The following is a 57671-nucleotide window of genomic DNA, read 5'->3' as shown; positions in this document are numbered from 1 at the left end:
ACTTTGTCTACTTATGCACAGGAAACCTTCAGTGGTATTTCTGTAATAAAATCTTATGGTATAGAACCAAAAACTAATGATGAATTTGAAGGGCTTTCAGCAGAAAACCGCCAAAAACAAATTAACCTAACTAAGGTACAAGCACTTTTCTTCCCATTAATGATTTTATTGATTGGTATTAGCAACCTTATCGTTATTTATGTTGGCGGATTGCAATATATGAATGGTGAAATTGAAAATATTGGAACCATTGCCGAGTTTATCATTTATGTAAATATGCTAACTTGGCCTGTTGCTACGGTTGGGTGGGTAACTTCATTAGTACAGCAAGCAGAAGCCTCTCAAGAACGTATTAATGAGTTTCTAAAAACTGAGCCAGAAATTCAGAATAAGGTCAATGAGCTTACACCTATAAAAGGCGATATTGAATTTAAGAATGTTTCCTTCATTTATCCAGACACTAATATCGAAGCGCTTAAAGACATTAGTTTTACTTTAAAATCTGGAGAAACCTTAGCAATATTAGGTAAAACAGGTTCTGGTAAATCTACCATTTTAGACCTTATCGGTAGACTTTACGATATAGATAATGGTAGTATTCTTATTGATGACCAAAAAATATCAGAGCTCAACCTATATAGCCTAAGAGAAAGTATAGGCTACGTACCACAGGATGCATTTTTGTTTTCAGATTCTATAAAAAACAACATTAAGTTTGGTAAGGAAGACGCCACAGACGAGGAGGTAATTGAAGCTGCAAAAGATGCTAAAGTCCATAAAAATATAGTAGGTTTTAGTAAAGGCTATGATACAGTTTTAGGAGAACGTGGTATTACACTTTCTGGCGGACAAAAGCAACGTGTATCAATTGCGAGAGCTATTATTAAAAAGCCTGAAATCCTTTTGTTTGATGACTGCCTATCTGCTGTAGATACAGAAACTGAAGAAAAAATTCTTAAAAATTTAGTTAGACTAACTAAAGACAAAACTACTATCATAGTTAGTCATCGTGTGTCTTCTGCAAAAAACGCAGATCAAATTATTGTATTAGAGGATGGTAAAGTTTCCCAAACCGGAAATCATGAAAATCTCATTAATGTTGAAGGCTATTACAAGGAACTTTACACAAAGCAACTCTCAGAAAAAGAAATACAATAAATAGTTTGCCAGTTTACTTTTTTTTTAGATTTTTGAGTTGAAATTAAAAAAAGATTGACTTATGAGCGATTATGAAATGACGGATAAAGAAGAAATTTATTCTAAAGTTTTACGCGCAGGCAGACGAACTTATTTCTTTGATGTAAGAGCGACAAAAGCAGGAGACTACTACCTAACCATTACCGAAAGTAAAAAATTTACCAACGACGACGGCTCTTATCACTACAAAAAGCATAAAATTTATCTTTACAAAGAAGATTTCACTGAGTTCAGAGAAATTTTAGCTGAAATGACAGATTACATCATCAACGAAAAAGGTGAAGAAGTAATCAGTGAGCGTCACCAAAGAGATTTTAAGCGTGAAGATGATTTTGTTGCCCAAGAAGCTAAAACATCTGAAGACTTAAACGGAACTGATAGCTTCACAGATATAAGTTTTGACGACATTTAGAATTAACTTCTGTTAAATTATAAAAAACCCTGACTAGAATTAGTCAGGGTTTTTTATTTTTAGGGTTTAACCAACATTACAAATACATGTATCGTATTGCTCTAATTTTCCTTCTATTTACCGCTACCCTTTTTTCGCAACCTAAAACAGATTTATCTTATTATCTACCCAGTGATGTAACCTATAATTCCAATATACCAACACCTGAGAGTATCATAGGACATGAGGTTGGTGAGTGGCATATTACACACGATAAACTTGTGCAGTACATGCGAGAACTTGCTAAAGTTTCTGATCGTGTAAGTATAGAAGATAGAGGCAAAACTTTTGAAGGCAGACCACTTGTTTTATTAACTATAACATCACCTTCTAACCATACGAATTTAGAGATTATAAAAACACAGCATATAGAAGCCACAGAAAATGATGACGCAAATTTTAATAACAAACCTATTGTAGTGTATCAAGGCTTTTCCATACATGGTAATGAGCCTAGCGGATCCAATGCAGCATTAGCTTTAGCTTATTATCTTACTGCAGCTGAAGGCTCTAAAATTGATAATTTACTAGACAATACTGTAATACTTTTCGACCCATCATTAAATCCTGATGGCCTACAACGCTTTGCGTATTGGGCAAATACAAATCGTGGTATGAATCTCAATGCAGACCCTAACGACAGAGAGTTTAGTGAAGTTTGGCCTGGTGGACGTACAAATCATTATTGGTTTGATATGAATAGAGATTGGCTACCTGTACAGTTACCAGAGTCTAGAGCACGTATACAAACATTTCACGATTGGTTACCAAATATCTTAACCGATCATCATGAAATGGGTACTAATGCGAGTTTCTTTTTTCAACCTGGTATTCCGTCACGCACACATCCTTTAACTCCAAAAATGAATCAGGAACTCACAAAAGGTATTGCCAAATATCATGCTAAAGCATTAGATAAAATTGGATCTTTATATTATTCTGAGGAAAGTTTTGATGATTTCTATTACGGTAAAGGTTCTACGTTTCCGGATATAAATGGAGGAATTGGTATTTTGTTTGAACAAGCTAGTTCTCGTGGCCATCTGCAAGAAAGTGATAACGGACTTCTCACATTTCCTTTTACTATTAAAAACCAGTTTACAGCTGCATTATCTACGCTTGAAGCTGCAAATGGAATGCGAAAAGAAATACTAGAATATCAACATGATTTTTATAAAAACGCACGTAAAGAAGCTTCAAAAGAAGGAAACAAAGCTATAATCTTTGGTGATGAAAAGGATGCAGCCAAAACCTATCATTTAGCAGAAATTCTTAAACGCCACAACATTAAATTTCATGATTTAAAATCTGATGTTTCATTAGATGGTAAAACCTATAAAAAAGGTTATAGCTACGTGATTCCTAAAAACCAAAAAAACACACGACTCATCAATGCGATGTTTGAAAAGCGAACAACGTTTCAAGACAGTTTATTTTATGATATTTCTGCATGGACGTTTCCACTAGCTTTTAATCTCGATTATACTGAAACTAGCATGGAAAATGCCAGCAGTGTTGTTACTGAGTTAAAACATCTACAGGGTGGAGTATCTTCAAAAAGCGAATATGCTTATTTATTTCCATGGAATGAATATTATGCGCCAAAACTGCTAAATTCAATTCTTAAAAAAGGAATTCGCGCTAAGGTAAGCATGAAAAATTTTAAAGCTAATGGAAAGGCTTACGATTATGGTACGATTATGATTCCTGTGCAAAATCAGGTCATGGATGCTTCTGAATTGTATTCATTTTTAAATACTATAGCTCAGGAAAGTCATATTAAAATAGATGCAGTATCTACAGGTTTAAATGACGGTATAGATCTTGGAAGTCGAAATTTTAAAGCTTTAGAACTTCCTAAAATAGCCTTATTGGTTGGTGAGGGTGTCACTTCTTATGATGCTGGCGAGATCTGGCATTTACTAGATACCAGGTATGATATTGTACCAACAAAATTAGATACCAAAAATTTTAGCAGAGCTGATTTAAGTAGGTACAACACTATTATAATGGTAAATTCTAATTCGGCATTAGACGATGGCAATACTAAGAAACTAAAACAATGGTTACAAGATGGTGGCTCTCTTATAGCTTACAGAAATACACTGCGCTGGTTAAATTCTAATGAGCTACTAAAAATTGACTTTAAGAAAAAAAAATCTATAAAAGCAAAAAACATAAGCTTTGAAGACCGTAGTAATTTTAGAGGAGCACAGGTTATAGGTGGTGCTATTTTTGAAACAACATTAGATCGTTCTCACCCAATCAATTTTGGCTATAAAAACGACAAATTAGCCGTGTTTAGAAATACAACATTATTTATAAACGTAAACAAAAATAGTTACGACAATCCAATTCAATACACGGTAAATCCATTATTGAGCGGTTATATTTCTGAAGAAAACTTAGACAGTTTAAAACAGACCATTCCATTTAAAACAGGAAGAATTGGACGCGGAAAAATCATGGCTTTTACCGACAACACCAACTTTAGAGCGTTTTGGTATGGTACTAATAAATTACTGATGAACGCTATTTTCTTTAGGGATGAGATGTAGTGAGTAGTGAGTAGTGAGTAGTGAGTAGTGAAACTAAAAATCGTCTAAATCCATAAAAAAAGATAATCTAAACTTCTCAACAACTCAACGAACTAACGATTAACCGTTTACGCAATTCAACAATTAAACAACAAATATCACGATACTTGCGAACCGTTCTTCACCTTATTTTCAGGATGCAATAAGAACACATCATTTTCTTTCACTGCACCAACAACAAGGCACTCGCTCATAAAATTAGCAATCTGCTTTTTAGGAAAATTAACAACTGCTACAATCTGACGGTTTTCTAAATCTTCTTTTTTATACTGCGTTGTAATCTGAGCAGACGATTTTTTTATACCTAAATCCCCAAAATCTATAGTGAGTTGAAAAGCAGGTTTATGTGCGTTTGGAAAATCATTGACCTCAACAATGGTTCCAATCCTTAAATCTACCTTTGTAAAGTCTTCAAATGTTATTATATTATCCGTTGTCATGCTGAACTTGTTTGGCTACGCCGAATCTTTGATTTCAGTATATTTTAATCCTTTAAATGAACTTCTAAAATACAAAAATATAATGGCTTTAACACCGTCAAATATGTTGCCTTTAGGCACAAAAGCTCCAGATTTCAATTTAGTAGATACTAAAGACAATCAAAAAAAATCATTAAACCAACTTAAAGGAACTAATGGCACATTGGTAATGTTTATATGTAACCACTGCCCTTTTGTAATTCATGTTAATGAAGCATTAGTAAAACTAGCAAACGATTATATATCAAAAGGTATTAACTGCATAGCTATTTCAAGTAATGATGTAGAAAACTATCCGCAAGATGGTCCTGATAAAATGAAAATACATGCCGAAGAAAACCATTATCCTTTTCCGTATTTGTATGACGAAACACAAACTGTAGCAAAAGCTTATGACGCTGCATGCACACCAGATTTTTTCTTGTTTAATGAAGATTTAAAATTGGTTTATACTGGGCAATTGGATAGTTCTAGACCAGGAAATGATATTCCTGTAACTGGTAAAGATTTAAGAGCTGCTATGGATGCACTTTTAAACAATGAAACTATAAACCCAAACCAAAAACCTAGTATGGGTTGTAATATTAAATGGAAATGAATGTCAAAATAGAATCAGAACGTCTTTACCTTAGACCAATCAAAGAAGATGATGACCAAGACTTCTTTGAGTTAGACTCCAATCCTAAAGTACACGAATTTTTAGGAAACAATCCTGTGAAATCGATTGAAGAGTCTCGTGGCTACATTAAAAGCATTTTACAGCAGTATAAAGATTATGGAATTGGTCGTTTAGCAATGATAAAAAAAGATACTGGTGAATTTATTGGTTGGTGTGGACTAAAATTTGAGCGCGAAGTACGCAAAGAATTTGATTATTATGATTTAGGCTACAGGCTAAAAGAAGAGTTTTGGGGACATGGTTACGCTACAGAAGCTGCAATTGCATCTTTAAATTATGGTTTTAATGATCTAAAACTCAAAGAAATTTCTGCAGCTGCGTATGCTAGACATACGGTTTCTAATATAATTCTAAAGAAAATAGGTTTAAAGTCTTCTGGTACTTTTACATATGATAATGAACTTTGTAATTGGTATACTTTACAAAATCCAAATCTATAAATAACAAAACCTCTTCTTTCGAAGAGGTTATGCAATCAATCAAAAATTTCTCTAAACCATATAATGAATTTAATTTATTGTTTATTGTTGTTGTAATTTAAAGTTAATTGGTATACTATAAGGAACACCTACTGGTTTGTTACGTTGTTTACCTGGTTCCATCTTTGGCAGTAAGCTTATAATACGTGACGCTTCTTTTTCTAACAACTCATTAGGTCCACGTGTTTGAATCTTAGCTACCTTACCATGCTTATCTATTAAGAAGAATACAAATACTCTACCTTGGATATTAAGTTCTGCAGCTGCATCAGGATATCTAAAGTGTTTGTGTAAGTGCTCTTGCATTTTTTCTTGGAAACAAGCTTTTAGTTCAGCATTATTACCTGTACAGCCTGGGAATTGAGGTACTCTTTCAATAACAGCAAATGGTACTTCTACATCTTCCTCAACTTCTTCTACCTCTACCTCATCTACGCTTACAACACGTTCTTCGATAATATCATCTTGCCCAATCTCACTACTTTCAACAACTGTTTCCTCTATTTCAACAACGTCTTCTACTACAGTTATAGCTTCAGAAACTATCGTTTTTGGTGGTGGAGGTGGTGGTGGAATATTAATAGTCGTAATAGGAATATCTTCTTCCAACTGCTCTGTCAACATTAAGACATCAATCTTAGTCGTCTCTGTTTCGTAAGTCTTATGTTCTAATCCTAAGTATGTAAGGAGTAACATTACGTTTAAGCCAACAGCAAAATATAAACTGCTGTTTCGACCTACATTGGCTCTTGGGTTCTTCTTTAGTTCCATGACGTTTAATTTTATACTATAAAGTTACCCATCATAAAGCGTAAAACATATGACATTTATCATGTTTGAAATAAACCCGCTATTTTAACATTTTAATCGTAATTAACGTGAGTTCGATTTAAAAAAAATCATTTTCAATAACTTAGACTGTGTAAAGAGGATATGTCACCTTGAGCGCAGTCGAAAGGTCTTTAAAAATTTGAATTTCGAATAGGTTTCGACTGCGCTCAACCTGACATAAGTTGTAATTCTTTGGCAATCAACATAAAGATAGAATAGTTATGTCGAACTCACGTTAATTAGGATTTAGAGATTATCTAATTGATTATCGCTACCATCTTCACTAATGGTCCAAAAGAAGCCTACAAAAAAGAACTGATCTGCTGCAGGTCTTAATGCTCTTCGGCTAAACTGACCGTTAATATCTGCTGTATTTGCGTATTGATAACCGTTTACGTTTTTAACTCCCAAAACATTATTCACTGAAAAGTATAATATCTTTTGCTGGTCTAGCAGGTATGCCCAGTTTACACTTAGACTATTAAAAGACTTTGTGCGTTCACCCAAAAATTCGTTTGTATTAGGATTGGTATATGGTCTTCCTGAAGAAAAACCATAACTAAGTCCTACTTGGCTTTTCCAACTATCTATCCAATACTTACCAACTATTGATAAATTATGATTTGTAGCAAATCCTGGTTGTGCTGATGTTTCAAAATTTCTGTAGTTACGTTCGGTATCTAAATAAGAATAGCTTACCCAATAATCTAGATTTTTGATGCTAGTATTATCTCTCCAAAACAAATCTAAACCTTGCGCATAACCATCGCCATTAGACGTGTAATTACTATCAAAAGAGGTAAATTCAGTATCAAACTTTACTAAGTTATCATAATCTTTTCGGTAAGCTTCTGCTCTAAAGATTTTACCATCATTAACGTATTGATAGTTTAATATGTAATGTGACGTTTTTTCAGCCTTTAAATCTTGATTAAACTTTAGTATTGAACTATTAGGGTTTTGATAAAAATTACCATATGCCAAAGACACTTGCCCATTTTTAGAGGTTTTGTAAGCTAATGCAGCCCGTGGCGAAATATCTAAATCGCTAAATATTGAACTGTAATCTGCTCGCAATCCTACTTTTAAGGCTAAATCTTTTGAGAAAATTAAGTCTGCCTCTGCAAAACCTGCTGTTATGTTGTTATCATAGCCATAATCTAAGTCTATTGATGCTTCTTTAAAATCTTCATTAAAGTCTGTGATAAACTGCTCTGCGCCAAAACTCAACTTAAACCTACTGTTAAATCTCTTTTTTAATTTCAGCTTTACATGTGCTGAGTTTTCAGAATTTTCAATATCGCTTGTCATAACACCAAGATCATTCTTAGCATAGGTGTAACTTAAACCAGAACTCAAAGTCCAGTTATTTCCCAAAATTCCTTTGTAGGATGTATTAAGATAGAAGTTGTTATTATTCAATTTAAAATCTAAACCATCTTCTAGGTTTATATCTTCTTGGGTGAGTTGAAATTTAGCAGTATCAAAAGCAGCATAAAACTTTAGCATTCCATTATTAAGACGATATCTGTAAACCATTTCTCCTTGAGCACCTTGGTAAGGTGTTTCCCATTCGTTTCTATCTTTAAAAACCTCTAAATAAGGTGCTAGATTAATGTAGGTGGCATTAAAGCTCAATGAAGAGCGTTCCCATTTTTGGGTATTTCCTAGAGCGGCACCAACGGTCATTAAACCTATATCTGTTTTTTCTTGGTCTGGCTCATCAATTGTATTTAATAGTAAAACACTAGATAATGCCTGACCGAATTCTGAAGAGTAACCACCTGTTGAAAAGGTTATACCATCAAATAAAAATGGTGAGTAGCGTCCACGAGTTGGTATATTATTAGTAGTAGGTGAATATGGAGTAAATACCCTTATACCATCAATAAATATTTGGGTTTCGTCTGCATTACCACCACGTACAAATAAGCGTCCATCCTCAGCTACATTAGATGTACCAGGTAATGTTTGTAATGCTCCAACAAAATCTCCAAGCGCACTTGCTGTAGTTACAACATCCAGTGGTTTTAAAACTGAAACTTTACTGTTATCATTTGCTTCAAATGTACCTGCACTTAGAACTACCGCATCTAAAGTTTCTACATCTTCTCTAAGAATAATAGTAAGGTTATTAAAATTTGAAACATCATTTACAATGGTTTTTGTTTCATATGATAAAAATGAAACAACCAAGGCTTGTGTACCTGTTTCTTCTGTTGTAAACGAAAATCGTCCATCTACGTTAGATGTTGCTCCATCATAAGTTCCATCGAGATAAATATTAGCTCCCTCAATAGGCTGGTTTTTGTTATCCAACACTTTACCGGAAATTGTGGTTTGCGCATAGCTTATGTTGATGAGACATAAAACTATTAGTGTAATTAACTTGTTCATTTTTTGATTGATTTGATTTACCTTATTTTGATGAGACAAACTTCAATCATTATGATGTATTACTAAATTCTATGTTACCGAGTTGTAATTTTTAAAGGACGAATTGAATATTTTTAATTAATTTCAAATTATGAAACTAACCAACACCGAGAAACAATTCAGTATTCTATTTTTTGTAATTGTACTTTTTGAAATCCTCACAGGAAGTACAGAAACCTTACAAATAGCACACTACATAGCCAAGCCTGCAATAGTTATCAGCTTAATGTTTTTATTTATTAAAACGTTTGGAGGCATTTCAAAATCTATAAAACGGATTACGCTTTTGGCTTTAGTGTTTTCGTTATTAGGCGATATATTATTAATGTTTGTAGAGCAATCACCTCACTTTTTCACCATTGGGCTCGTTGCTTTTTTAACTGCACATATAATGTATATTCTAGTATTTTTAAAACATAGAAATAAACAAAAATCAATTGTTGGTTTTGTGATGCTACTATTAGTGTATGCTTCAGGGTTATTCTATTTACTAAAAGATGGTTTGGGAGAGATGCTTATTCCTGTCATTGTATATATGATTGTAATTTTGAGTATGGCAACAACTGCATTTATGAGAAAAGGAATGGTAAACAATCTCAGCTACAATTTGGTGTTTATTGGTGCTATTTTCTTTATGATTTCTGATAGTATTTTGGCGTTGGACAAATTCTACCAACCTCTACCATTGTCCAATATAAGCATTATGCTAACCTATGCTTTGGCGCAGTTTTTAATTGTAATAGGAATTTTAAAATTGAAAAAAGGTTAAGACTTACATCTTCAGTTTTATGAAAATATGACATAATTGATGCGTCAATTCGAGTGGATTTTTCGATTAAAATGAGAAAAATTTGTATCGAGAATCAGAATTATAACATTAAAAAAGTTCTCGATACAATTCCTCGTACCTCAGAATCACTCGAACTGACGAATTTTATAAAGATAAAAACGGTTTACTTCTTAAACGGTCTAATAATTAATCGTGCTGCTTTATCAAAATTAATGTAGTTATACGTCCAGTTGAAAAAGACAATTACTCTATTTCTAAAACCTACCAAAGACATAAGGTGTACAAACATCCAAATAAACCATGCAAAAAAACCACCAAATTTAAAGGCTTTTAAATCTACAACAGCTTTATTTCTACCTATTGTAGCCATGGACCCTTTATCATTGTAAACAAAGGGTTTCATTGGCTTATTATTAATTAATCTCAGCAAATTTTTTCCTAACAAATTGCCTTGCTGTATAGCTGGTTGTGCTACTTGCGGATGACCTTTAGGATAATCTTCTGAAGTCATTAGTGCAATATCGCCAATAGCAAAAATATTATCGTAACCTTCAACTTGATTAAATTCGTTTACCTTGTATCTGTTAGCACGATCTACCAAAGCAGAAGCATTTAATCCTCCTACTGGTGCTCCTGTAACTCCTGCTGCCCATATTAGAGTTTCGGACTGCATTTTTAAGTCTGAGTTTGTAGTAACGTCTAGACCATTATAACCAGTAACAAGCGTATTGCAATGTACCTTAACTCCTAAAGCCTTTAAGAATTTCTCTGCCTTTTTTGAAGCATGTTCACTCATTGGAGGCAATACTCTTGGAGAGCCTTCTAATAAGTGAATGTGCATATCTGTAGGATTAAGATCATGATAATCTCTTGGCAAAATATTATTCTTTAATTCTGCAATAGCACCTGCTAATTCTACTCCAGTTGGTCCACCTCCTACAATAACAAAGTTAAGATAGGCTTCGCGCTCTTCTTTTGTATTGGCAATTGCTGCTTTTTCAAAATTTTGAAGAATAAGACTTCTAATATTTAATGCTTGCGGCACACTTTTCATTGGCATACTGTTATTTTCAACCTCTTTATTGCCAAAAAAATTAGTTTTTGTTCCTGTTGCCAACACTAAGTAATCGTAGGTTAAATCTCCAATGCTGGTTTTAATATTTTTTTGCTCTGGTTGTATCTTATTGACTTCTGCCAATCTAAAAAATGAAGTTTTATGCTTTTTTATAATTTTCCTCAGTGGATAAGCTATAGAATCTGGCTCCAATCCAGAACTAGACACCTGATATAAAAGTGGTTGAAATGTATGATAGTTATGTTTATCTATAAGTACTACTTGGAGATTTTTATTCGCTAAGGTTTTTGCTAAATTTATGCCAGCAAAACCACCACCAACAATGACAACTCTTGGTAAATTAGACTCAGGAATATTCATGGAAAACAGAGGTTGAATTACATATACAAAGATACAATTAAAGGTACGGAAAAGATACTTTTTTAATATTTGTGTAACATTAATTAAAGTAAAGCTACATATAGTTAACTAACCAAATAAATAATTGAACAAAGAACTAGAACATAGTTTTGTAGAGCAGTTGCAAAAGCATCAAAACATTGTACATAAGGTATGCCGTTTGTATACCAACAATCAAGATGCGCACAACGATTTGTTTCAGGAAATAACCATACAACTATGGAAAGCCTATCCTAAGTTTAGAGGTGATTCAAAATTTAGTACCTGGATGTATCGTGTGGGATTGAATACAGCCATTACCCTGTACAGAAAATCGAAACGAAGAATTAATACACAAGAGTTTGACAGTGTTCAATTTAAAATAAAAGCTGAGGAATACGATGATACCGAAGAGCAACAGTTAAAGTTGCTTTATAAAGCCGTACAACAGCTAAATGACATTGAAAAAGCCTTAGTTTTTCTATACCTAGAAGATAAAGATTACAGAGAGATAAGTGAAACTCTAGGTATCACAGAAGTAAATGCACGAGTGAAAATGAACCGTGTAAAAAAGAAATTAAAAACAATATTAAATCCGTAAACTTATGGATGAATTAGAATTATTAAAGAAGGATTGGAACAAAGGAACTGATGAGTTTAAAAACTATTCAGATTCTGACATTTATCCAATGTTGCACAAAAAATCATCATCTATTGTAAAAACCCTGTTTTACATTAGTGTTGCTGAGCTTGTGTTTTGGATACTTGTTAGTTATGTTCCTTATTTCTTTTCAGACAAAATGCGAGCAAAATTAGAAACCAGCTACGAAAACCCTCTTTTTACAGGATTAACAATATTAGGTTTTGCAGTTGTAGCATTATTTGTATACCTACTTTACAAATCGCATAAGTCCATATCTTCTACAGATAATGCTAAAAAATTAATGGAAAGTATTCTGAGAACAAGAAAAGTTATAAAGTACTACGTATTGTATAACCTTGTCATGATCTTTATTTCTATACCACTTTCCCTTTATTTTGAGTTCAATCAAAACTCAGATTTTCATGATCAGGTAGCGGCTTTTGACACAACTCAAATGTCTATTTTAGTAGGAATAACAATATTGATAACTGCTGTTTTCTTAGTTGTTATATGGTTGTTTTATAAGCTCATCTATGGTATTCTATTAAAACGTCTTAACAGAAACTACAAGGAGTTAAAAAAGCTAGAAGTTTAAGTTTAGATTATTAGAATTTTAGACGCTTTAGAAATCTACCAATCCCTAAGCTCTTTGTTTAAACGCTCTTTTTCCTCTAATTCTTCTTGCGGAACTACCTTTAAAAAAGAAGGATGCTGCTCAATAGCATATTCAATTTTTTCTACAATATCTGCAATAGATTCATTGTCATAATCTATCTCAAGAGGTTGTTTTATTTCAAAAGATTGATAGATATTCTTCTTCTTAATGCGTAATCCTTTTTTATCAAAAGAACGCCTAAACCCATCAATAACTATAGGCACAACTAAAGGTTTGTATGTTTTAATAATATGAGCTGTACCCTTTCTAATGGGTTTAAAAGGTGTTGTAGTCCCTTGCGGAAACGTAACTACCCAACCATCATCAAGCGCTTTTTTAATATTGGTGATATCGCTCATCTTTACTTGGCGATTTACATCTTGCCCTTTAGATCTCCATGTTCTTTCAATGCTTATGGAACCAGTATAGGCAAAAATCTTGGGTATGAGACCCGATTTCATGGTTTCCTTAGCAGCAACATAATACATATTGAGCTTAGGATTCCATAAGTAACCAACATTTTTAATACTATCTAATCGTCCGCTAAGACTTGCATTAAACACATGAAACATAGCAATAACGTCTGCAAAGTAAGTTTGGTGATTAGAAATAAATAGCACGTTAGTATCTGGTAAGTTTTTAATGATTTCAGAACCTTCAATCTGCAATTCGTTAAAACCTCTAAAACGTCTATGTGTTAAAAGTCCTAAGATTCTAATTAACCATTTTTTTACCCAAAGTATATGACCGAAAGGATTTTTTTTGAATAATCCCATTATAAAATTTCAATTTTAATGAATGACAAAAGTAACAAATATGACAACTTATAAAACTTGTTTTAACAAGTCTTTGATTTCACCCAACATCATTGCTGTTGCTCCCCAAACAATATGACCGTTTAATTTAAAAGCTGGCACGTCTACCCTAACATTAAAAGATGTTGGCACATTAGTGGTAATGACGTTACGCTCATCTAAAAATTCTTGTATGTGAATCTCAAGAATATCCTCTACCTCATCATCTTGTTTTATAAACTGAGGTGTAGAATCCAAAAGTCCCAAATAAGGATGTACCATAAAATTACTAGGTGGAATGTACAATGGAGAAATAGTCTTAATCACATTTACTTTATCCATTGGTACACCAACTTCTTCTTCTGTCTCTCGAAGTGCTGTTACCATTAAATTATCATCTCCTTCCTCATACTTACCACCAGGAAAACCAACCTGATTAGAATGTACTCCTTTGTATGTTTTTCTGAGGATTAACACCAAATTGGTCTCTGCTTTTTGATCTGGATAAAACAAAGCCATTACACCAGCAGTCTTAGCTGTTTTAGACTTTTCTTTCATGCGCTTTGCCAAATCCAATCGGTAAGGTGGAGACATTTTAGCATGCGATTGTTCGCCAAAAAGCTCTAGATGTTTTATTTTTACTACAGATTCAGAAAACGTATTAAAGTGCATTTATGAGATTTCTATTATTGTTTTTTACTATTCTTTTTTTATGGAACTGTGAAGATAAGCAAACTTCAAAAAATTCTAATACAACCACAGTAAAAGATACCTTAACTACCAAAGCGAAGTCAACACCAAAAAAGAAGGCAAAAAATGCATCAGAATTTCCAATTCTTACGGATGACAATGCCATGGAGTTCTTTTTAGAATACTCTAAAGAGCACAAAGAAGATAAAGTAAAACTCACAACAGATTTCGGAGATATTGTTATCAAATTATATGATAAAACTAAATTCCATCGTGCTAATTTCATTTACCTTACCAAGCGCAAGTACTTTGATAATACTCAATTTTACAGAGTCGTTAAAAATTTCATCATTCAAGGAGGAAGCAGCGACGGATTAGATTTATACAAAAAACGACGCAAAATCGGTAAATACCTATTACCACCAGACACCAAACGTGGCTATACACATCAACGAGGCTCAATCTCAATGCCAAGTAGCGAAATTGAAAACGCATACAAACTCGCATCGCCATTTCAGTTTTTTATTGTGGTAAACAGAGAAAAAGCAAAACATCTCGATGGTGATTACACAGTTTTTGGAGAAGTTATAAAAGGCATGGACGTGGTTGATAAAATTAATGCAGTAAAGACTGATGATGGTGACTGGCCAATAGATAACGTTTACATCAGGAAGGTAGAAATTATAGAATAATTAAGAATTCTACTGCACTATTTTCTTTATCTTGTTTCTCTAAAACTAATTTAACTAAAACAATGATTTCTAAAGTATTTAAAGCTACTGCTTTATGCAGTATTATTCTTTTTTCAAGTTGCGAAGAAGAACAAAAAACCGAAGACAAATCAATGACAGAAAATATCCTACTACAGGAATGGACAGGCCCTTACCAAGGTGTTCCAGCTTTTGACAAAATGAATGTTGCTGATGTAAAAGAAGCTGTTGAAAAAGGCATGGAATTACAATTAAAAGAAATTGATGCCATTGCCAATAATGATGAAGCTCCAACTTTTAAAAACACCATTGTTGCCATGGAAAGTGCTGGCAAAGCCTTAGATCGTGTGTTTACCTATTATGGCATTTTATCTAGTAATATGTCTTCACCAGAATTTAGAGAAGTTCAGGCAGAATTAGCTCCTAAACTTTCAGAATTTCGTTCTAAGATTTCTCAGAATGAAAAATTATTTCAACGTATAAAGGCTGTTTATGAAGAGTCGCAGAAAAACCCTCTTGAGCCACAAGAACAACGTGTTGTAGATTTAACATACAAACAATTTGAAATGAATGGTGCTAACCTTGATGCTGAAAAGAAAAAACGCTATGCCGAAATCAATAAAGAACTTTCAACATTATACACTAAGTTTTCTAACAATGTACTGCATGATGAAGAAAACTATGTTACGTATTTAACCAAAGATCAACTTGGTGGTTTGTCTGATGGTTTTATAAAATCGGCTGCTAAAATAGCTGCAGACAAAGGCAAAGAAGGCATGTATGCTATTACCAACACACGTTCTTCTATGGATCCTTTCCTTACCTACTCTACTGAGCGCGAATTGCGTAAACAGGTTTGGGAAAACTACTATTCTAGAGGAGATAATGGAGATGAGTATGATAACAACCAAATTATTGCTGAAATTTTAAAACTACGTAAAGAGCGTGTCGGACTTTTAGGTTACGATAATTATGCTGAATGGAGATTACAAGACCGAATGGCAAAAAATCCCGAAAACGCTATGGATTTAATGCTAAAAGTTTGGCCTGCCGCAACAGCAAGAGTAAAAGAAGAAGTTGCAGATATGCAAGCTGTTGCCAACGAGCTTGGCGATAACATAACGATAGAACCTTGGGATTACCGTTACTATGCCGAAAAAGTTCGTAAAAAGAAATACGATTTAGATAGCGATGAAGTAAAACAATACCTTCAGTTAGACAAATTAACCGAAGCTATGTTCTTTGTGGCTGGAGAAATTTTCAACTATAAATTTACACCAGTTGAAGAAGGCTCAGTTCCTGTGTTTCATGAGGATGTAAAGGTTTGGGAAGTTACAGATAAAGACTCTGGCAAACACATTGGGCTTTGGTATCTAGATCCTTATGCTCGCGAAGGCAAGCGTTCTGGAGCTTGGGCTACAACTTACAGAAGCTCTACTACTTTTGAAGGGCAAACCAATGTATTAGCATCTAACAACTCTAACTTTGTAAAGCCAGCACCTGGCGAAGCGGTTTTAGTGTCTTGGGATGATGCCACAACATTTTTCCATGAGTTTGGCCACGCCTTACACTTCTTTGCGGCAGATGTAAAGTATCCAACATTACAAGGAGGTGTTAGAGATTATACCGAGTTTCAATCGCAATTGTTAGAGCGCTGGTTATCTACAGACAAAGTTATTAATCAGTTTTTGGTACACCACGAAACAGGAAAACCGATTCCAGCTGAATTGGTAGAAAAAATCAAAAAAGCAGCAACGTTTAATCAAGGCTTTGGTACAACAGAATATTTAGCGTCTGCTTTAATTGATATGAAATTACACTTAGCAGACCCAACTAATATAGATATAGACCAATTTGAGCGTGAAGCCTTAGACGAGTTAGGTATGCCAAAAGAATTGCCAATGCGTCATAGAACACCACATTTTGGACACGTATTTTCTGGCGAAGGCTATGCCACAGCATACTATGGTTATATGTGGGCAGATGTGTTGACGAGTGATGCTTCTGAAGCTTTTAAAGAAGCACCAGATGGGTTTTACGACAAAGCTGTTGCTGACAAATTAGTAAAATACTTATTTGCACCACGCAACGCTATGGATCCTGCAGAAGCGTACCGACTATTTAGAGGACGAGATGCTAAGATTGAAGCATTAATGCGCGATAGAGGCTTTCCTGTTTCTAAGAATTAAGATGTTTTAAATCTATATTTGAAAGCCATCACAAATTGTGATGGCTTTTTATTTATAGCTATTGAGAAAAAGTACTATTATTTTTTTAAATTGTTGCTTATAAACATATAAGTTGGATATAGTTAATACTTATATCCAATTGTTAGCTGTAAGCTAAAAAAACAATGAACTTAGAATCAAAAATTGAAAATCTTATCAGTGAACATTACGATAAACTTCGTGAGATAGACAGATTCGTTTTTGGAACTACTTTGTCGTACGCATTTTTTCAAGACAAATATTCTGAACTTTTAGAACAATACAAAGAGAATGATAAAGGAATGAAATTATTTAATGATTTGAATTCAAAAATACCTGAATATGAGTCGGAAGTCTTTGTAACTGCTCTGATAAACTTTATTGCAAGAACAGAAGCTTTTTTAAATGATTTATTAGAAATACTATTCTTGTGGAAAAAGAAATCACTCATTTCGAATAAAAACTTGAGTTATAAAGAAATTATTGAAAGTGAAAATATAGATGACTTAATTAAGACAATTAGAGAAAAAGAAATTTTGGAATTTTCTCATTCTTCTTTCAAAGACAAAATTGCTTATTTCAAGACTAAATTTAATTTAACATTTCCGGATTTAGATAATAGTCTTGACCAGATAATTGAGATGTTTACAACAAGAAATATTATTCTGCATAATAACGGAATCGTTAATGAAACATATCTGAAAATAAACAAAAACAGTAATCTTGAATTAGGCTCAAAGAGAAATATTGACAAAGATTATTCTCATAATGTATATATATATTCAATGATTATAGCAAAGTCAATAGGTGGAAAAATAGAAAGTAAGATTAAAAATGAATAAAAGCCTACAGCTAACAATGGCTATAAGTAATTGCTCGTTCTCGCCTACTTCTGAAAATCCTCGCGGATTTTCAGTTTGGTGTGTACTTGCAAAGTTAAGTGCTAAACCACGCAACTACTCATAGCCGAGACCGTTTTGAGAAATTAGAAGAACATAGAAGCCAAAATGAAACAAACTTATAAACTTTTTCCTATGATATTATTATTCTCCTTTTTTGGTTTATTCGGACAAAATAAGAAAAATGAAAATCTGAATAAAACTGAACTAAAAAGTGGACAGATATGGAAATATAATACTCGAAAAGGAGAAGAAAAATCTAGAGTAGTGATTTTAAAAGTTGAAGATTATGGAATAAGAGGTGAAGTAGTTCACATTGCAGTTAACGGATTAAAAATTAAGAATAAACATATAGAGGGTGGAATTTCAAAAGAAATAGGACACTTACCATTTGATAAAGAATCTATTCTAAAAAGTTTGACTGAATTAGAGAACACTACAGATGAATTACCTGATTTTATGGATGGCTATCTTCAATGGAAAGAAGCATTTGACAGCGAAAAAGGCGGAGTATTTACAATAGAAATCAAGGATGCCGTTAATTTTGTTGAACAATCGATGAATAAATAACCAAATACAATAATGGCTATAAGTAATTGCTTGTTCTCGCCTAATTATAAATACTATCAATAATCACCAACCAATGCAAGACTATAAAATCCCAAACCAAACCAGAATAGGTCACGTACATTTAAAAGTCTCTAACCTACAACGCTCTTTAGACTTTTATTGTAATCTTCTTGGTTTTGAACTCACTATGAAGTATGGTGAGGATGCTGCTTTTATTTCGGCTGGTGGTTACCATCATCATATTGGTCTTAATACGTGGTATTCTAAAAATGCACCTAAAGCAGCAACAAAAAGTGTTGGTTTGTTTCACACAGCTATAGTCTATCCTACCAGAAAAGATTTAGCGCTTATTGTGGATAGGTTAAGGCAAAAAAACTATCCTATAACTGGCAGTGCAGATCATGGTGTATCCGAAGCTATATATTTAGACGATCCTGACGGAAATGGTGTAGAACTCTATTGGGACAGACCAAAAGAACTTTGGCCACAAAAACCTGATGGTAAATTAGACATGTACACAAGACCATTAAACACCAGAGATCTACTCTCTGAACTTGAAGATTAAATTTATTATTCCTCTATATCTTCTGGCTTATACAAACTCGGCAAACTCACCTTAAAACGTACAGCTATTAATCTTATAGCAATAACAACTAAGCCTGCTATGATAAAAAGGTAGTTTTCATCTTTTAGGAAAATGCGCATTAAAAAATAACTGAGTCCACCAACAATACAAGCAGTGGCATAGATTTCTTTTCTAAATATTACCGGAATTTCGTTACATAGAATATCTCTAGTAACACCACCAAAACAAGCGGTCATTGTACCAAGTGCAATACAAATTATTGGGTGCAATCCGGCTACTAAACCTGTTTCTATACCAACAACAGTATAGAGCCCAATGCCAATAGTATCAAACAAAAAGAGAGAACGTCGTAGATGTTTAAGGTAATTTCTAAATACTATAGCAAAAACGGTTGAGGCAATAATAACGTAAACAAAGGTCATGTTTCGCATCCAAGACACTGGCTCTACTCCTACCATAATGTCACGCAAGGTTCCGCCACCAACAGCTGTTACAAAGGCAATAATTAGCACACCAAACGGATCCATACGCTTATTCATAGCCACTAGTACACCAGAAATGGCAAAGGCTATGGTTCCTAATATGTCTAAAGTTTGAAAAAACATACACATTCCTGTGAAAACAGGAATCTTTTTAAAATTGGTTCAACTTATTACTTAAAACACCTATCAACATTAAATCTCTACAAACGAGACACTTCAATACTTCGACTACGCTCAGTGCCAAGCACAGTATAAGCGATTCGCACAAGATTTTCTTCGTTACCACTTGAAAATCCTGGCGCTCTGCTTACATGCTTTGCGTATAATAGTTATAGTCTTTTAAAATAGTATCTATAAACTGAATGTCGTTTTGATTGTATTCTTTGAGCTCAATAACTTCAATAATCTTTTGTCGTAACTTAATTAAAGTCTCATAATCTCGTGCTGCTTTAGCTCTTGTATAGGTCTCTTTAATGATACGTGCATCATTATCAGACAGCTTAATAACATTAGGGTACGTTGGCACATAATCATCTTCTAACTCTTCTAAAATGGTATGGCTAATGTTTACATTGTTCTTTAGCGTAATCACCGAAGTACCAGCTGTCATATCACCCAAACGTTGACTTTTTTTGCTGGTAGCAATAGTAATAAGAGCCACAATTCCAGAAGCCATATTTAAATCTATGATTCTAAAAAACCATCGCACTAAATAATCATAAATAGAAGCCTGATAACCGTCAATTTTTACCACTTTAATCTTCATGATGCGTTTGCCAATGGTTTGCCCATCTAAAAAAGTTTCAAAAATTAATGAGTAAAGAATTACAGGTAGATAAAAAATAAGAATTACAGCTATTATAGACCAAAAATCCATACCTTCTAGAAACTCATTAATGCCAAATAATTTAAACGCTATTTGATATATGACCACTCCATAGGCAAGCTTAATTATAAGATCTATAAGGTATGCCAAGATGCGTTCTCCCACACTTGCGGCAACAAAATTTATATTAACGTTTTGTGTGGTATTTATTTGTAACTCTACCATTAATTATGTTAATTTGGTTCTCTATGAGAGAAGTCGCATTTATCAAGCAAAATAAACAAAAATGGCTCAATTTCGAAAAGGCTATTTTTGGAAAGCAACTAAAAAATCCTGATGAACTTGCGTCGCTCTATATTCAGCTTGTAAACGATTTGTCTTATGCTCAAACCTATTATCCCAAAAGTAAGACAATTCTATATTTAAATAATCTTACTGCACGAGCATTTCAAAAAATTTATAAAACAAAGCGCGAAGACACTAACAGATTTGTGCATTTCTGGAAAACAGAAGTCCCACTCATTGTCTATGAGTACAGACGTTATATTTTATACGCCTTTATAATTTCCTTTAGCTTTATAGCAATTGGTGTGCTTTCTGCGGCTTATGACGATGCCTTTGTACGTTTAATTTTAGGTGATGCTTATGTTAACCAAACCTTAGAAAATATTGAAGCCGGTGATCCTGTTGCTATCTATAAAAGCGGAAGTAACTGGGGAAGTTTTATAGGTATTACGCTAAACAACCTCTATGTAGGCATACAAGCATTTTTATATGGTGTCTTTGCTGGCTTGGGTACAGTATATGTAATGCTTCAAAATTTTATTATGGTGGGCTCGTTTCAGTATTTCTTTTATCAGGAAGATGTACTTTGGGAGAGTGTTAGAGGCATTTGGATTCATGGTTCTATGGAAATTTTCGCTATTGTTATAGAAGGTGCTGCAGGTCTTATCCTTGGTGCCAGTATATTGTTTCCAAAAACATACTCAAGAATAATCTCTTTTAAAATGGGGGTGAAAAACGGAGTGAAGATTTTAATAAGCACATTTCCTTTCACCATTGCTGCTGGGTTCTTAGAAGGTTACGTAACGCGTTATTCTAACACAATGCCAAATTGGTTGAGTATTGGTATCATATTGAGCACATTAAGTCTTATATCATTTTACTATTTAATTTATCCTTTTATCGTTAACAACAAATTAAAAAAGGCACATGCAACTTTATAAATCGAGAAGTTTTGGAGAGTTTTTTCAAGATACTTTTTCCTTTTTAAGACAAAACGGAGGGCATCTCTACAAGAATTTTTTCATCATCAACGGCATATTTATCCTTATTCTTATGGTGGTAGGGTATTTCTTTAGTAAATTTTACATGGAAGTTGTTGTTGGCAGTATTGTTGACAATAATCCTAATGGTGTTGAAAATTACATTAACGAAAATGCTGAAATGTTTGTGTTGTTCTTTCTTCTGTTTATTACGGTTGGTTTAGTTTCTGCAATAATTTCGTATGCATTTGTTCCTATTTATTTGAAACTTTATGCAAAAAATGACGGTAAAAATTTTACTGCCTCAGATATTATTAATGAGTATAAAGCTAACATTGGTAATATATTTATCTATCTCATCTGTGCTATTTTAGTAGCTATACCATTAATGATTTTAGCTGGTCTGATTAGTTTTATTTTGGCAATTACCATGATTGGTATTATTCTACTTCCTGTGGTTATAGGTGCTGTAAGTTTGTATTACCAAGGTACATTAATGGAATATATAGAAAACAAAAAGAGCATTTGGGAAAGTTTTGGGTATTCCTGGACGGTAATGAGCTCTAAATTTTGGGCAGCAATTGGCTGTGTTGGCTTATTTTTTCTAATGGTATACGTTGTGCAAAACATCACAATACTAATACCATACTTTGTATTTATTGTAGATATGGTAACTGACATAAATACTGGCACAGCAGCAACCTCTCAAGAGATAAGTAAATCTGCTTCTGTTTTGATGATAATTATCTTCGTCCTATCATATTTAGTGGGTTTGGTTCTAAACCTCATCGTACAGGTTAATCAAGGTATTGTATTCTACAGCCTCAAAGAAGATATAGAAAATATTAATACTAAAAGTGATATAGACCTTATAGGATCTGGTGAGTAAGTTTAAGTTTTTATATATCATCTTTTTATGCTTCGGGATTTCGACGAGCACAAACGCTTTGGTTTCTACCGAAGTATTGAACAATGTAATACAGGATGAAATCTATGAAGATGTAGAACCCATTGAAAAGCGAAGCTACGAAGATTTAAAAGACAAATATTCTGGCAGTGACTATATCTATGAGCGTACTTCTAATAATGATGGCTGGTGGACACGTTTTAAGCAATGGTTATCTGATTTTTTCAAGAATCTATTTGATATTAATACCGATGCAAAAGCAGCAGATGTTACAGATATTGTACTAAAAATATTCTACGTCGTTATTTTTGTTTTAGTGGTATTCTTTATTGTGAAAGCCATTATAAACAAAGAAGGAAAATGGGTTTTTGGCAAATCTTCAGATAAAAGTATTATACCTATTACAGATGTTGAAAGTAATATTTACGAAGCGGATTTTAAGGCACTTATAGCTTCAGCAGAGAGTGAAAACAATTATCGATTAGCCATAAGGTATTATTATTTATATCTTTTGAAAAATCTTTCTCAGTCTGGTATTATAGAGTATGATGTAGAAAAGACTAATAGTGATTATCATTATGAAATTGCTTCAGAACAACTAAAAAAAGAATTCTCCTACACATCGTATTTGTACAATTACATTTGGTATGGTGAGTTTGATATCGATCAGGTTCAGTTTAAAAAAGCAAAAACAGCGTTTAATCAATTTTTAGATTCCGTAAACTAATGAACAGAACCCTAAAAATATATATCGCCATTTTAGTATTGCTTTTTATAGGCATTGTTGTCATAGAATTCTCTACTCCACAACCTGTTAACTGGCAAAAAACCTATAACGAAAAGCATAAAATTCCTTTCGGAACTTATATTTTTTATGAGGAATTAGAAGAATTATTTGAACAAAGTGACATAAAAGATATCAAAAAAACTCCCTACGAATATTTTAATGATTATTACGATTGGGAAGACTCTACATATTATGCCACAGGAACTTATATGCTTATTGACGAGCGTCCTGATCTTGATAATACATCAGCACAAGAGTTGTTAGATTTTGCGTCTTTTGGAAATGATATCTTTATTTCTGCTAATTATTTTCCAGATCGATTAAAAGACACTCTAGGATTTAAAACCGATAATAAATACACCTTTTCTGGTAAAGCTAATTTAACCTACACCAATCCTTCATTTGCAAACGATAGTATTATCATAGAAAAAGGATTAAGTAATATTTATTTTTCTAAAATAGATACAACTTACACAACCGTTTTAGGCTACCAGAAATTTGGTGATTCATCTTACACTAATTTCATCAAAACATCTTGGGGAAAGGGTTATTTTTATATTCACTTGCAACCAGCAGTATTTACCAATTATCAACTTCTAAAAAAGAACAACAAAAAATATGCAGCTGCTGCAATGTCTTATCTAGATGACGATACCATATTTTTTGACTCACGAAACAAATTAAGAGCTACTGAAAGCAGCTCACCGTTGCGCTTTATCCTTAGTCAACCTGCACTGCGTTGGGCTTGGTATATTGTATTAATAACAATACTTATTTTTATAATATTTAATGCAAAACGAAAGCAACGCATTGTTAACGTGATAAAACCTCTAAAAAATACAACTGTAGACTTTACCAAAACCATTGGTAACCTCTATTACGAAACCAAAGACCATAACAATCTTATAGAAAAGAAAATTACCTATTTTCTAGAATATATAAGACGTGTCTACTATTTAGACACCCAAATATTAGATGATAAGTTTGTAAAAAATCTGTCATTAAAATCTGGAAAAGATCAAAAAGACATCAAACAACTAGTAAACAAAATTGCTTACTTAAAGTCTAAATCTAACTGCACAGAAGACGATTTATTACAACTAAACAAAGCAATAGAAGATTTTTATAAATAAATGAGACTATGGAAGAACATTTAAATAACGAACTAAACGAAAATACCGAACAGAATAATTCTGAGGAACTAACAAATTCTACAGCAGAAACAAATGCTGAAGATATTAGCTTTAGTAATAGAATAGATCTTTCTGAACTTAAAGATGGTATTGTCTTAATTAAGACTGAAATAGAGAAAGTTATTGTTGGTCAGAAGGAAATGATTGATATGCTGATTGCTTCAATTTTAGCAAATGGTCATTCGCTTATAGAAGGTGTTCCTGGTGTAGCCAAAACCATCTCTGCTAAACTATTGGCAAAATCCTTGGATATAGATTTTAGTAGAATTCAGTTTACACCAGACTTAATGCCTAGCGATATTTTAGGAACTTCTGTATTTAACATGAAAACTTCAGAATTTGAATTTAAAGAAGGTCCTATTTTCTCTAACATGATTCTTATTGATGAGATTAACAGAGCACCAGCAAAAACACAAGCTGCGTTGTTTGAGGTAATGGAAGAACGTCAAATAACCATAGATGGCAATAAGTTTAAAATGGATTTACCGTTTATTGTTCTTGCTACCCAAAACCCTGTGGAACAAGAAGGTACATACCGTTTGCCAGAAGCACAGTTAGACCGTTTTCTTTTTAAAATAGATATCGATTACCCAAATCTAGATGAGGAAATTGAAATTTTAACCAGAGAACAAAACCTAAAAGGTGGTGTAAAAACAGATCAGATCACAGCGCATTTATCTAAAACACAGATTAATAAGTTTCAAAACCTTGTAGAACAAATCCTTATTGAATCGCACTTACTAAAATACATTGCAGATATTATTGTTAGCACACGTAGCAATCCATTTTTATACTTAGGTGCCTCGCCAAGAGCTTCTATTGCAATCTTAAGAGCTAGTAAAGCATTTGCTGCAATGAGCGGTAGAGATTTTGTAACACCAGAAGACATAAAGCGTGCTGCAATTCCTGTATTACAACATCGTGTTATTGTAACACCAGAACGCGAGATGGAAGGCATTACCACAAAACAAATTATAAAGCAGATTATTGAAGCTGTAGAAATTCCGAGATAAACAACAAAATAAGAACTAGGTGCTAAAACGACTTAAACCATTTTACTTACAGAACAGATTTTTTTATGCCTGCATAGGCATCATTATTCTGTTTGTATTTAGTTTTATTTTTCCTAGACTATTTAATATAGTTAAGATTTTTTTGTTACTTCTTGTAACGCTTACAGTATTGGATATCATAATACTATTTACTGCAAAAAATGGTGTAAAAGGTGAACGTATAGTGCCTGAAAAGTTTTCAAATGGAGATGAAAATCCTGTGAGATTAATCATTCAGAATTTCTACACGTTTAGTGTTTTCATCAATATAATAGATGAAATACCCGAACAGTTTCAGGCTAGAGACTTTAGCATTAGCAGAAAATTGAATGCCTCTAGCTCGTCAGAACTAGAATATAAACTAAGACCAACTGAACGAGGCGAATATCATTTTGGTAAACTCAATATCTATGTTACTTCAGTTTTTGGCCTTGTAGCCAGACGTTTTTGGTACAATGAAGCTGCAATGGTACCAACCTATCCTAGCTTTATACAATTGCGTAAATACGATTTGCTGGCTATAAGTAACAATCTGCATCAATATGGTATAAAGAAAATTAGAAAGATTGGTCATACCATGGAATTTGAGCAAATTAAAGACTATGTGCTTGGCGATGATTTAAGAACCATTAATTGGAAAGCTACCGCAAAGCGAAACCAATTAATGGTTAATCAATTTCAGGATGAAAAATCACAACCTATCTACTCTATTATCGATAAAGGCAGAGTGATGAAAATGCCTTTTGAAGGTCTATCGCTTTTAGATTATGCCATAAATGCTGCTCTGGTAATATCTAATGTTGCTTTAAAAAAACATGATAAAGCTGGCATTTTAGCTTTTTCTAAAAAGGTTGAAAACATTGTAGTTGCAGAGCGAAGAACGTCTCAAATGAATCTTATTTTAGAGACACTTTACAACGTTAGTACCGATTTTTTTGAAAGTGATTACAGCAGATTATACGCAGATGTAAAGCGAAACATTACACATCGAAGCTTAATGCTGCTCTATACTAATTTTGAAACTTTAGACAGTCTGCACAGACAACTACCCTATTTAAAAGGCATTGCAAAAAATCATCTTTTGGTGGTGATATTCTTTAAAAACACAGAATTAAATTCTTTAATATCAGAGCCAGCCGAAACGGTTCAGCAAGCCTACGACAAAGTTATTGCAGAAAAATTTGCTTTCGAAAAGCGATTGATTGTAAATGAACTTCAGAAATATGGTATTCAGTCTATTTTAACCGAACCTGAACATTTAACTATTGATACCATTAATAAGTATCTAGAAATTAAAGCAAGAGGACTTTTGTAGTGATTAGTGATTAGTGATTAGTGATTAGTGATTAGTGATTAGTGATTAGTGATTAGTGATTAGTGAAACTAAAAAATTGAGTAAACCAACAAACATCTCCACAAATAAACGCATAAACAGATAAACCTTTAAACACATAAACATTCAATAAAAACAATTCATCCTCATAAAATTACAGTTCGGTAATAACAATTATTCTATCTTTAAGTAATGTTAGATATTTGAGTCATCAATTAAAAAACATTAACCATAAATTTATTTCAAAATGAAAAATCTAATCTTAACACTCGCATTAGCCTTCAGTACTTTATTCAGTTTTGCGCAAGATGAAGGTATTACAATTACTGTAACCATTGACAATGTTACCAGTAACGAAGGTAAAGTATTAATGTCTTTGCATACGTCTGAAACTTTTATGAAAGGCAAAGGTATTAAGGATGCAGAAACTGCAATTGAAGATGGAAAAGTAACTATTACATTTAATAACGTATTACCTGGTGAATATGCCATCTTAGCATTACACGATGTAAATGACAACAAGCGAATGGACTTTCATGAAAACGGAATGCCAAAAGAATCTTTCGGAACGTCTAACAATGTTATGGCAATGGGACCACCACAATACGATGATGCCAAATTTACTGTTGCTGACGATGACTTAGAATTAAATATTAGATTTTAGAATAACATTTTATCATCAATCAAAAACAATCAATCAAAAAAAAAGACTGCTAAATAGCAGTCTTTTAATTTTTATAAAACTCAATTTTTATACTGTCTCACCCAACCAAGCTTTCATCATCCAAACAGTTTTCTCTTGTTCTGTGATAAAGTCGCTCATCATAGCTACAGTTCCTTCATCATTAGCATCACCTGCTGCTTCAAGAATGCTACGCTCTATTTTTAATAATTCTGTAAGAGAATCTACGATAAGGTTTACAGCTTTCTCATCTATAGATATGTTTTTACCAACTGGCACTTTAGCTGCTTTTGTGTAATCTTCAAACGTATGTAACGGTGTTTCCCCTAAAGTTAAAATACGCTCAGCAATTTCATCTACTTTAGTGTTAGCATCTGTATATAGCTCTTCAAACTTTTCGTGAAGATTAAAAAATGCTCTACCTTGAATGTTCCAATGTATACCTCTTAAATTTTGGTAATACAACTGAAAATTAGCCAACAAATGATTTAAATCTTTGGCTAAAGATTTCGTTTTTTTGGTGTCTAAACCTATACTATTTAATGTCATTTTTACTACGGTTTTAATGTTTATTCAAATTTACCATTAAACAAAACTATAATTACTATAGTTTTTATAAATAGTTTTTATATTTTTATAGTCTAAATAAATAGTTATGACCATTACACAACTTAAATATGCTCTAGCTATAGCAGAGCACAAGAATTTTACAAAAGCAGCAGAAAAATGCTTTGTTACACAACCTACACTTAGTACTCAGATTCAGAAACTTGAAGACGAATTAGACATCGTTATTTTTGATAGAGGTAAAAAACCTATCGAACTGACCGAAGTTGGTAGAAAAATAGTGTTTCAAGCCCGAAATATTGTTAATGAGGCAGAGCGCATTCAAGATATTGTAGATCAACAAAAGGGATTTATTGGTGGTGAATTTAGACTTGGTATCATACCAACTATTATGCCTACACTTTTACCAATGTTCCTTAAGAATTTTATTAAAAAGTATCCAAAGGTTAAATTAAAAATTGAGGAGCTAACAACCGAAGAAATTCTTACACGCATTAACGATGGCCACTTAGATGCTGCCATTGCCGCAACACCTTTAGAAAGCGATAATATAAAAGAACGCGTTTTATATTATGAGCCTTTTGTAGCTTACGTACCAGACAATCATAGACTACGCGACAAAAAGACCTTAGAAGTATCGGATTTAGATATTGAAGATATGCTATTACTAGAAGATGGTCATTGTTTTAGAGAAGGTGTTATAAATCTTTGTAAAACATTTAAAGATCAAATTGATGATAACTTTCAGTTAGAAAGTGGTAGTATAGAAACATTGATAAAATTATCTAACGAAGGGATGGGAATGACACTATTGCCTTATTTACACACCTTAGATTTAAAAGAAAAATTAAGCCCTAATCTAAGACATTTCTCAAAACCCTCACCAGCAAGAGAAGTAAGTATTATTTATCACAAAAGCGAGTTAAAAATGCAGATTATTGATGCCATGCATAGTGTAATCTCAGGAATTATACGCGGAGCCATTGCTTTTAGTGATGTAGAAATTGTTAGCCCTTTGTCTAAATAAAAAAAGCGACTCGTAAGTCGCTTTTTTTTATGCTTTTAAATAAATTAAACATTGATTTAATTCAGGGTTCTGATTGATTAGGGACTGAATAAATATTCGCAATTCTTCTAGTTCGTGAGGCAGTAAACGTTTAACTGCTTTTTCCACTTCCTTACAGAATAATGTCGCATCAAAACTAACCTTTTTAAGTACAGTTTTAGTGTACTCAAACATTGCTCTCGCCATAGGTAATTTTAAGTTTTTAGGTTCAACAAAAAAGTAGTTTTTCTCTATAGGCTATTGTTTCAATTCAATCTCTAAGATAGAAAAAAATCATATTTACCGAAACAATATTCCCAAAGTTTAACAGCTTATTATGTTAAAAGTTGAAATTACTCGTTGAACGTTTAATTTGTTAAAAGGGAATTCTTACGCTGTAAACCTCTGATTAGCAATAAAAAAACATTATTCTTTAATAAATTTAAGAACCTCTTTTTGCTTGTTGGAATATACTTCTATAAAATAAACTCCAGATTTTAGAGCTGAAACAGATACCTCATTTTGAACATTTGAATCATTCATTGTTTTGTTTTGAATTAACCTACCATTAATATCAAAAATCTTAATGGTATCAATGTTTAATTTTGATTTAATATACAGCTGATTGTTCACTGGATTTGGAAACAATACCACATCATTCAGTTCAAAATCATTAACGCTTAGATTTTCCTGAACTGATGTTGAGTACATATTTGTTATCACAGGAAAATTAAAATCAAAATATATTTCTGCCTGATTGGTAAAAGTATCTCCCAATTGTAGTGTATCTAAAGTTTTTATTTTAAAAACTATATAACCATCATTATTAGCATCATCAAAAGGTAAATTGATTCCTTCAAAAATAAACTCAACAATATTGCCTTCTCTAATGCGTGTGGTATAATTGTGGCTTGCATGCAGAGGAATAAGAGACGATACATCAAATTTAGTTGTGTCAATAACATCTTTTACAACAATATTAATAGCGTTGGCTGTACCAAGGTTTTCAAATCTAATTCTGTAATGTACATATTCGCCAACATGCTCTGGTAAAATTGCTGTACCTTCTAAGCAAGTTACATCATTTGGATCATAAGAATTAACTACAGTTTGGTCTAATACAAATTCATTATCTTCTGGTGTTTCATCACTATTAACTGGATTAATTGAAGCGTTTAGACTCAAGACATCATTACTATTTAGCGGAAAAGTAGGATCTGTTGGTGTATTAAGATTAAACACCACATCAATTTCTCTGGTTTCAAAAGGTTGTAAATTACTATAAATCCATTGTAGATTTCCAATACTACTTGTAGTCTCTGTTGGAATAGATGAAAGAAAATCCATAAAATCATCTTCAAAATCAAAACTTATACTACCGCTTAATGTGGTATTACCTTTATTTCTGTAAATAATGGTATAGTAAGAATCAAAACCAGGAACAGCTTGGGATGTTGGCACTATGACAACCTCAACATCGTTATGTACTCCATTTGGTGTTAAACAAAAATCTTGTACATATGAATTACCAGCATCTGGGAATGTGATTGTTGATGACGTAGGAGATACTGTAAAGTAAGCAGGATTTTCTAAAACAGGTGATATAGTATGCACACCTTCCGAAACTGGTACAGAATAACTACCAGAAGTATCTGCCAGATACGTTCCGTTATTGGTGCCATCTGTAAGTTCTAATTTTATGTTTCGGTAAAAATTATCACCAACATCGCAACCATTGGTATTAGTATCTACTCTACTTTCTCCTTCAATGGTGTAGTATTCTCCGCCTGGTGTAAATGAGCAATAGGAGTTGATGACAAAATTGGGAGTGTTACCAATATCTCCTGCCAATATATCGTCATCATCTGCACAGACATAATTCAAACTATAAAGAGCACTAAAATTAAAATCTGTTGCTGCTCCATTTTTAATATTTACACTCTGTATATCTGAACTATTAGAAACAACTAACTCTGGCAAATTTAAATTTGCGCTTAAATCGAGATTAGTTAATCCTATAACATCAACAACGTATAATGTATTTAACTCTAAATTACTTGTTAAATCCAATTGTTCCGTTTCTACAAAAAATAAACTTAGTACTTCTAATTCAACAAAGTCACTAAAATTTACTGATAAACTCATGTAAGTATCTGAATATGAATCATTATAAATGCTAAGATAATTGAGCGCAAAGCAGTTACAAGAATTTAAATCAAAATTAGAAATTTCAGCACCCCAGATATTTATATATTCTAGATTCGGTAGATTTTCAATAACTAAACCGCTGTCAGCCGTTATAACACCTATAGTTAAATTTACAAGATTATTAAAGCTATCCAAACCTTCTAATGAGTTAATTATAGAATAACCAGGAACGCCTTCAATATCTAAATCAGTTACTATTTGGGCCTCAGAAACTTGTATTTCACCATCACCATTAACATCTATAACAGGATCATGGTTTAACAGTGCATACTTAAAGTTTGCATCTGGTATATTAACATTCTGAGCACTACTTACTTTAAAAAAACATAGCAGAAGGATTGATAGATAAAAGGGTTTCATAGTTAGTGATTTTATTAATAGCTATTTACAAGATATAAAAAAACAAAAAAGGTTGCGTTAAAAACACAACCTTTTGTCAAATTTTCTTACTAATTATAGTTTAAAACCGATTATCACCATCCAATAAATCACCTAATCCTCCAAGGATGCTTCCTTCCCCTCTACTTTTACCACCAGCTTTTGGTGCTGATGCTATAACTCTATCTGCTAATCTGCTAAATGGTAATGACTGTATGTATACTTTTCCTGGTCCTCTTAATTTGGCAAAGAATAAACCTTCACCTCCAAAAATAGAATTCTTAATACCTCCTACAAATTCAATATCGTAATCTATATCTTGTGTAAATCCAACAATACAGCCTGTATCTACGCGTAAGGTTTCACCTGGTTGTAAAGTCTTTTCTGCCATAGTACCACCAGCATGCACAAATGCCATACCATCTCCTTCAAGCTTTTGCATTATAAAACCTTCGCCACCAAATAAACCTCTACCTAGCTTTTTAGAAAACTCAATACCAACACTTACTCCTTTAGCAGCACATAGAAAAGCATCTTTTTGGCAAATGAACTTCCCTCGATATTCTGTTAAGTCTATTGGTATAATTTTTCCTGGATATGGTGATGCAAATGATACATTGCGCTTTCCTGTAAGGTCGTTATAAAAAGCAGTCATAAATAAACTTTCGCCTGTAAGGATTCGTTTTCCTGCTCCTAATATTTTACCTAAAAACCCTTTGTCTTTTTGAGAGCCATCACCAAAAATAGTATCCATTTTAATACCATCGTCCATCATCATAAAACTTCCTGACTCTGCAATAACCGCTTCCTGTGGATCTAATTCTATTTCTACATATTGCATTTCTTCCCCATAGATTCTATAATCTATTTCGTGTGCATTTCTATCTGTAAAATCTGGTAATTTTTCCATAATATGTTTTCGTTTTAAGGTTGATGTATTTATAAGTTGATTTGTAGAAAGATTTGTTACAATTATTATGTCAAAATAAAATTACTAAACACTTTATACTATTTACTATCTATTTTAAAATAAAATCTACGATTTTACTTTAAGCGTCCATTCAAAGTTAAAAGAAGACACTTCTACTCCATCTGTATTTACTCCATTGGCACTTAGCCAAACTGTTTGGCCTTCTCCGGTTTCAATAGCTTTACGTATCGCTTCGTCTATTTTATGACCTTCCTTACATGTAAAGGTAATTCTTCCTGTTGCCTTTTTTGTAAACGTCGCATTATTATTAGCCACTAACATGGATATTTTTTTACCACTTTCTTTAATTTTTTTCATTACCAAAGCACCAGTTGTTAACTCTGCAGCCATACCTTGTACAGCCCAAAACATAGAGTTAAAAGGATTTTGATTTATCCAACGATGCTTTACAGTAACTACACAAGTTGTATCATCTAAAGACTTTGTTCTTACACCTGTAAAATACGCTGCAGGTAGCTTAAACATTAAGAAAGTATTGAGCTTAGAAGGCGATATGTTCATTTAAAATAAATTAGATTTCGCACTAAAATAACTCAAATAATTCAACACAACTAATGTTAAAAAAATGTTAATTTTAAGTACTATGCGTAACATAATACCTTCTTTTAGACATATATTTGCATAAGAAACTATTATATACTTGTAAAAATGGTAGACAATCATCATAAGAATTTAGCAACATTTATACATCTTTCAACCTTTTCTAGATTTATAATTCCGTTTGGTAATTTTATTGGCCCAATAGTACTATGGGCTGCTAATAAAGATAAATCAGAGTTTGTAGATCAGCACGGAAAGCAAGCCATTAACTTTCAGATTAGCGTATTACTCTACGCTATAATTATAGGTACTATCAGTGTTCCGTTTTTCATCTTTAAACTTTTTAGAGGATTGGATGTTATAGATTTTCATGGTTTTCATGATTTTCACATTAATGTTGGAGAACCTTCTCCACTACTCTATATAGGTGGAGGACTTGGAGCTTTGGCTGTTATTGGATTTATAATAGAATTAGCACTTATTGTTAAAGCAAGCCTATCTGCCAGAGATGGAGAGGTTTATAAATACCCATTAACAATCAATTTTTTAAAATAAAATCATCAATAATCAATCAAAAAATGAACAGTTTAATCGAATTTAAGTCATTACTAATATGAAAATAGAAAACACAAAAGCACAAATGCGTAAGGGTGTTCTGGAGTATTGCATCTTATCCATCTTAAAAGATGAAGATGCCTATGTTGCAGAGATTCTGGCAACACTAAAAGACGCAAAAATGCTTGTTGTAGAAGGAACCATATATCCACTATTAACAAGATTAAAAAATGCTGGATTGCTCAACTACCGTTGGGAAGAATCCACATCTGGACCACCAAGAAAATATTATGGTCTTACAGAAACAGGCAAGTTGTTTCTAAACGAATTAAACACGACTTGGAGTGAATTACAAAATGCAGTAAACCTAGTAACCAGTACAAAAACAACAAAAAAATGAATAAAACAGTCAATATAAATTTAGCAGGTATATTCTTCCATATAGACGAAGATGCATATCTTAAGTTATCGCGCTATCTTGAGGCTATAAAACGTTCATTTACAGACTCTCAAGGTCGTTCAGAAATTATAGCAGATATCGAAGCACGTATTGCTGAGCTTTTCTCTGAGCGCATACAAAATGAAAAACAAGTTGTAGGTATTAAGCTTGTAGATGAAGTTATAACTATAATGGGACAACCAGAAGATTACTTAGTTGATGATGAAATCTTTGAAGATGAACCTCAACAAAAAAAATCTTATAGCTCTGGTCCTACCAAAAAACTATTTAGAGATACAGATAACTCATACATTGGTGGTGTTGCTGCAGGTCTAGGACATTACTTTGGTATAGAATCTATCTGGATGCGACTTATATGGTTGTTATTAGCTATAGGTTCTGGCGGTACATTCATCTTCATCTACCTTATCTTCTGGGCATTAGTACCAGAAGCCAGGACAACAGCAGAAAAACTGATGATGACTGGCGACCCTGTGAACATCAGTAACATTGAAAAAAAAATTAAAGACAGCATTGATTCGGTCTCAGAAACCGTAAAAAGTGTTGATTTTAAAAAGCATGGTGAAAAATTTAAGGAAGGACTCGATGATCTTACAGATAATATTTCAGAAACTGTAAAGAGTGTCGATTTTCAGAAACAAGGTAATCGGTTAAAGTCGAGTTCCCAAACCTTTTTTGATTCCATTGGAAGTATTTTAATGTTTTTCCTAAAGATTGTAGCTAAGTTTATTGGTATTATCTTAATCATTGTAGGTGTTAGCACATTAATCTCGTTAATCGTAGCCTTATTTACAGTTGGTATTACTGATGCTGTTCATCTTCCTGGTTTAGATTTATTGTACGTTGCAAATGCAGCTAACATTCCAATATGGCTAATGTCTATGCTTTTATTCTTTGCCATTGGTATACCATTCTTTTTTGTCTTCTATTTAGGATTAAAGATTTTGGTAAATAACCTAAAGTCTATTGGTAATGTGGCTAAATTCACTCTACTCGGTTTGTGGCTAATGTCCATTATAGGTCTTGTTATTACAGGTGTAAAACAGGCAACAGAGCATGCCTTTGATGCTAAGGTTACCACTAAGAATGAGTTAAATATAAAAACTGGAGACACTATTAACTTAAACAACTCGAGTTTAGATGATTATAACAGTTACAGGTACAACCGTAATGGTGAATTTAATATTATTGAAGATGATAATGGTCGTAGTTTGGTATCTTCTAACATAAGATACATTGTTAAGTCTACTACAGACTCTGTAGCTTCTATTATAATTGAAAAAGAGGCCACAGGAAGAAATTATAACCGAGCTAAGAAACGTGCAGAAAATATTGATTATGGCTACAGGTTAAATGGAAATACTCTTGTTTTAGACAACTACTTAAAAACAGATATTGAGAATAAATTCAGCGAACAAGAAGTTAGAGTTATTATTTATTTACCGGAAGGCACAATTCTTTATACTGATAAGCATTTTTCAAGATCATGGAGATACAGTTACTCAAGATACGGCACAAATATTCTAAGAAATATTGAATTTGGTCAGTATTACAAAATCACCAAAGACAATGCAGAATGTTTAGACTGTATCAAAGACGAGGAAATTGAAGAAAATGTAACCTCAAAAGAAATATTATCGTCTAAACAAGATAAGCATGAAGTTAGTCTAAAAATAGACGAAGATGGTGTTGACTTAGAGGTCAATGACAATTGATACCGAGAAAACGACAGTTCGGTAATAATAAGTTTAAATCAATCAAAATAACACAGACTTTTGTTCTGTAATCATCAATCAAAAAATGAACCAATCAATCAAATCACTTTTGCTATGCAGTATCGGACTATTAATGTCTGGTATTGCATTAGCGCAAGTGGACTCAAACTCTGAACTTTTCAAAACATTAAAAGCTAAAGACAGTGTTCTTTTTAAAATAGGTTTTAACAAATGTGAAGTTGAAAAAAGTGCAGAGTTAATGTATGACGATTTAGAGTTTTATCACGATAAAGGAGGAATAACAAATTCTAAAGAAGAGTTCATATCAACCATGAAAAACGGAATTTGCAGAGACAATAATCCTGAAAAAGTATATCGATTTCTTGTAGAAGAAAGTTTAGAAGTTTTCCCTATGTATAACAACGGTAAACTCTATGGCGCTCTTCAAAACGGAAAACACTTTTTCTCTACAGATGAGAATATGTCTTTTGAAAACACTGATAATTATGCATTGTTTTCACATTTATGGATTTTAGAAAACGAAGAGTGGAAACTAAAGCGCGTTATAAGTTATAATCATGTTTCAAAAGAAGAAACAAAAAACTAAATAATAAAAACATCAATCAAAAAACAAAAATCATGAGCACATTAGTAAGAGTAGTAGTCACCAGCATTTTAAGCATTGTAATGCTATCCTGTAATTTTTCTATGAATTTAGGATCTGGTGTAGATGGAAACAGAAACGTTGTTTCTCAAGAACGTTCTATTTCTAATGACTTTGAGTCTATTAAAGTAAGCCAAGGTCTAGACCTTTACATTACACAAAGTAATGATGTAGCACTTAGTGTTGAAGCCGATGAGAACCTTCACGAATTAATAATGACTGAAGTTGAAAACGGAACGCTTAGCATTTATACTACCGAAAATATCAGAAACGCAGCTTCAAGAAAAATCAACCTAAACGTTGCCAATATTTCAGCAATTAAAGCTACAAGTGGAAGCGATGTATATTCAACAAATACAATTATAACTAACGATTTAGAGCTTAATTGTACAAGTGGTGCTGATATGACCTTAGATGTAAAAACAGAGACCTTAAATTGCCACTCAACAAGCGGTAGCGATATAAAACTAAGTGGCTCAACAACACTGCTAATAGCAGAGGCAACCAGTGGAAGTGACATTAAAGCGTCTAACCTAAAGGCAGAAACATCTAAAGTAAAAGCTACTAGCGGAGCAGATATTTCAGTAAACACGTCCAAAGAACTTACTGCAAGAGCTACTAGCGGTGGAGACATTAGATATTCTGGCAATCCGGAAAGGATTGAAAAATCTGATAGCTCCTCTGGAAGCGTAAGAGCTAATTAATAGCATTTACTCACTGATATTTAGTGAATTTAACCAACATAAACCCTTAATAACCAATTAATTGCAAACCGCTTCAAATTCTTTATAGAGTTTGGGGCGGTTTTTGTATATCTTTGTTTAACAGCTAAAAAAGTGACATTATTATTGAATTGTGTCTTATTAATAGCGAAACAAAGATTATAGATGAAAAAATTTTTACTCATTTTAGTTTTAATAGTGGTGGCAGCACCACTGATTAATGCACAAGAAAAAATTAAAGGTGATAGAAATGTTACCATCAAACAAACTTACGTTGATGACTTTCATACCATAGTGGTTAATGGTGATTTTTCTATAGAAATTGTATACAACAGCAAACCATCAGTAAATGTAGAAACAGATGACAACTTACATGATGTTATTCAGTTTGAAGTTGTAGATGGAGTTCTGTCTTTTGCACAGACAATGCGAATTACATCAAAAAAGCGATTGAATATTACTGTAAATTATGGTGATGCACTTCAAAATATTGAAATTAGAGGTGATGGAGAAATACGATCACTAACCTCAATGGAGCTTAGTGATGCCAGTTTAATAACTAGCGATAATTCCAGAGCTTATCTTAATATTAGAGCTAACACCTTTAATTATAAAAGTACAGGGAAATCTAAAACACGTTTAAATCTTACAGCAGACTCAACAAAAATTGAGTTAAGTGATAACAGCAAACTAGATGCCTTAATTAATAGCAAAGTAGCGGATTTTGATTTGTATCAACGATCTGATGCTGTTATTGAAGGTGCTGCGAATAGTTCTGTAATTAGACTAGATAATTCTACTAATTTTAACAGCCCAAAGTTTGATGTTAAAACAGTAGATACCACATTAGAAGGTAATAGCGATTTAACAATAAGCACAATGGACAATATTACTATTGCTGCATCAGGAGATACTGAAATTTACCTTTTTGGTAGTCCTGCAATTACTATTACAAAGTTTGAAGACACCGCAAAACTTCAGAAGAAAAAACGATAATTTTAAAAAGCATTAATAAAAAAACCGAAGCCAATGGCTTCGGTTTTTTTATGTTTATGTTATTAAGACCTAATTATAGGTAGAAGTTGCAACTTCAAAATCAGCCTCTTTAGCCGCTAAATAGCGTTCAGCATCCAAGGCTGCCATACAACCAGTACCAGCTGCCGTAATAGCTTGTCTGTATACATGGTCTGCTGCATCACCACTTACAAACACACCTTCAACATTAGTTTTGCTTGTTCCAGGTACTGCATTAATAATATAACCTGTTTCGTCTAAATCTATTTGACCTTTAAAAATATCTGTATTTGGTTTATGACCAATGGCTACAAAAAATCCTGTTGCTGGTATATCGTGCTTTTCATTAGTTTGGTTGTTAAAAACTCTTACACCAGTTACAACTTGTCCATCACCTAATACTTCTTCAGTTTCAGTATTGTATAAAATCTCGATGTTTTCAGTTTTCTTTACACGTTCTGCCATAATCTTAGAAGCTCTAAACTCATCACGACGCACTAGCATGGTCACTTTTTTACAAAGTTTAGATAAATAGTGTGCTTCTTCACAAGCCGAATCTCCTGCACCAACGATTACAACTTCTTGATTTCTGTAAAAGAAACCATCACAAACTGCACAAGCCGAAACTCCACCACCTAACTGTAGATATTTTTGCTCAGAAGGCAACCCTAAATATTTTGCTGAAGCACCAGTTGATATTATTACAGTCTTTGCATGAATTTCCTTTTCATCATTAACCCATACTTTATGGGTATCACCAGAAAAATCTACTTTAGTTACCCATCCATGACGCACATCTGTACCAAAACGCTCAGCTTGTTTTTGTAATTGTACCATCATTTCTGGTCCAGTGATTCCATCTGGATATCCAGGAAAGTTTTCAACATCATTAGTAGTGGTCAATTGACCTCCTGGCTGCTCACCTTGGTATAAAACTGGTTCCATATTAGCTCTAGATGCATAGATAGCAGCTGTATAACCTGCAGGTCCAGAACCTATTATTAAACATTTTACTTTTTCAATTGTATCAGACATATCTTGTGTTTTATTACAAAGCAAAAGTAGGATTTTTGTATAAATCCTTACATAGAAGTTATTAACACTAACTATAGCATCATAAAGTTTTCAAATTACTTTAATTTCTCAGATTAATTTACTAATTTTTAAGTGTTTAATAGCTAAATCAACCTGTCATGAAAACAAAAATTCTTTTTCTAAGTATACTATTGTTACTAGTTTTATCGTGTAAAAACGAAACTAAAAGTACAGAAGAGTCTAATAGTTCACCTAATAGCGAACTAACCGATAAACTCGATGACCTAAAAGGTACATGGGAACTTACAGGATTTTATAATTATAAAGATAATGTCGTTGTTGATTCTTTTAAAATGAATCCTGATTTTAGACAACTAAAAATGTACACTGACACCAAAGTAATGTGGTGTAAACACAGACCTGCTGATTCATCAGAGTGGTTTGGTTATGGCACATACAAGTATGATGGTGATCAACTTACCGAAGTATTAGACTTTGGTTCTGCAGTTATGGATGAAGTCATAGCAGAAAAGAAACAGTTTATTTTTGAATTAGACCTCTATCCAAATAAATTTCAACAAATTGAATTAGATGAAGAAGGTAATAGAATTTATTCCGAAAACTACGTGAGGGTAGAATGAGTCTAAACCTTAAAACTAAACTCATTTCGAATTCGTTTGGTGATAAATCGGAAACGATAATTTTTAAGTTTTGCTATAATACGTTTTAGACCTTCTGATGATAACCATCCTTTATGGTTGTTAAACTTTTTTATGTTAGATACATGCATCAAATGATTCTCACCATTTGCCATGCTGTATATACCTCCGTAAAAAGGCAAAGGCTTTAACTCTATCTGTTTATTTAGAACCGTTAAGCGATGATCGAAATACAAAATTGGGTCAACTTCAAAAAAATATTGTAGCAATTCTGGTTTTACAATCACAGAACTTCCACATAAATAACTAAACTTGAATGTTGCAAACAAAAAGGACCTTCCTTCAAAATGTAGATAGCCATTTTTAATATACCAACCAGGTAAATTTTCTTTAGAACTATTGACATAAGCTGCTATATGATTACTGATATAATCATCAGAATCTACAGTCATAACATAATCAGTTTTAAACTCTTTTTTTGCGTATTGGGCACCAAGTTTTAGCTTTTTACCTTTATCTATCTCTCTTCGCTTGTTGATGCTATCGCTACTCTCATTTTCTTTTCGAACTGGAGGCTCAAAATCCACTTGTAAGTAATGAATACTTTTATGTTCAAAATTTATTGGTGGAATTTCATGGCAAACCGCTATGAGTTTAAAGTTTTGATCGGTCTGATTGCAAATAGACTTAAAAGTCCGTTCAACTAGATTACAAAACTCTAACCAATCGCCAGAGACGCGTTCACTTTTTACCGGAACAATAAAGGTGAGCATAGTTTATATTCATTTTCAGAAAGTTAAACTAAACATACCTTAAGTGATTTTAAAAAATAATCGACGAACCTTAAATATAAGCTATGGAATAATAATCCTCGTATGAAAAATTAACAAAGCTTAACATATAAGGCGTCTTTTCTATGTTTTCTGTGTTTCCCTTTAACCTTTTTTAACTTGCGATGAAGTCCAAAAAGCCTTATATTAAAAAGAATCAAAAAAATTACAGAAAATGAAATTTATAAAAGACAAAAATGAAAAAAGAAGGGATTATCTTTTTCAGAAAGATAAAAAGACAATAATTGGCGCAAGAATTATAGGTTTTATATTACTTGTATTAGTAAGTGCCGTAATAATTTCAGGAATTGATTTTGAATTCAGTAGTTTCTAAAATAATTATGTATATATAAATGATAAAAGCTCAGCATTTGCTGAGCTTTTTCTATAAAAGTCGGGGTGGCAGGATTCGAACCTGCGACCTCCGCGTCCCAAACGCGGCGCGATAACCGGGCTACGCTACACCCCGAATATTGGTTATCAATTTTAGGACTGCAAATATAGCCTTTATTCTTTATTATCCAACAACATTTTTCTAACTTTAAAGATTGATATTAAATTCCTTTTTTAATTATGAAATTAAGATTTCCAATAATAGGTTTAATTCTAATAAGCATACTTACTTGTGCACAAGACAAAAACCCAACCAATACTAAAAATACTCATGAGGTTGTTGTTTCAGGTTTAAATATCCCTTGGGGTTTTACGTTTTTACCTGATGGATCTATGCTAATTACTGAAAAAGCTGGACAATTAATCCATTTTAAAGACGATAAAAAAACTGAAATTTCGGGATTACCTGAAATCTATGTACGAGGACAAGGAGGATTAATGGATGTGACGCTTCACCCTGATTATAAAAACAATAGCCTAGTTTATTTTTCTTATGCTTCATCTGATGGTGAAGGAGACGGTGGCAACACAACAATAGCATCTGCGAAATTGAACAATCAAACACTTACCGACTGGAAAGTGTTATACAAGGCTGAACCTAATTCTAGAAGAGGTCAGCATTTTGGCTCTAGGCTTCAGTTTGATAAAGATGGTTATCTATATTTCTCTATTGGCGACAGAGGAAACCGAGACGAAAATCCACAAGATATAACCAGAGATTGTGGTAAAATTTATCGTATTAATGCTGATGGCAGTATTCCAAATAGCAACCCATTTTACGAGGACTCTAATGCTAAAAAAGCAATCTATTCTTTTGGACACAGAAATCCTCAAGGCATGACCATACATCCCAAAACTGGTGAAATATGGACACATGAGCACGGCCCAAAAGGTGGTGACGAAGTAAACATTATAAAAGCTGGGAAAAACTACGGTTGGCCAGTAATTAGTTATGGAGTCAATTACAGTGGTACAAAATTCACAGACATTACCGAGAAAGAAGGCATGGAACAACCGCTTCACTATTGGGATCCTTCAATAGCGCCAAGTGGAATGGCTTTTATTAATAGCAATAAATATGGTGATTGGAATGGTAATCTATTAGTTGGCTCATTAAAATTTCAATATTTAGACTTATGCACATTAAAAGATGGCAAAGTGATTAAAGAAGAGCGCTTATTAGACGGCATAGGCAGAGTTAGATCCGTAGAACAAGGACCTGATGGTTATATATATGTTGGAGTAGAAAATTTAGGAATCGTAAAGCTATTAAGACAATGATAAAGTATTGTAAACTTTTGGTCGTAGGACTATTAATAATTTCTTGTAATTCTAATGACAAGAAAAATAACCATGCAGACTATTCAATAAATAAAGAAAACACAGCCTCAGACCCACAATTAAAAGATAGTTTTGAGCGCGGCAAATTAGTTTATAACGATCTGTGCATAACCTGTCACATGAGTAATGGTGAAGGAGCACCTAAAGCCTTTCCGCCTTTGGCAAAATCTGATTATTTAAAAGAAAACCAAGAAGCAAGTATAAAAGGGATAAAAAAAGGTATGTCTGGTGAAATTGTTGTAAATGGTATTACCTACAATAGTGTAATGACACCTTTAGGTTTAAGTGACGAAGAAGTTGCGGACGTTATGAATTACATAAACAATAGTTGGGGAAATAATTATGGTAAAATAATTACCGCAGAAGATGTGACAAAAGTCATTAAAAACTAGCCTTAATTAGCTAACTTTGCAGAACTAACTAAATCTAAACATTTACAATGCTTATAATCGGAATTGGTGGAGGAACAGGATGTGGAAAAACCACTGTTGTTAATACAATTCTACAAGAACTACCAGAGGGAGAAGTTGGCGTCATATCACAAGATTCTTACTATAAAGACACATCTCATTTAAGTTTTGAAGAACGTGTAAAAATCAATTTTGATCATCCTCGTTCTATTGATTTTGAACTACTAGAAAAACACCTTAAAGAACTTAAAGAAGGTAAATCCGTAAATCAACCTGTATACTCATTCGTTAAGCACAATCGAACAGGTGATGTTATTGTAACACAACCAAGAAAGGTGATGATTGTTGAAGGAATCCTAATTCTATCACATCCAGAAATAAGAGAATTGTTTGATATTAAGATTTTTGTACATGCAGACTCTGACGAACGACTAATACGTCGTTTAAAACGGGACATTACAGAGCGAGGGAGAGATATTGATGAAGTGTTAACGAGGTATCAGACTACTTTAAAGCCAATGCACCAACAGTTCATAGAGCCAATGAAGGAGTATGCCGATATTATAATCCCAAACAACAAATACAACACAGTTGCCGTAGATATCGTTAAAACAATTATAAACGAAAGATTATAATGAAATTTTTAAATAATAAATATCTAAAGCCATTCAAGAATATTTACGTTCTGGTATTGGTTGTATTTATTGTTTGGATGTTGTTTTTTGATGCGCACTCATGGTTTTTTCACCATGAATTAAATTCTGAGATTGAAGAACTAGAGTATCAAAAAGAGCACTACAAAAACGAAATTGCAAAAGACAATAAAGCTATTAAAGAACTGAGTACAGAAGAAGGAATTGAACGCGCAGCACGCGAAAATTACTACATGAAAAAAGATAATGAAGACATTTTCATTATAGAGTACCAAGACAGCATAGCTAAACAAGATAACGATGAGTAAATCCTTATTTAAAGATTTTGAAGCTGTTTCCTCAAAAGCTTGGAAACAAAAAATACAAGTAGACCTTAAAGGTGCAGATTACAACGACACTTTAATTTGGAGCACCAATGAAGGGATTGACGTTAAGCCGTTTTATCATTCTGATGAATTTGAAAGTTTACCAGAAACCTCAGCGAGTAAAGCCACCAAATGGAAAATCTCACAAGTTATTGAGGTAGAAGATGCTAAAGAGGCTAATACAAAGGCTACAGATGCTATTACCAGAGGCGCTGAACATATAACATTTGTTATTAAATCTGAAGATATAAAAATTGAAGAAATACTGAATCAAATAGATTTAGCTAAAACAAGCATACGTTTTAAAATGCAATTTCTTTCTTCAAAATTTATAGGAGAAAATGCTGCTGTATCTTCTTCTGGCTTAAGAGCGTATTTCGATACGGATATCATAGGTCATTTGGCGAAAACTGGCAATTGGTATACTAACTTAAAAGACGATCACGAAAAGTTTGATACTATTGTAAAATCATCTTATCAATTTTCAATAGACGCAAGTCTTTACCAAAATGCTGGTGCTAACATTGTACAGCAATTGGCTTATAGCTTAGCGCATGCCAATGAATATCTCAATCATTTCGATAATTTATCAGATGAAATAAAAGAATCAATAGAAGTAACTTTCAACACAGCCGTCGGCTCAAATTACTTCTTTGAGATTGCCAAACTGAGAGCACTTAGACAATTATGGGCTACACTTGCTACTGAATATGGTTTTAATACCAACTGCAAAATAATTGCAACACCAAGTAAACGCAACAAAACTATTTACGATTATAATGTAAATATGCTTCGCACCACTACAGAATGTATGAGTGCAGTATTAGGAGGTGCAAATGTTATTGCCAATTTACCATACGATAGTTTGTATCACCATTCAAATGAATTTGGAGATCGCATAGCTCGCAACCAACTCTTAGTACTCAAAAATGAAAGTTATTTCGATAAGGTTAATAATCCAGCTGATGGTGCTTATTATATTGAAAGTTTAACCGAACAATTAGCTGAAAAAGCTTTAGCTCTTTTTAAAGGTATTGAAGCTAACGGAGGCTTTTTAAGTCAATTAAAAGAAGGCACAATCCAAAGAAAAATAAAAGAAAGTGCTGACAAAGAACAAGCTGATTTTGATGCTGAAAAACTAATCCTTTTAGGAACCAACAAGCATCCAAATCCTACTGATAAAATGAAAAATGATTTAGAAGTAAGTCCTTTTTTAAAGATTGAAAAACGAAAAACACTAATTGAACCAATAATTGAGAAAAGATTATCTGAAAATTTGGAAATCAATAGATTAAAAGAGGAATAAAAATTAATATAGACAAAATCTATAGCTTCTATTTTTAATAAAATAACAAGGTTATGAACAGAAAAAACCTTCAAAATATAAAGCTAAAAACCAAGAGCCAAGAGCCAAGAGCTAATAGCCATTTCACAACCGCTGAAGACATTAAAGTAAAATCTAATTATTCAAAAGAAGATCTAAAAGATTTAGAACACTTAGATTTTGTAGCTGGCATTGCTCCTAACCTTCGTGGCCCATACTCTACAATGTATGTTCGCAGACCTTGGACTATTAGACAGTATGCAGGTTTTTCTACCGCAGAAGAAAGTAACGCGTTTTACAGAAGAAATTTGGCTGCAGGACAAAAAGGACTTTCGGTTGCTTTTGATTTGGCTACACACAGAGGTTACGACTCAGACCACGAACGTGTTGTTGGTGATGTTGGTAAAGCTGGTGTAGCAATAGATTCGGTTGAAGACATGAAAATTCTCTTCGACCAGATTCCATTAGATAAAATGTCGGTTTCTATGACCATGAATGGTGCTGTTCTGCCAATTATGGCATTTTATATTGTTGCGGCAGAAGAGCAAGGTGTAAAACCAGAATTATTAGCAGGTACAATTCAAAATGATATTCTAAAAGAGTTTATGGTGCGTAACACTTACATTTATCCACCTACTCCATCGATGAAAATCATTTCAGATATTTTTGAATACACTAGCCAGAATATGCCACGTTTTAACAGCATTAGTATTTCGGGTTACCATATGCAAGAAGCTGGTGCAACCTGCGATATTGAGTTAGCGTATACTTTAGCAGATGGTTTAGAATACATAAGAAAAGGCTTAGGTGCAGGTATGGATATCGATACATTTGCTCCGCGTTTATCGTTCTTTTGGGCAATTGGTATGAATCACTTTATGGAAATTGCCAAAATGAGAGCTGCACGTATGCTTTGGGCAAAACTTGTGAAACAGTTCAACCCTAAAAACCCAAAATCTTTAGCACTACGAACGCATTGCCAAACGTCTGGTTGGAGTTTAACTGAACAAGATCCTTTTAATAATGTTGCCAGAACATGTATCGAAGCTGCTGCTGCTGCTTTTGGAGGCACACAGAGTTTGCACACCAACGCACTAGATGAAGCGATTGCCTTACCAACAGATTTTTCGGCACGTATAGCACGTAACACACAGATATATCTTCAAGAAGAAACACATATTACCAAAACTGTAGATCCTTGGGCTGGTAGTTATTATGTTGAAAGTTTAACCAACGAAATTGCTGAAAAAGCCTGGAAACTTATTGAAGAAGTTGAAGAATTAGGCGGAATGACAAAAGCTATTGAAGCTGGAATTCCGAAACTAAGAATTGAAGAAGCTGCTGCGCGTAAACAAGCACGTATTGATTCTGGACAAGATATTATTGTTGGTGTGAATAAATACCAACTGAAGGAAGAAGATCCACTTCACATTTTAGAAGTAGACAACCAAACGGTTAGAAACCAACAAATAGAGCGCCTTAATCATATAAAAAGCACAAGAGACACCAAAGCAGTTACAGATGCTTTAGCAAAATTAACAGCTGCTGCAAAATCTGGTGAAGAAAATTTATTAGCTTTAGCAGTAGATGCAGCAAGAAAACGCGCCACTCTTGGTGAAATTAGTGACGCTCTTGAAGCTGAATTTGGACGTTACAAAGCACAAATAAAATCATTTAGCGGAGTGTATAGCAAAGAAATAAAAGACGACGAAAGCTTTAAAAAAGCCAGAGAACTAGCAGACCAGTTTGCAGAACAAGATGGTCGTAGACCACGTATAATGATTGCAAAAATGGGACAAGATGGCCACGATAGAGGTGCCAAAGTTGTAGCTACTGGCTATGCTGACGTTGGTTTTGATGTGGATATTGGCCCATTATTTCAAACACCAAAAGAAGCTGCAAAGCAAGCTGTAGAAAATGATGTGCATATTTTAGGCGTATCTTCTTTAGCTGCAGGACACAAAACTCTGGTTCCACAAGTTATTGAGGAACTTAAAAACTATAGCAGAGAAGACATTATGGTTATTGTAGGTGGTGTTATCCCAAAACAAGATTACCAATATTTATTCGATGCTGGTGCCGTAGCTGTTTTTGGACCAGGAACTAAAATTAGTGATGCTGCGATTCAGATTTTGGAAATTTTGATTGACTGATTTTAATTTTAATAAATAAAAAGGCCCTTCATTTGAAGGGCTTTTCTTTTATCATGATTTTATTTATTAATCATCAACTTTATCATCTTTCTTAATTTCATATTCTTTAAAGTCACCTCCATTTACAACAGACCATTCTTTCATTTCTTTAAAATAAGTTTTAATCGCCTTATTAACATCTTCAACGGTTAGACTTTTTACCTTTTCCTCAATGTTCTTTTGAAACATCATATCTCTTTCATAGTAAAGATTATTATTAATAACACCTGCTAATTCATTGTCTTTTGCTCTAGATACACTTTGCGCTTGTACCCAACCAGCAACTGCATCGTCTAACTCTTGCTGTGTAATACCGTCTTTGATAAAACGCGCTATTTCTTCTTCAAATCCTTTTTGCACCTTAGCTTCGTTCTCTGGTGCATAAATAGCATAGATGTACATTCCAGAATTTTTATCATCCTTATCTCCATCTACATTAACTCCACCTCCTGCACCATAGCTTACACCATCTTGCTGACGCAATCTTGTTGCTATACGAGAGTTTAAGAAACCACCACCAAACACAGATCCAGCTACTTGTAAAGCAGCATAGTCTTCATCATACTGGCTACACTCAAAGTTTAAGAATCCTAAAGTAAAGGCATTCTTTTTGTCTGGAGTTTTTATTTGTTCGTTTGCAGGATTATTTACTTTGTAAGGATCTTTAATTTCAGAATATGGTAAATCCGATTTAAAATCAGCGTACTCTTTTTCAAAATACCCTTTTAGTGTTGCTCCATCAATATTACCAATGGCTACTAAAGTTGCGTTGTTTGAAATTCCGTAGAAATCATCATAATAGGCTTGCATTCCCTCTACTGTTATATCATTGATAGCTGCCAATTCTTCTTCCATAGACATGTTGTACAATGGATGCCCTTTAGGATACGTTTGATTAATTTCACCCAAACGTTTTTGCACTAAGTACTGTGGCTCTGTTTTATTTCGCTCGATATTTGCAATATCTTGAGTTTTTAATTTATCTAATTCCTCTTGACTAAAGGCTGGCGTTTTTAACATTTCGGTCATTAAATCTAATGTTTCCATTAAATGCTCTTTGGTAGAAGTTACATAAGCATACGTTCTACCATTACTTCCACTAAAGTATATGCTAGATTTAAGCTCACTTAGCTTATCTTCAATATCTTGTCTAGATTTGGTTTTAGTACCTTTATTAAGCATTCTTGCCGTATAATTTGCAACCCTTCCTTTGTTCATTAAATCATCAACACTACCATTTCTAAAAGTGAAATTAACATTAACAGTTTCTCCTCTATTATCTTTTTTAATGAAGCCATATTCGATACCAGTTTTACCAATAGTTCCTGTTTCTAAGCGGTCTTGAATGTTTGCATAAGACACATCAAAAGCTTCTCCTGTACTTAATGCTTCTTTTCCTTTATAGTTAGTCACCAAGTCTTCTAAACCTTCAGTATGTGGAATCTCAATACGCATTGGCTGCTTCGTTGGAACAAAGTTTCCAACCGTTCTGTTTGTCTTAATAAAATAGTTACTTAAAACCTCATTAACCTGCTCTAATGTCGCAGCCTCGACACGATCTCTGTGAATAAACATTAACCTCCAATCTCCTGCTCCAATAAACTCGCTAGTATAAGTACCTAAGTACGAAGAATTACGAAGCATCTGATCCATCTGCTTTCCTAGGTTTGCTTTTGCACGATTTAGCTCTTCCTCCGTAATTGGATTTTCACGCAATCCATCAAACATTTCTAGCAGTGTAGCTTCTGCATCCGCTAAAGATTTATCTGAAGGTACATCTACATTAAAATACATAAATCCTGGTTCTTTTGTAAAAGGCGAAAAACTCCAAATAGAAGACGCCTTATTACTCTCAACCAAAGCTTTGTATAAACGACCCGAAGGTTGATCAGTAAGGATATTTTCTACTAGTGCTAAAGGCGCATAATCCGCATGTGAACCTGCTGGTGTATGAAATAATGCAGAAACTAACTGTAAATCTCCTACTCGACTTAATTCCACACGCTTTTCGCCATCTTGAGGTGGCTCTATAGTTGGCACATCTTTTAATGGAGTGTCCGGATTTTTAATACCACCAAACTTCTTTTCAATTAAAGCAAGCGTTTTGTCCTTATCAAACTTTCCTGTAACCATTAATACAGCATTATCTGGTCTGTAATATTTTTTATAGAATGCTTTTAAGTTTTCAATTGGCACACGCTCTATATCAGACTTATTACCAATGGTTGACTGACCGTAATTGTGCCATAAAAATGCAGAGCTGATAACTTTTTGCATTAATACACTTGTTGGTGAGTTTTCACCAGATTCAAACTCATTTCTTACTACTGAAAATTCTGAATCCAAATCTTTCTTCGCTATGTAAGAGTTCACCATACGATCAGCTTCTAAGTCTAAAGCCCAATCTAGGTTTTCGTCTGTAGCATTAAAAGTTTCAAAATAATTTGTACGATCGTACCAGGTGGTACCATTTGGTCGCGCTCCATGCGAGGTTAATTCTTTTGGAATGTCTGGATGTTTAGGTGTGCCTTTAAATACTAAATGCTCTAACAAGTGAGCCATTCCTTTTTCTCCATAACCCTCGTGTCTAGATCCTACTTTGTAAGTAATATTAACTGTAATGGTTTGCGAAGAATTGTCTGGAAATAATAAGACTTTAAGTCCGTTATCCAATTTGTACTCTGTGATACCTTCTACTGAGGCAGTTTGTCTTGGCTGGGCTTCTACAAAAATAGAAAATAGTAAAGCCATGGCCAGCACTAGTGTAGTGCGGAAATTCGTTTTCATGTTTTTGATTAATTTATTGGTTACGCTAAAGTTAAATATTAAGATTTTAAAATCGTGTTAAAAAACTGACAATTAATGCTTCATGAATATTTAACTTTAAGTTAGCTTATACAAAGTAGAACGTAAAAAAGCTTTCAAATATTACCTTGAAACAAAAAGCAAACTGTTAACAACTTCAATTTTCAAAACCCATAATAAATTGTATTTTTAAGCCCTTAACAAACCAAATCATTTAATGGGTAAAATCATTGCTATTGCTAATCAAAAAGGTGGTGTCGGAAAAACAACCACCTCTGTGAATTTAGCAGCTTCTTTAGGTGCGCTAGAGAAGAAAGTCCTACTTATAGACGCAGATCCACAAGCTAATGCCAGTTCTGGCTTAGGTATCAATGTAGATGCTGTAGAGATTGGGTCTTATCAGGTTTTAGAACACACAAAACCAGCAAAAGAAGCTATTACTGCATCTAATGCTCCAAACGTAGATGTTATTCCTGCGCACATCGATCTTGTTGCTATTGAGATAGAACTTGTTGATAAAGATGAGCGCGAGTATATGCTTAAACAAGCTATTTCAGATTTAAAATCTGAATACGACTATATTTTAATTGATTGTGCTCCATCTTTAGGCTTATTAACTTTGAATGCTTTAACAGCTTCAGACTCTGTTATTATTCCTATACAATGTGAGTATTTTGCATTGGAAGGTTTAGGAAAACTGTTAAATACTATTAAAAGTGTACAAAAAATACATAACCAAGCGTTAGACATTGAAGGTATGCTTCTAACCATGTTCGATTCGCGTTTGCGTCTATCGAATCAGGTTGTAGAAGAAGTACAAAAACATTTTAGTGATATGGTATTTGAAACCATTATACAACGTAATGTTAAACTTGGTGAAGCACCTAGTTATGGTGAAAGTATTATAAACTATGATGTGAGTAGTAGAGGTGCTGCCAATTATTTAAATTTGGCAAAAGAGCTCATAAAGAAAAATGAATTATAATGGCGAAGGCAACGAAAAAACAGGCTTTAGGACGTGGACTTTCAGCGTTACTAAAAGATCCTGAAAATGATATAAACTCTGCAGAAGACAAAAATGCAGACAAAGTTGTTGGTAATATAGTTGAACTTGATATCGAAAGTATTGAGGTTAATCCTTTTCAACCAAGAACCAACTTTAATGAAGAATCGCTTAGAGAACTAGCATCATCAATTAGAGAGTTAGGTGTTATTCAACCAATTACAGTTAGAAAATTAGCCTTTAACAAGTATCAGTTAGTTTCTGGTGAACGTCGTTTTAGAGCTTCTAAGCTTATTGGTTTAGAAACGATTCCAGCTTATATAAGAATTGCTAATGACCAAGAGTCTTTAGAGATGGCTTTGGTCGAAAATATCCAAAGACAGGATTTAGATCCAATAGAGATTGCATTATCATACCAACGTTTAATTGATGAAATTAACCTTACTCAAGAACAAATGAGTGAGCGTGTTGGTAAAAAACGTTCTACTATTGCCAATTATTTGCGTTTATTGAAGTTAGACCCAATTATCCAAACAGGAATGCGAGATGGATTTATTTCTATGGGTCATGGTAGAGCAATGGTAAATATTGAAAGTCCTGTAGATCAGCTTGAAGTTTATGAAAAAATCATTAGCAACAAACTATCCGTAAGGGCTACTGAGCAACTTGTTAAAAATCTTAATAACCAAGGAGAGGAGGCTAAACAAGATAAAACAACTACCGAGATTCCTAAATATGTAAAAAAGGGAATTAAAGATTTTTCAGATTACTTTGGCCACAAAATTGACGTAAAGCTTGGAAAAAACGGTAGCGGTAAGATTACAATACCTTTTCATTCCGAAGAGGATTTTAATAGAATTAAAAAACTAGTACAGCGTGCTAAATAAACAGCTCTTCTTTGGTATTCTGTGTGTTGTTTCACTATCATTTTCTTTTGCTCAAGTAGAAAATGACAGCACAAGTATTGCACTAGATAAAGAACCTGTTGTGATAGATAATGCACTTATCAAGAAAACGGAAATAGATCCTTTAAGACCTTCTAAGGCAGCATTCTATTCCGCCATTTTACCAGGTGCAGGCCAATTTTACAATAAAAAATATTGGAAAATACCAATAGTTTGGGGTGCTATAGGTACTGGAGTTTATTTCTATTTAAGAAATGACAGACAGTACGACCGTTATCGAGATGCTTACAAAAGACGATTAGCAGGTTTTACAGACGATGAGTTTTCTGATGCAAATGGTAATCCTCTTATTTCTAACGATGGATTAATACGAGCACAACAACAATTTAGGAGAAACAAAGAAGTTTCGCTCCTAGTTACCATAGGATTGTATGCACTTAATATCATAGATGCTAATGTAGATGCACATTTGCTTCAATTTAATGTGGATGAAAATTTAAGTTTAAGTCCGCATTACCAATATAACCAAATGGAAAACTCTGGTGATTTAGGCTTAACTCTTAACTTTAAATTCTAATGAATATAGCTTTACTTGGTTATGGCAGAATGGGAAAAAGTATTGAAGCTATTGCTCTAGAGCGTAACCATAACATCGTTTTAAAGGTTTCTAAACCTTCTGAAGATTTCAATTTTTCTAACGTAGATGTTGCAATAGATTTTAGTATTCCTAGTGCTGCTGTAAACAATATTAAAACGGTTTTAGATGCTAATATACCTGTTATTTCTGGTACAACAGGTTGGTTAGAGCACTATCAAGAAGTTGTGGATTATTGCCAATCTAAAAATGGTACATTTCTATACGCTTCAAATTTCAGTCTTGGAGTTAATATCTTCTTTGAAGTGAATAAACGATTAAGCGAACTGATGGCTACAGTTGAGGGCTACAAAACGGAAATTGAAGAAATTCACCACACAAAAAAATTAGATGCTCCAAGCGGTACTGCAATAACATTGGCAGAACAGATTATTGAAAATACCCATTATGATAAATGGACTTTAGAAAAGCCAACTTCTAATGAAATACATATAGAAGCTAAACGTATTCCTGAAGTTCCTGGCACTCATGAAATAACATATAATTCTGAAATAGATTCTATAAGCATTAAGCACACAGCTCATAGTAGACAAGGCTTTGCGTTAGGGGCAGTAATTGCGGCTGAGTGGATTAAAGATAAAAAAGGTGTATTCACTATGCGAGATGTGTTAAACATTGGTTAATTTGCCAATCATTTGAAACAAATTAAAATATTTTTCAACCTACTAGACTAAACATAACATCATGACCTGGACAGAGTGGTTTATTTTTTTACTGATATTACAAATTATACATGGCTTAGGCACATGGAAACTTTATGTTAAAGCTGGTAGACAAGCTTGGGAAGCATTTGTACCTGTGTACAATGCAGTAATTTTAATGAAAATTATTTCGCGTCCATGGTGGTGGGTTATCCTCATGTTTTTACCTATTGTAAATCTCATTATGATTCCGGCAGCTTGGGTTGAAACTGCAAGAGCATTTGGTAAGGACAGTAAATTAGATGCGTTAATTTGCATTGTAACTCTAGGATTTTATTTATACTATCTTAATTATGTTGAAGACGTTAAGTATATTGAAAACAGAGAGCTTAAACCAAAAACCTCAACTGGTGAATGGATTACTTCTATCCTATTTGCTATTGTAGCAGCTACGATAGTACACACATACTTTTTTCAACCGTTTGTTATTCCTTCATCATCGTTAGAGAAATCGTTGTTAGTTGGTGATTTCTTAATTGTTAGCAAAATACATTATGGTGCCAGAGGTCCTATGACTACTGTTGCAGCACCTATGGTACACGATACCATTCCTAAATTGGGAGTAAAATCGTATCTGTATGATGATAATTATGAAGAACGTAATACGTCTTGGAAAAACAAATTACAACTACCTTATTTTAGACTTCCTGGTTTTGAAAATGTAGAGCGTAATGATATTGTAGTTTTTAACCAACCTGCCGATACATTGCTAAATATGAACATATTTACACCAGATCGCAATTACTACAAACCTATTGATAAGAAGACCAATCTGGTAAAACGTTGTGTTGGTACACCAGGAGATACATTAGAGATAAGAGGTGGTTATGTGTTTATAAATGGCAAACAAAATATACTTCCAACAAGATCTCATTTACAGTTTTCGTATAAGTTAACATTGAAAAAACCTATTAGTTCAGCTGGTGAGGAACGAATGCTTTATAACATGTTAGATAAAGTAGATATTGATGACGGACTTAGATATAATCAGTATGATGGTTCATTCATAATTAATGCTGCTTCAGATGAAGCAATTAAAAAACTTAAAGTACAGCCTAACGTCGCAGATGTAGTTCGCGAAGTTCAAGAAAAAGGAATATCTGGAGATGTTTTTCCTAGAGATGCTTATCACAAAGACTGGAACACAGATCATTTTGGTCCACTATGGATTCCTAAAGCTGGCGCCACTGTTCAATTAGATAAGACAAACATAGCTTTATATAAGCGTGCTATTGGAGAATACGAAGGTAATAAAGTGGTTACTCGAGGTGATGAGATTTATATCAATGATGAACTAGCAACTTCCTATACTTTTAAACAAGATTATTACTGGATGATGGGTGACAACCGAAATAATTCTATTGATAGTAGATATTGGGGATTTGTACCTTACAATCATATTTTTGGAAAACCTGTCTTCATCTGGATGAGTATTGATGGCATAAACAATGGTCTAAAAAACTGGAAATTCCGCTGGGATAGAATCTTCACTACAGTTAGTGGTTCTGGTGAGCGTACCTCTTATTTCATTCCGTTTTTAGTTGTTGTTTTAGGTATTTATGGCTTCAACAAATGGCGTAAGAAAAAGAAGGCGTCAGCATCTTAAATCCGTATATACATGGATTGTCTTATACATCCAACCTATTTTCCTAATATAGCTCATTTTGCAGCCATGGTAACTTCTAAATCGGTATGTCTGGAAGTGTGGGACAATTACCAAAAACAATCTTATAGAAATCGTACTGAAATCTATGGTGCTAACGGCAAACTGGCACTAACAGTTCCTGTAAAGTATTCCCAAAAAAACAGGCAACTTTATAGAGACGTGAAAGTTGCTAATAATGATAATTGGCAATCATTACATCTTAAATCTTTACAGTCCGCTTATAGCATGTCGCCTTTTTTCGAATTTTACATTGATGATTTAATACCTCTTTTTGAAAATAAATACGATTATATATTGGATTTAAACCTAAAATGTTTTGAAATTATTACAGATAGTCTTCAGTTAGAATTAAGCGTAGCTAAAAGTATAGTTTTTGAAAAAGATCCTGTAAATATAAATGACTTCAGACCTTTGGTAAAGCGCAATTACGAAGCCAATAACCTAGAGCACTATACTCAGGTTTTTACAGAAAAGCATGGGTTTATTCCTAATCTAAGTATTTTAGATTTACTATTTAACGAAGGTCCTAACGCAGAGTTATATCTTACTCGTCAAAGCATAGACTTATGCTAAAATTTGCCATTCATTATGGTTTGCATTTTAGTCTGCCTCTAGCAATTGCATTAATATTCTACAGAAAACAGTGGCTAAAAATATACTTCATTATGCTTGCTGCTTTTGTGATAGATTTAGATCATTTACTGGCCAATCCAATTTTTGATTCAAACAGATGCAGCATCAATTTTCATCCACTACATAGTTATTATGCTATTGTTATTTACTTCTTGTTACTTTGGCCAAAAACAACTCGTGTATTTGCCTTAGGACTGTTGGCACATATCCTTTCAGATAGCGTAGATTGTTTACTTATTTAAGTTAAGTGTCGCTTTTATAGGGTAATGGTCCGAGAGATTAATATCATTGTATGTTTTAAATCCATTAACCTTAAAACGCTTATCTGCGAGTATGAAGTCTATTCTCAGTGGGAAAAATTTAAACTGAAACGATTTACCAAAACCGTTTCCAGCCTTTTCGAAAGCGTCTTTTAAATCGTCACCCAAAATTTCTTTATAACTATACGAATATGCAGTATTATTAAAATCTCCTGCAACAATAATCTTGTAAGGACAGTTAGATTTATGCTCCAAAAACAGTTCAACCTGTGACTGTTGTGCTATAAATGCTGATTTAACACGCTCTACAAAAACATCTCTTGAATGTTGACTGTTGATATAATCAATCTCTGTATCAATTTTTGCAGATTGAAGGTGTATATTATAAATTCTAATCGTGTCTTTTTCTTTAACAATATCTGCAAAAAGGGCATTGTTACCAGTATTTGTAAACTCTAAAGATCCTGAATTAATTATAGGGAATTTAGAAAAAATAGTATGACCTCCTTTAGCATCTTTTGTATAACGTGCGTTATAATTGTTATAGCCATCCAACTTTATTGGTGTTCCTCTAGTATATTCTTGTATACAAAGGATGTCTGGTGATTCTTTATAAAAGAAATCTACAATATCTTCTCTTGTAGTTTTATTAGGTTTCCAATTATACTTGTTAAACAACCTAACATTAAAAGACATTACAGAAATATTGTTGTCTTGTACCTGGTTCTTTGAAGACGAAAATTTATATAAAGACCCTAAGTAACCCCATCCTAAAAGTAACACAACAAGCGATAATAACATTTGCTTTTTAACCTGAAGTAACCAATAAATAAAGAATACAATATTCATCAGAATTAATAAAGGAACTCCCAAGCTTAAAACCGACAAAGTAGCAAAACTCTTTGGTGGTACATAAGGTAATAAGTAAGAAATAAGCAACAGAAAAGCAGCCAACGAATTGACAATGAATATAATTTTATTAAAGAAGTTTAGTTTTTTCATTTCTATCAATCCTCCTTACTGGCATCAAATAAAAATGCTTTTTCTTCAGACGATAAGCTATCGTAACCACTCTTACTTATTTTATCTAAAATGGCATCTATCTTTTTTTGTTTATTGCTTTTGTCTGATGACTTTGGTTTTGATGATTTCTTAGACGAAGTTTTAGACGTTCTGTGTACAGTTTTTAAGTTAGACTTAGGCTTAAACCAGCTTACTACTGCATCCATCATGCGCTCAAAACCAAGACCTATATCTTTTCCTTTCGCCAATTGCGTCGCATAATAATATCCTAAAATATAGCCACCTA

At 33.3% G+C, this 57671-nt stretch carries 59 protein-coding genes and 1 tRNA gene (2 of these 60 cut by a window edge); 41 read left to right on the top strand and 19 right to left on the bottom strand.

Features of this window, described 5'->3' with window-relative positions:
• From ACXAFS_RS14375 to ACXAFS_RS14365, 3 genes are all read left to right on the top strand, one after another.
• Positions 1-1158, top strand: partial view of an ABC transporter ATP-binding protein gene (locus ACXAFS_RS14375; RefSeq protein WP_475307817.1) — the 3' portion only. It extends 600 nt beyond the left edge of the window; 1158 of the gene's 1758 nt are visible here — the last part of the coding sequence; the start codon falls outside the window, past its left edge; its stop codon occupies positions 1156-1158.
• 61 nt (positions 1159-1219) lie between these two features.
• Entirely contained in the window at positions 1220-1609 is a 390-nt protein-coding gene (locus tag ACXAFS_RS14370; protein ID WP_475307816.1) for a PUR family DNA/RNA-binding protein, read from the top strand.
• An 86-nt stretch (positions 1610-1695) separates the two neighbouring features.
• Positions 1696-4206 (top strand): M14 metallopeptidase family protein, encoded by a 2511-nt coding sequence (locus tag ACXAFS_RS14365; protein WP_475307815.1) that lies wholly within the window; start codon positions 1696-1698, stop codon positions 4204-4206.
• Positions 4207-4343: 137 nt separating this feature from the next.
• On the opposite strand, the gene ACXAFS_RS14360 is transcribed toward ACXAFS_RS14365, so the two are convergent.
• A complete protein-coding gene (locus ACXAFS_RS14360) occupies positions 4344-4685 on the bottom strand; it encodes a tRNA-binding protein (protein WP_475307813.1) in 342 nt (113 codons plus the stop codon).
• A gap of 82 nt (positions 4686-4767) precedes the next feature.
• On the opposite strand from ACXAFS_RS14360, the gene ACXAFS_RS14355 reads away from it, so the two are divergent.
• The gene (locus ACXAFS_RS14355; RefSeq protein ID WP_475307812.1) at positions 4768-5322 is read left to right on the top strand and encodes a thioredoxin family protein; all 555 of its coding nucleotides are present in this window, start codon (positions 4768-4770) and stop codon (positions 5320-5322) included.
• Complete coding sequence (locus tag ACXAFS_RS14350) at positions 5319-5843, top strand: GNAT family N-acetyltransferase (RefSeq protein ID WP_475307811.1); 525 nt, start codon at positions 5319-5321, stop codon at positions 5841-5843. Before ACXAFS_RS14355 ends, ACXAFS_RS14350 begins: the two co-directional genes overlap by 4 nt.
• Before the next feature lie 81 nt (positions 5844-5924).
• Here ACXAFS_RS14350 and ACXAFS_RS14345 read toward each other — a convergent pair whose 3' ends face one another.
• Positions 5925-6653, bottom strand: coding sequence for an energy transducer TonB (locus ACXAFS_RS14345; protein WP_475307809.1), 729 nt, complete (start codon positions 6651-6653; stop codon positions 5925-5927).
• A gap of 306 nt (positions 6654-6959) precedes the next feature.
• Positions 6960-9110, bottom strand: coding sequence for a TonB-dependent receptor (locus ACXAFS_RS14340; RefSeq protein WP_475307808.1), 2151 nt, complete (start codon positions 9108-9110; stop codon positions 6960-6962).
• 130 nt (positions 9111-9240) lie between these two features.
• On the opposite strand from ACXAFS_RS14340, the gene ACXAFS_RS14335 reads away from it, so the two are divergent.
• Positions 9241-9918, top strand: a complete 678-nt coding sequence (locus ACXAFS_RS14335; protein ID WP_475307807.1) for a lysoplasmalogenase — start codon at positions 9241-9243, stop codon at positions 9916-9918.
• A gap of 184 nt (positions 9919-10102) precedes the next feature.
• On the opposite strand, the gene ACXAFS_RS14330 is transcribed toward ACXAFS_RS14335, so the two are convergent.
• Positions 10103-11374, bottom strand: a complete 1272-nt coding sequence (locus ACXAFS_RS14330) for an NAD(P)/FAD-dependent oxidoreductase (RefSeq protein WP_475307806.1) — start codon at positions 11372-11374, stop codon at positions 10103-10105.
• A gap of 124 nt (positions 11375-11498) precedes the next feature.
• Here ACXAFS_RS14330 and ACXAFS_RS14325 point away from each other — a divergent pair, with 124 nt between their 5' ends.
• Positions 11499-11993 carry an RNA polymerase sigma factor gene (locus ACXAFS_RS14325; RefSeq protein ID WP_475307804.1) on the top strand — a complete coding sequence of 165 codons (495 nt, stop codon included), beginning with the start codon at positions 11499-11501 and terminating at the stop codon, positions 11991-11993.
• Positions 11994-11997: 4 nt separating this feature from the next.
• Positions 11998-12630 (top strand): hypothetical protein, encoded by a 633-nt coding sequence (locus ACXAFS_RS14320; protein ID WP_475307803.1) that lies wholly within the window; start codon positions 11998-12000, stop codon positions 12628-12630.
• A gap of 35 nt (positions 12631-12665) precedes the next feature.
• On the opposite strand, the gene ACXAFS_RS14315 is transcribed toward ACXAFS_RS14320, so the two are convergent.
• Both ACXAFS_RS14315 and ACXAFS_RS14310 read right to left on the bottom strand, forming a co-directional pair.
• A complete protein-coding gene (locus ACXAFS_RS14315; protein WP_475307802.1) occupies positions 12666-13466 on the bottom strand; it encodes a lysophospholipid acyltransferase family protein in 801 nt (266 codons plus the stop codon).
• A gap of 48 nt (positions 13467-13514) precedes the next feature.
• Positions 13515-14156 (bottom strand): NUDIX hydrolase, encoded by a 642-nt coding sequence (locus ACXAFS_RS14310; RefSeq protein WP_475307800.1) that lies wholly within the window; start codon positions 14154-14156, stop codon positions 13515-13517.
• 2 nt (positions 14157-14158) lie between these two features.
• Between ACXAFS_RS14310 and ACXAFS_RS14305 the strand changes: the two genes are divergently transcribed.
• The 5 genes from ACXAFS_RS14305 to ACXAFS_RS14285 all read left to right on the top strand — a co-directional run bounded on the left by ACXAFS_RS14305 (position 14159) and on the right by ACXAFS_RS14285 (position 19125).
• On the top strand, positions 14159-14866 hold the full coding sequence (locus ACXAFS_RS14305; RefSeq protein ID WP_475307799.1) for a peptidylprolyl isomerase: 708 nt from the start codon (positions 14159-14161) through the stop codon (positions 14864-14866).
• Positions 14867-14928: 62 nt separating this feature from the next.
• Positions 14929-17073 (top strand): M3 family metallopeptidase, encoded by a 2145-nt coding sequence (locus ACXAFS_RS14300; RefSeq protein ID WP_475307797.1) that lies wholly within the window; start codon positions 14929-14931, stop codon positions 17071-17073.
• Between the two features lie 164 nt (positions 17074-17237).
• Positions 17238-17933, top strand: a complete 696-nt coding sequence (locus tag ACXAFS_RS14295) for a hypothetical protein (RefSeq protein ID WP_475307796.1) — start codon at positions 17238-17240, stop codon at positions 17931-17933.
• Positions 17934-18125: 192 nt separating this feature from the next.
• On the top strand, positions 18126-18560 hold the full coding sequence (locus tag ACXAFS_RS14290) for a hypothetical protein (RefSeq protein WP_475307795.1): 435 nt from the start codon (positions 18126-18128) through the stop codon (positions 18558-18560).
• A 73-nt stretch (positions 18561-18633) separates the two neighbouring features.
• Complete coding sequence (locus ACXAFS_RS14285; protein ID WP_475307793.1) at positions 18634-19125, top strand: VOC family protein; 492 nt, start codon at positions 18634-18636, stop codon at positions 19123-19125.
• A gap of 5 nt (positions 19126-19130) precedes the next feature.
• Here the strand turns inward: ACXAFS_RS14285 and ACXAFS_RS14280 are convergent, their stop codons facing one another.
• Both ACXAFS_RS14280 and ACXAFS_RS14275 read right to left on the bottom strand, forming a co-directional pair.
• Entirely contained in the window at positions 19131-19751 is a 621-nt protein-coding gene (locus ACXAFS_RS14280) for a trimeric intracellular cation channel family protein (RefSeq protein ID WP_475307792.1), read from the bottom strand.
• Positions 19752-19935: 184 nt separating this feature from the next.
• Positions 19936-20679, bottom strand: coding sequence for an RDD family protein (locus tag ACXAFS_RS14275; protein WP_475307790.1), 744 nt, complete (start codon positions 20677-20679; stop codon positions 19936-19938).
• Between the two features lie 23 nt (positions 20680-20702).
• Between ACXAFS_RS14275 and ACXAFS_RS14270 the strand changes: the two genes are divergently transcribed.
• From ACXAFS_RS14270 to ACXAFS_RS14240, 7 genes are all read left to right on the top strand, one after another.
• Positions 20703-21680, top strand: coding sequence for a stage II sporulation protein M (locus ACXAFS_RS14270; protein WP_475307789.1), 978 nt, complete (start codon positions 20703-20705; stop codon positions 21678-21680).
• On the top strand, positions 21667-22608 hold the full coding sequence (locus ACXAFS_RS14265) for a hypothetical protein (protein ID WP_475307788.1): 942 nt from the start codon (positions 21667-21669) through the stop codon (positions 22606-22608). Before ACXAFS_RS14270 ends, ACXAFS_RS14265 begins: the two co-directional genes overlap by 14 nt.
• Positions 22601-23353 (top strand): DUF4129 domain-containing protein, encoded by a 753-nt coding sequence (locus ACXAFS_RS14260; protein WP_475307786.1) that lies wholly within the window; start codon positions 22601-22603, stop codon positions 23351-23353. The genes ACXAFS_RS14265 and ACXAFS_RS14260 overlap by 8 nt, the downstream gene beginning before the upstream one ends.
• A complete protein-coding gene (locus ACXAFS_RS14255) occupies positions 23353-24546 on the top strand; it encodes a DUF4350 domain-containing protein (protein WP_475307785.1) in 1194 nt (397 codons plus the stop codon). The genes ACXAFS_RS14260 and ACXAFS_RS14255 overlap by 1 nt, the downstream gene beginning before the upstream one ends.
• An 8-nt stretch (positions 24547-24554) precedes the next feature.
• Positions 24555-25619, top strand: coding sequence for an AAA family ATPase (locus ACXAFS_RS14250; protein ID WP_475307783.1), 1065 nt, complete (start codon positions 24555-24557; stop codon positions 25617-25619).
• A gap of 73 nt (positions 25620-25692) precedes the next feature.
• Positions 25693-26973 (top strand): DUF58 domain-containing protein, encoded by a 1281-nt coding sequence (locus ACXAFS_RS14245; RefSeq protein WP_475307829.1) that lies wholly within the window; start codon positions 25693-25695, stop codon positions 26971-26973.
• 265 nt (positions 26974-27238) lie between these two features.
• Positions 27239-27655, top strand: coding sequence for a DUF2141 domain-containing protein (locus ACXAFS_RS14240; protein WP_475307781.1), 417 nt, complete (start codon positions 27239-27241; stop codon positions 27653-27655).
• Between the two features lie 87 nt (positions 27656-27742).
• On the opposite strand, the gene ACXAFS_RS14235 is transcribed toward ACXAFS_RS14240, so the two are convergent.
• A complete protein-coding gene (locus ACXAFS_RS14235; protein WP_475307780.1) occupies positions 27743-28222 on the bottom strand; it encodes a Dps family protein in 480 nt (159 codons plus the stop codon).
• A 106-nt stretch (positions 28223-28328) separates the two neighbouring features.
• Here ACXAFS_RS14235 and ACXAFS_RS14230 point away from each other — a divergent pair, with 106 nt between their 5' ends.
• Positions 28329-29267, top strand: coding sequence for a LysR substrate-binding domain-containing protein (locus ACXAFS_RS14230; RefSeq protein WP_475307778.1), 939 nt, complete (start codon positions 28329-28331; stop codon positions 29265-29267).
• Positions 29268-29294: 27 nt separating this feature from the next.
• Here ACXAFS_RS14230 and ACXAFS_RS14225 read toward each other — a convergent pair whose 3' ends face one another.
• The 4 genes from ACXAFS_RS14225 to ACXAFS_RS14210 form a co-directional block, all read right to left on the bottom strand.
• Complete coding sequence (locus ACXAFS_RS14225) at positions 29295-29492, bottom strand: hypothetical protein (protein WP_320556516.1); 198 nt, start codon at positions 29490-29492, stop codon at positions 29295-29297.
• Positions 29493-29711: 219 nt separating this feature from the next.
• A complete protein-coding gene (locus ACXAFS_RS14220; RefSeq protein WP_475307777.1) occupies positions 29712-31853 on the bottom strand; it encodes a T9SS type A sorting domain-containing protein in 2142 nt (713 codons plus the stop codon).
• Between the two features lie 100 nt (positions 31854-31953).
• Positions 31954-32781 carry a TIGR00266 family protein gene (locus ACXAFS_RS14215; RefSeq protein WP_475307776.1) on the bottom strand — a complete coding sequence of 276 codons (828 nt, stop codon included), beginning with the start codon at positions 32779-32781 and terminating at the stop codon, positions 31954-31956.
• A gap of 126 nt (positions 32782-32907) precedes the next feature.
• Complete coding sequence (locus ACXAFS_RS14210) at positions 32908-33363, bottom strand: DUF4442 domain-containing protein (RefSeq protein ID WP_475307774.1); 456 nt, start codon at positions 33361-33363, stop codon at positions 32908-32910.
• A gap of 147 nt (positions 33364-33510) precedes the next feature.
• Here ACXAFS_RS14210 and ACXAFS_RS14205 point away from each other — a divergent pair, with 147 nt between their 5' ends.
• The 6 genes from ACXAFS_RS14205 (at position 33511) to ACXAFS_RS14180 (ending at position 38514) form a co-directional block, all read left to right on the top strand.
• A complete protein-coding gene (locus tag ACXAFS_RS14205) occupies positions 33511-33957 on the top strand; it encodes a DUF4870 domain-containing protein (RefSeq protein ID WP_076620722.1) in 447 nt (148 codons plus the stop codon).
• 58 nt (positions 33958-34015) lie between these two features.
• Positions 34016-34357 (top strand): PadR family transcriptional regulator, encoded by a 342-nt coding sequence (locus ACXAFS_RS14200; RefSeq protein ID WP_076620721.1) that lies wholly within the window; start codon positions 34016-34018, stop codon positions 34355-34357.
• On the top strand, positions 34354-36132 hold the full coding sequence (locus tag ACXAFS_RS14195) for a PspC domain-containing protein (RefSeq protein ID WP_475307771.1): 1779 nt from the start codon (positions 34354-34356) through the stop codon (positions 36130-36132). The genes ACXAFS_RS14200 and ACXAFS_RS14195 overlap by 4 nt, the downstream gene beginning before the upstream one ends.
• Before the next feature lie 85 nt (positions 36133-36217).
• Positions 36218-36739, top strand: coding sequence for a nuclear transport factor 2 family protein (locus ACXAFS_RS14190; RefSeq protein WP_475307769.1), 522 nt, complete (start codon positions 36218-36220; stop codon positions 36737-36739).
• 32 nt (positions 36740-36771) lie between these two features.
• Positions 36772-37500, top strand: a complete 729-nt coding sequence (locus ACXAFS_RS14185) for a head GIN domain-containing protein (protein WP_475307768.1) — start codon at positions 36772-36774, stop codon at positions 37498-37500.
• 183 nt (positions 37501-37683) lie between these two features.
• Positions 37684-38514, top strand: coding sequence for a GIN domain-containing protein (locus ACXAFS_RS14180; protein ID WP_475307766.1), 831 nt, complete (start codon positions 37684-37686; stop codon positions 38512-38514).
• A gap of 69 nt (positions 38515-38583) precedes the next feature.
• Here the strand turns inward: ACXAFS_RS14180 and trxB are convergent, their stop codons facing one another.
• Complete coding sequence (trxB, locus tag ACXAFS_RS14175; RefSeq protein WP_475307765.1) at positions 38584-39567, bottom strand: thioredoxin-disulfide reductase; 984 nt, start codon at positions 39565-39567, stop codon at positions 38584-38586.
• Positions 39568-39725: 158 nt separating this feature from the next.
• Between trxB and ACXAFS_RS14170 the strand changes: the two genes are divergently transcribed.
• The gene (locus ACXAFS_RS14170) at positions 39726-40208 is read left to right on the top strand and encodes a hypothetical protein (RefSeq protein ID WP_475307764.1); all 483 of its coding nucleotides are present in this window, start codon (positions 39726-39728) and stop codon (positions 40206-40208) included.
• 2 nt (positions 40209-40210) lie between these two features.
• Here ACXAFS_RS14170 and ACXAFS_RS14165 read toward each other — a convergent pair whose 3' ends face one another.
• Together ACXAFS_RS14165 and ACXAFS_RS14160 are read right to left on the bottom strand one after the other, a co-directional pair.
• A complete protein-coding gene (locus ACXAFS_RS14165) occupies positions 40211-40999 on the bottom strand; it encodes a hypothetical protein (RefSeq protein ID WP_475307762.1) in 789 nt (262 codons plus the stop codon).
• 451 nt (positions 41000-41450) lie between these two features.
• A tRNA-Pro gene (locus ACXAFS_RS14160) sits at positions 41451-41525 on the bottom strand.
• A 104-nt stretch (positions 41526-41629) separates the two neighbouring features.
• Here ACXAFS_RS14160 and ACXAFS_RS14155 point away from each other — a divergent pair.
• The 6 genes from ACXAFS_RS14155 to scpA are packed head-to-tail and all read left to right on the top strand — an operon-like array spanning position 41630 to position 47695.
• Positions 41630-42730, top strand: coding sequence for a PQQ-dependent sugar dehydrogenase (locus ACXAFS_RS14155; protein ID WP_475307761.1), 1101 nt, complete (start codon positions 41630-41632; stop codon positions 42728-42730).
• Positions 42727-43182 (top strand): c-type cytochrome, encoded by a 456-nt coding sequence (locus ACXAFS_RS14150; RefSeq protein ID WP_475307760.1) that lies wholly within the window; start codon positions 42727-42729, stop codon positions 43180-43182. Before ACXAFS_RS14155 ends, ACXAFS_RS14150 begins: the two co-directional genes overlap by 4 nt.
• Before the next feature lie 47 nt (positions 43183-43229).
• The gene (udk, locus tag ACXAFS_RS14145) at positions 43230-43835 is read left to right on the top strand and encodes a uridine kinase (RefSeq protein ID WP_475307758.1); all 606 of its coding nucleotides are present in this window, start codon (positions 43230-43232) and stop codon (positions 43833-43835) included.
• A complete protein-coding gene (locus ACXAFS_RS14140; RefSeq protein ID WP_331809466.1) occupies positions 43835-44161 on the top strand; it encodes an FtsB family cell division protein in 327 nt (108 codons plus the stop codon). The genes udk and ACXAFS_RS14140 overlap by 1 nt, the downstream gene beginning before the upstream one ends.
• Positions 44154-45524 carry a methylmalonyl-CoA mutase subunit beta gene (locus tag ACXAFS_RS14135; RefSeq protein ID WP_475307757.1) on the top strand — a complete coding sequence of 457 codons (1371 nt, stop codon included), beginning with the start codon at positions 44154-44156 and terminating at the stop codon, positions 45522-45524. The genes ACXAFS_RS14140 and ACXAFS_RS14135 overlap by 8 nt, the downstream gene beginning before the upstream one ends.
• Before the next feature lie 53 nt (positions 45525-45577).
• Complete coding sequence (gene scpA, locus ACXAFS_RS14130) at positions 45578-47695, top strand: methylmalonyl-CoA mutase (protein ID WP_475307755.1); 2118 nt, start codon at positions 45578-45580, stop codon at positions 47693-47695.
• 66 nt (positions 47696-47761) lie between these two features.
• On the opposite strand, the gene ACXAFS_RS14125 is transcribed toward scpA, so the two are convergent.
• Complete coding sequence (locus ACXAFS_RS14125; RefSeq protein WP_475307754.1) at positions 47762-50521, bottom strand: M16 family metallopeptidase; 2760 nt, start codon at positions 50519-50521, stop codon at positions 47762-47764.
• A gap of 235 nt (positions 50522-50756) precedes the next feature.
• On the opposite strand from ACXAFS_RS14125, the gene ACXAFS_RS14120 reads away from it, so the two are divergent.
• The 7 genes from ACXAFS_RS14120 to ACXAFS_RS14090 all read left to right on the top strand — a co-directional run bounded on the left by ACXAFS_RS14120 (position 50757) and on the right by ACXAFS_RS14090 (position 56344).
• Positions 50757-51524, top strand: a complete 768-nt coding sequence (locus ACXAFS_RS14120; protein WP_475307752.1) for a ParA family protein — start codon at positions 50757-50759, stop codon at positions 51522-51524.
• Positions 51524-52429: a ParB/RepB/Spo0J family partition protein gene (locus ACXAFS_RS14115; protein ID WP_475307751.1), complete on the top strand. Its 906-nt coding sequence runs from the start codon at positions 51524-51526 to the stop codon at positions 52427-52429. Before ACXAFS_RS14120 ends, ACXAFS_RS14115 begins: the two co-directional genes overlap by 1 nt.
• Positions 52419-53024, top strand: coding sequence for a DUF5683 domain-containing protein (locus ACXAFS_RS14110; RefSeq protein WP_475307750.1), 606 nt, complete (start codon positions 52419-52421; stop codon positions 53022-53024). The genes ACXAFS_RS14115 and ACXAFS_RS14110 overlap by 11 nt, the downstream gene beginning before the upstream one ends.
• Positions 53024-53725 carry a 4-hydroxy-tetrahydrodipicolinate reductase gene (gene dapB / locus ACXAFS_RS14105; protein WP_475307748.1) on the top strand — a complete coding sequence of 234 codons (702 nt, stop codon included), beginning with the start codon at positions 53024-53026 and terminating at the stop codon, positions 53723-53725. Before ACXAFS_RS14110 ends, dapB begins: the two co-directional genes overlap by 1 nt.
• A 61-nt stretch (positions 53726-53786) precedes the next feature.
• Positions 53787-55409, top strand: a complete 1623-nt coding sequence (lepB, locus tag ACXAFS_RS14100) for a signal peptidase I (protein WP_475307747.1) — start codon at positions 53787-53789, stop codon at positions 55407-55409.
• 12 nt (positions 55410-55421) lie between these two features.
• On the top strand, positions 55422-56042 hold the full coding sequence (locus ACXAFS_RS14095) for a WbqC family protein (protein ID WP_475307746.1): 621 nt from the start codon (positions 55422-55424) through the stop codon (positions 56040-56042).
• A complete protein-coding gene (locus ACXAFS_RS14090; protein ID WP_475307744.1) occupies positions 56036-56344 on the top strand; it encodes a DUF6122 family protein in 309 nt (102 codons plus the stop codon). The genes ACXAFS_RS14095 and ACXAFS_RS14090 overlap by 7 nt, the downstream gene beginning before the upstream one ends.
• Here the strand turns inward: ACXAFS_RS14090 and ACXAFS_RS14085 are convergent.
• Positions 56333-57364 carry an endonuclease/exonuclease/phosphatase family protein gene (locus ACXAFS_RS14085; protein ID WP_475307743.1) on the bottom strand — a complete coding sequence of 344 codons (1032 nt, stop codon included), beginning with the start codon at positions 57362-57364 and terminating at the stop codon, positions 56333-56335. The two genes, ACXAFS_RS14090 and ACXAFS_RS14085, sit on opposite strands and share 12 nt — an antisense overlap.
• A 5-nt stretch (positions 57365-57369) precedes the next feature.
• Positions 57370-57671: the 3' portion of a rhomboid family intramembrane serine protease gene (locus ACXAFS_RS14080; RefSeq protein WP_475307741.1), read on the bottom strand. The gene runs 577 nt beyond the window's last position; the window shows 302 of its 879 coding nt (coding positions 578-879); its start codon lies beyond the right edge, outside the window; the stop codon is at positions 57370-57372.

The sequence above is a fragment of the Winogradskyella sp. ABM4_392 genome (assembly GCF_056160445.1).
Note: the sequence above shows the minus strand (reverse complement) of the source record. Positions and strands in the feature narration are given on the sequence as shown.

Bases quoted from the DNA above. Each gene is read 5' to 3' on its own strand.
- ACXAFS_RS14370 (WP_475307816.1), top strand. From the start codon at position 1,220: ATGAGCGATTATGAAATGACGGATAAAGAAGAAATTTATTCTAAAGTT.
- ACXAFS_RS14365 (WP_475307815.1), top strand. From the start codon at position 1,696: ATGTATCGTATTGCTCTAATTTTCCTTCTATTTACCGCTACCCTTTTT.
- ACXAFS_RS14360 (WP_475307813.1), bottom strand. From the start codon at position 4,685: ATGACAACGGATAATATAATAACATTTGAAGACTTTACAAAGGTAGAT.
- ACXAFS_RS14355 (WP_475307812.1), top strand. From the start codon at position 4,768: ATGGCTTTAACACCGTCAAATATGTTGCCTTTAGGCACAAAAGCTCCA.
- ACXAFS_RS14350 (WP_475307811.1), top strand. From the start codon at position 5,319: ATGAATGTCAAAATAGAATCAGAACGTCTTTACCTTAGACCAATCAAA.
- ACXAFS_RS14345 (WP_475307809.1), bottom strand. From the start codon at position 6,653: ATGGAACTAAAGAAGAACCCAAGAGCCAATGTAGGTCGAAACAGCAGT.
- ACXAFS_RS14340 (WP_475307808.1), bottom strand. From the start codon at position 9,110: ATGAACAAGTTAATTACACTAATAGTTTTATGTCTCATCAACATAAGC.
- ACXAFS_RS14335 (WP_475307807.1), top strand. From the start codon at position 9,241: ATGAAACTAACCAACACCGAGAAACAATTCAGTATTCTATTTTTTGTA.
- ACXAFS_RS14330 (WP_475307806.1), bottom strand. From the start codon at position 11,374: ATGAATATTCCTGAGTCTAATTTACCAAGAGTTGTCATTGTTGGTGGT.
- ACXAFS_RS14320 (WP_475307803.1), top strand. From the start codon at position 11,998: ATGGATGAATTAGAATTATTAAAGAAGGATTGGAACAAAGGAACTGAT.
- ACXAFS_RS14315 (WP_475307802.1), bottom strand. From the start codon at position 13,466: ATGGGATTATTCAAAAAAAATCCTTTCGGTCATATACTTTGGGTAAAA.
- ACXAFS_RS14310 (WP_475307800.1), bottom strand. From the start codon at position 14,156: ATGCACTTTAATACGTTTTCTGAATCTGTAGTAAAAATAAAACATCTA.
- ACXAFS_RS14305 (WP_475307799.1), top strand. From the start codon at position 14,159: ATGAGATTTCTATTATTGTTTTTTACTATTCTTTTTTTATGGAACTGT.
- ACXAFS_RS14300 (WP_475307797.1), top strand. From the start codon at position 14,929: ATGATTTCTAAAGTATTTAAAGCTACTGCTTTATGCAGTATTATTCTT.
- ACXAFS_RS14295 (WP_475307796.1), top strand. From the start codon at position 17,238: ATGAACTTAGAATCAAAAATTGAAAATCTTATCAGTGAACATTACGAT.
- ACXAFS_RS14290 (WP_475307795.1), top strand. From the start codon at position 18,126: ATGATATTATTATTCTCCTTTTTTGGTTTATTCGGACAAAATAAGAAA.
- ACXAFS_RS14285 (WP_475307793.1), top strand. From the start codon at position 18,634: ATGCAAGACTATAAAATCCCAAACCAAACCAGAATAGGTCACGTACAT.
- ACXAFS_RS14280 (WP_475307792.1), bottom strand. From the start codon at position 19,751: ATGTTTTTTCAAACTTTAGACATATTAGGAACCATAGCCTTTGCCATT.
- ACXAFS_RS14275 (WP_475307790.1), bottom strand. From the start codon at position 20,679: ATGGTAGAGTTACAAATAAATACCACACAAAACGTTAATATAAATTTT.
- ACXAFS_RS14270 (WP_475307789.1), top strand. From the start codon at position 20,703: ATGAGAGAAGTCGCATTTATCAAGCAAAATAAACAAAAATGGCTCAAT.
- ACXAFS_RS14265 (WP_475307788.1), top strand. From the start codon at position 21,667: ATGCAACTTTATAAATCGAGAAGTTTTGGAGAGTTTTTTCAAGATACT.
- ACXAFS_RS14255 (WP_475307785.1), top strand. From the start codon at position 23,353: ATGAACAGAACCCTAAAAATATATATCGCCATTTTAGTATTGCTTTTT.
- ACXAFS_RS14250 (WP_475307783.1), top strand. From the start codon at position 24,555: ATGGAAGAACATTTAAATAACGAACTAAACGAAAATACCGAACAGAAT.
- ACXAFS_RS14240 (WP_475307781.1), top strand. From the start codon at position 27,239: ATGAAAAATCTAATCTTAACACTCGCATTAGCCTTCAGTACTTTATTC.
- ACXAFS_RS14235 (WP_475307780.1), bottom strand. From the start codon at position 28,222: ATGACATTAAATAGTATAGGTTTAGACACCAAAAAAACGAAATCTTTA.
- ACXAFS_RS14230 (WP_475307778.1), top strand. From the start codon at position 28,329: ATGACCATTACACAACTTAAATATGCTCTAGCTATAGCAGAGCACAAG.
- ACXAFS_RS14225 (WP_320556516.1), bottom strand. From the start codon at position 29,492: ATGGCGAGAGCAATGTTTGAGTACACTAAAACTGTACTTAAAAAGGTT.
- ACXAFS_RS14220 (WP_475307777.1), bottom strand. From the start codon at position 31,853: ATGAAACCCTTTTATCTATCAATCCTTCTGCTATGTTTTTTTAAAGTA.
- ACXAFS_RS14215 (WP_475307776.1), bottom strand. From the start codon at position 32,781: ATGGAAAAATTACCAGATTTTACAGATAGAAATGCACACGAAATAGAT.
- ACXAFS_RS14210 (WP_475307774.1), bottom strand. From the start codon at position 33,363: ATGAACATATCGCCTTCTAAGCTCAATACTTTCTTAATGTTTAAGCTA.
- ACXAFS_RS14205 (WP_076620722.1), top strand. From the start codon at position 33,511: ATGGTAGACAATCATCATAAGAATTTAGCAACATTTATACATCTTTCA.
- ACXAFS_RS14200 (WP_076620721.1), top strand. From the start codon at position 34,016: ATGAAAATAGAAAACACAAAAGCACAAATGCGTAAGGGTGTTCTGGAG.
- ACXAFS_RS14195 (WP_475307771.1), top strand. From the start codon at position 34,354: ATGAATAAAACAGTCAATATAAATTTAGCAGGTATATTCTTCCATATA.
- ACXAFS_RS14190 (WP_475307769.1), top strand. From the start codon at position 36,218: ATGAACCAATCAATCAAATCACTTTTGCTATGCAGTATCGGACTATTA.
- ACXAFS_RS14185 (WP_475307768.1), top strand. From the start codon at position 36,772: ATGAGCACATTAGTAAGAGTAGTAGTCACCAGCATTTTAAGCATTGTA.
- ACXAFS_RS14180 (WP_475307766.1), top strand. From the start codon at position 37,684: ATGAAAAAATTTTTACTCATTTTAGTTTTAATAGTGGTGGCAGCACCA.
- trxB (WP_475307765.1), bottom strand. From the start codon at position 39,567: ATGTCTGATACAATTGAAAAAGTAAAATGTTTAATAATAGGTTCTGGA.
- ACXAFS_RS14170 (WP_475307764.1), top strand. From the start codon at position 39,726: ATGAAAACAAAAATTCTTTTTCTAAGTATACTATTGTTACTAGTTTTA.
- ACXAFS_RS14165 (WP_475307762.1), bottom strand. From the start codon at position 40,999: ATGCTCACCTTTATTGTTCCGGTAAAAAGTGAACGCGTCTCTGGCGAT.
- ACXAFS_RS14155 (WP_475307761.1), top strand. From the start codon at position 41,630: ATGAAATTAAGATTTCCAATAATAGGTTTAATTCTAATAAGCATACTT.
- ACXAFS_RS14150 (WP_475307760.1), top strand. From the start codon at position 42,727: ATGATAAAGTATTGTAAACTTTTGGTCGTAGGACTATTAATAATTTCT.
- udk (WP_475307758.1), top strand. From the start codon at position 43,230: ATGCTTATAATCGGAATTGGTGGAGGAACAGGATGTGGAAAAACCACT.
- ACXAFS_RS14140 (WP_331809466.1), top strand. From the start codon at position 43,835: ATGAAATTTTTAAATAATAAATATCTAAAGCCATTCAAGAATATTTAC.
- ACXAFS_RS14135 (WP_475307757.1), top strand. From the start codon at position 44,154: ATGAGTAAATCCTTATTTAAAGATTTTGAAGCTGTTTCCTCAAAAGCT.
- scpA (WP_475307755.1), top strand. From the start codon at position 45,578: ATGAACAGAAAAAACCTTCAAAATATAAAGCTAAAAACCAAGAGCCAA.
- ACXAFS_RS14125 (WP_475307754.1), bottom strand. From the start codon at position 50,521: ATGAAAACGAATTTCCGCACTACACTAGTGCTGGCCATGGCTTTACTA.
- ACXAFS_RS14120 (WP_475307752.1), top strand. From the start codon at position 50,757: ATGGGTAAAATCATTGCTATTGCTAATCAAAAAGGTGGTGTCGGAAAA.
- ACXAFS_RS14115 (WP_475307751.1), top strand. From the start codon at position 51,524: ATGGCGAAGGCAACGAAAAAACAGGCTTTAGGACGTGGACTTTCAGCG.
- dapB (WP_475307748.1), top strand. From the start codon at position 53,024: ATGAATATAGCTTTACTTGGTTATGGCAGAATGGGAAAAAGTATTGAA.
- lepB (WP_475307747.1), top strand. From the start codon at position 53,787: ATGACCTGGACAGAGTGGTTTATTTTTTTACTGATATTACAAATTATA.
- ACXAFS_RS14095 (WP_475307746.1), top strand. From the start codon at position 55,422: ATGGATTGTCTTATACATCCAACCTATTTTCCTAATATAGCTCATTTT.
- ACXAFS_RS14090 (WP_475307744.1), top strand. From the start codon at position 56,036: ATGCTAAAATTTGCCATTCATTATGGTTTGCATTTTAGTCTGCCTCTA.
- ACXAFS_RS14085 (WP_475307743.1), bottom strand. From the start codon at position 57,364: ATGAAAAAACTAAACTTCTTTAATAAAATTATATTCATTGTCAATTCG.